This window comes from Sphingopyxis sp. L1A2A, assembly GCF_005502465.1.
Taxonomy (GTDB): Bacteria; Pseudomonadota; Alphaproteobacteria; order Sphingomonadales; family Sphingomonadaceae; genus Sphingopyxis.
In genome coordinates this window covers 56,651-111,491 of the sequence record NZ_SCOT01000005.1, presented here as the reverse complement: position 1 = coordinate 111,491, position 54,841 = coordinate 56,651, and the positions used below count along the sequence as shown (strand labels likewise).

Here is a 54,841-nt window from a genome sequence, read left to right as displayed (position 1 = left end):
GCCTTGCCATGCTGCGCCGCGGCTTCGAGCATGTAAAGCAAGGTCGTCACATAGGTGTAGATGCGGCAACCGAGATCCTGAAGGTCGATCAGGACGACGTCGAAGGTGTGCATCGACTGGCCGGTCGGGCGGCGCACTTCGCCATATAGGCTAAAGCACGGAACACCATGCACCGGATCGGTGAAGTCGGGCGACTCCATCATATTGTCCTGCAGGTCGCCGCGCACCCCGTGCTGCGGCCCGAACACCGCGGTGACATTCACCCCCGCCGCGACCAGCGCGTCCAAGCTGTGGGTCAGGTCGGCGGTGACCGAGGCGGGATGCGCGAGCAGCGCGACGCGCTGACCCGCCAGCGGCGCGCGCAGCGCGGGGTCGGTGAGCAGGCGATCGATACCGAATGTCATCGTCATGCCGCGTCGGGTGCCGCAAGCGTGAGCGCAAAGCAATCGGGATGATGAAAATCGGGTTTGCCCGGCGGATGCGCGAGCGCCCAATAGCTTTTGGTGCCGTCGACCTCTTCGATCACCGCGCACAGCGCGAGTTTCGACCCGGTATCGGGGAAAATCCCCGGTTCGACGCGCAGCGCATAGTGCGTGTCGCCGCGCTCGGCGACCATGTCCCACGGCGCCAGCTCGTCGGGGCGGAGCAGCGAGCGATAATCGTCGAACTGGTAACAGGCCCAGCGGCCGTCGGGAGCATAGTTGAATTCGGTATAGTCGGGCTGGCCCTCTTCGGTCAGGAACGCCTCGAAACAGGTGCCTTGCCACAATCCGTCGGTCGCGCTGTCGGCGATAACGAGTTGGCCGTCGCCGGGCGGCAGCACGATGTCGCCCACCGCGCCCTCGACGACATAGCGCAGCGCAAAGCCGTCATCGAACGAGAGCGTGACCTCGACCGCCACCGACCGGACCGTTTTGGCCGGGGTGTCGGGGTGGCAGACCAGCGCTTTGCGAATGCTATCCAAAACTTCAACCCCATGCTAAGCGCGCCCCGCTTGAAAAGAGGGCGCTATGACCAACCATCAATCCGACCTGCTGCGCGTCCTCGATCAGCGAGGCTATATCCACCAGATGACCGACGCGGAAGGGCTCGATACACTTGCCGCGAAACAGGTCGTCCCCGGATATATCGGTTTCGACGCAACCGCGCCCAGCCTGCACGTCGGCAGCCTGGTCCAGATCATGATGCTGCGCCGCCTGCAACAGACGGGGCACAAGCCGATCGTGCTGATGGGCGGCGGGACGACGCGGATCGGCGACCCGACCGGGCGCGACGAAAGCCGCAAGATGCTGACCGACGAAACGATCGCGGCGAACATCGCGTCGATCTTCAGCATCTTTCAGCAATTCCTATCCTTCGGCGATGGCCCGACCGACGCGGTGATGGTCAACAACCAGGATTGGCTGGGACAGCTGGGTTACATCGAATTGCTGCAGGAAGTCGGCACCCATTTCACGATCAACCGGATGATGACGTTCGATTCGGTCAAATTGCGGCTCGAACGCGAACAGCCGATGACCTTCCTCGAATTCAACTACATGATCCTCCAAGGCTATGATTTCCGCCATTTGTCGAAGGACATGGGGGTCCGGCTCCAGATGGGCGGGTCGGACCAGTGGGGCAATATCGTCAACGGCATGGAGCTGGGCCGCCGGATGGACGGCGCCGACCTTTACGGGCTGACGACTCCGCTGCTCACCACCGCGGCGGGCGCCAAAATGGGCAAAACCGCCGCCGGCGCAGTGTGGCTTAATCCCGCTCAACTGTCCCATTTTGACTATTGGCAGTTCTGGCGCAATTGCGACGACCGCGACGTCGGCCGCTTCCTGAAGCTGTTCACCGACCTGCCGCTCGACGAGATCGCGCGGCTGGAAGCGCTGGGCGGCGCCGAAATCAACGAGGCGAAGAAGGTGCTGGCGAACGAGGCGACCGCGCTGTGCCGCGGCGAAGAGGCCGCGCGCACCGCTTCGGACACCGCCGCGCAAACCTTTGAAAAAGGACAGATTGGTGGCGACCTGCCGCAGGCGGCAGCGCCCGCCGCAGGGATCAGCGTCGTCGATGCGCTGCGCGAGCTGGGCTTTGCCGCGTCGAACAAGGAGGCGCGGCGCAAGCTCGACGAGGGCGCGGTCAAGGTCGACGGCATCGTCATCCGCGATCCGCACCATCTGATCATGCCCGGCGACGCGCCCGTCCCGCTCAGCCTCGGGTCCAAAAAACATGGGCTGGTATCGCGGTAAAGCGCGCTAAAGCGTTTACGACTTCTTCAGCATTCGGGTGGATCGTCCATGGCCAAACCAACAAGGTCCACAAAAATGCGCAAGATCGACACCAGCAAGGCCCATTATGTCGGGCTCGACCAGCGAATTGCTCCGCGTAGCGACGTCTATGTCCGCCTGCCCTTCGTCATGCCGGACGGACGGCAGGAAATGTGCACCTGCGTCAACATCAGCGCCGACGGCATGCTGATGCGGTTCGAGCGCGGGCTCGAGATCGGCGACCTCGTCGTCTTCCGTATGCCGATCATCGGCCGCACCGCGGCCAAGGTGGTGTGGTCATTGGGCGGCAAGACCGGTGTCCAGTTCGACAAGTCGATCGCGGTCGAAGATTATCTGCCGATGATCCGCGCCATGGGCGCCCGGGCCGACGTCAACTAACCGCTCCGCAGCAGCGGCACCGCCGCATCACGCTCGAACAAGTACAGGCAGTGCCGCACCGCCTCGCCGCGCGCGCCGTCCATCCCGCCGTCGCGTTCGACAAACAGCCGCGCATCGTCGTGCGCCACCGGCAGCAACCGCACCAACTGCTCGGCGCTCGCCAGACCATAATCGGCGTCGCCCGACTGCTTGAGCCCGAGCAGTTCGCCGCCGCCGCGCAGTTCCAGATCCTTTTCCGCAATCACGAACCCGTCGTTGGTCTCGCGCATCAGCGCCAGCCGTTCGCGCGCGGTTTCGGACAGATTTTGCGAGCGTAGCAGCAGGCACACCGATTTCGCCGCGCCGCGCCCGACGCGCCCGCGCAGCTGGTGCAGCTGCGCCAGGCCAAAGCGATCGGCATGTTCGACGATCATCAGGCTGGCGGCGGGGACATCGACCCCGACCTCGATCACCGTCGTCGCGACGAGGACACCGATTTCGCCCGCCTGAAACTGTGCCATGACGTCATCCTTGTCGGGCCCCTTCATCCGGCCATGGACCAGCCCGACACGATGGGCGCCCAGCCGTTCGCGCAGCAGCGCGGCGCGATCTTCAGCGGCGGCGAGTTCACTCATTTCGCTCTCGGCGACCAGCGGGCAGACCCAGTAGGCTTGCGCTCCGGTCGCCAGATGACGCTCAAGCCCGCCGACCACCTCGTCGAGGCGGTCGACCGACACGACGCGAGTATCGACCGGGGTGCGCCCGGGCGGCATCTCGTCGATCCGCGACACGTCCATCTCGCCGTGATTGGCGAGTTGCAGGGTGCGGGGGATCGGGGTCGCGGTCATCACCAGCAGGTGCGGCGGCCGCGCCGCCTTTTGGGTCAGCATCAGCCGCTGCGCGACGCCAAAGCGATGCTGTTCGTCGACCACCACCAGCGCCAGATCGCGATACGCCACTGCATCCTGAAAAATCGCATGGGTGCCGACGAGGATGTCGATGCTGCCGTCGGCGAGCCCTATCAGCGTCGATTCGCGCACGCGGCCCTTGTCGCGCCCGGTCAGGATCGCGATGGTGACCGGCAGCCCCGCCAGCATTGCCTGCAAGGTCGCGAAATGCTGGCGCGCCAATATTTCAGTCGGCGCGAGCAGCGCCGCCTGCGTCCCCGCCTCGACCGCCGCCAACATCGCGCGCAGCGCCACCAGCGTCTTGCCCGACCCGACATCGCCCTGCAGCATCCGCAGCATCGGGGTCTCGCGGCCCATATCGGCGGCGATCTCGCGCCCCACCCGTTCCTGCGCCCCGGTCAGCCCGAACGGCAGCCGCAGCGCATCGATCAGCCGCCCATCGCCGACCACCGCGCGGCCCTTGCGCTTGCGCAGCCCCTCACGGATCAGCATCAGCGCGACCTGGCTCGCGAAAATCTCGTCATAGGCGAGCCGGTCGTGCGCCGCGGCGTCGTGCGGACTGGCATGCGCGCGCGTCAGTGCCTCGCGCCAGGCGGGCCAATTGCGGCTGGTCAGCAGCGGCCCGTCGATCCATTCGGCGAGTTCGGGGCGCCGTTCGAGCGCAATCTCGACCAGCTGCGTCAGCCGCGTGTTGGTCAGCCCTTCGGTCAGCGGATAGACCGCCTCGCTCGTGGCAATCGCCTCCTCGCTGTCCGGTTCGCTGACATGGTCGGGATGGACGATCTGGCGCATCTCACCATAGGTATCGAGCCGTCCCGACACCTGCCGCGGTTCACCGAGCGGGAACAGCTTTTTCGCCAGGCCCGACGTGCGCCCGAAATAGACGAGCCGGACATGATCGCCCGCGGCGTCGAATGCATCGACGCCGAACGGTGCGCGCGGGCTGCGCCCCGACCGGTAATCCTGCGCGGTAAGCGTCACGATGATCTGCTGACCCGGCTGTGCGTCGTCGAGGCGATCGACCGGATAGCGCTGAACGAGGCCGGTCGGGAGGTGGAACAGCACATCGACGACCCGCTCCAGCCCGAGCCGCGCCAGCGGCTTGGCGAGCTGCGGCCCGACGCCCTTCAGGTCGGTGAGTGCGGCAAAGAGCGGATTGAGGATTTCGGGTCGCATGGCTAGGGCGTGTCTAGCCCCCACATTCCGTTCGTGTCGAGCGAAGTCGAGACACCCGGCGGGATAGCGCTGTCCGCCGGGGTGTCTCGACTTCGCTCGACACGAACGGACTTGGTGATCTTCGTTGCTGAATCATTCGATCGGACTAAAAGGCCCGCCATGACCGACCGCCTCAAACGCCTGAAATTCCGCGCCTGGCACCGCGGCACGCGCGAGGCCGACTATATGATCGGCGGGTTTTTCGACCGCTATGCCGCGACGTGGAGCGAGGACGAGATCGCCTGGTACGAAATCGTCGTCGAGGAAGACGATGTCGACATCATGGCGTGGGCGCTCGGCACCGGCGAGCCGCCCGCGCATCTGAACCGTCCTGCGATGATCGCCGCGATGCGCCGCCTGGACTATATCCCGCTGCCATGACGACGCCCGCCGCCGACATCTTCGCCGCGATCGGATCGGCAGCGGCGCCGCTGACGCTGGCGCGCGCCGCCGACGGTTTCCTGCCGCTGCTGCTCGCCGATCTGGCGCGCGCCAGCGACCGGCGCCTGGTTTATGTCGCGACCGACGATGCGGCGATGCAGGCGGTCGCTGACGCCGCACCCTTCTTTGCCCCCGACCTCATTGTCCACCGCTTCCCGGCGTGGGACTGCCTGCCCTATGACCGCGCCGGGCCGTCGATGCGGGTCAGCGCCGACCGGCTGGCGACGCTGTCGGCGTTGCAACAGCCGGCGAAGCGCGGCGAGCTGATCCTGACCACCGTCGCCGCGATCACTCAGCGCACCCTCACCCCGTTCCGCATCCGCCAGCTCGCGACCACGCTGGCGGCGGGGCAGCGGATCGACCGCGATTCGCTCGCCGAATTGCTCGTCGCCAATGGCTTCAGCCGCGTCGATACCGTCGCCGACCAGGGCGAGTTTGCAGTGCGCGGCGGCATCGTCGACCTGTTTCCCGCCGGCGAAGAAAACGGCCTGCGCATCGATTTCTTTGGCGACGAGATCGAAAGCATCCGCCGCTTCGACCCCGCCGACCAGCGCAGCCTTGGTCCCGCCAAGGCGCTGCAATTGCTCCCCGCCACCGAAACCCTGCTCGACGAAGCGACGATCAAACGTTTCCGCTCGACCTATCGCGACCTGTTCGGGGCGCAGGCGACCGGTGATCCGCTGTATCAGGCGGTCAGCGAGGGGCGGCGGCAGGCGGGCATGGACCATTGGCTGCCCCTGTTCGAGGAGCGGTTGGCGACGCTGTTCGACCATATCGACCCCGCAACCCCGGTGCTGCGCGGCCACCGCAGCGAGGCGACCGCCGAGACGCGCTTTGCCGCGATCGCCGATTATCATGCCAACCGCGTCGCCGCCGAACAGGAGTCGACCGGCAGCTATCGCCCGCTGGCGCCCGAGACGCTGTATCTGACCGAGGCCGAATGGGCGGGCGCTGCGCGCAGCCGCCCAGTCCATGTCGTCACCCCGTTCGATGTCGCGCCGTCGCCGCAGGTCATCGACCTCGAAACCTTTGCCGCGCGCGATTTCACCCCCGAGCGCGCCGCCGACGCCAATGTCTATCAGAAGGTCGCCGATCATCTGAGCGACGAACGCCGCAAGGGGCGGCGCACGATCATCGCCAGCTATTCAGGCGGCGCGCGCGAGCGCCTGTCCGGGCTGCTCCGCGAGCATGGCGTTACCGGGTTAGTGCAGGCAGAGACTTGGCAGGAAGCACTGGGTTCGAGTTCCGTTCGTGTCGAGCGTAGTCGAGACACCGCGCAGAACAGCGCCACCCCGAGGGGTGTCTCGACTTCGCTCGACACGAACGGGTTGGGAGGCGGCTCACCAAGCGGCAACGTCGCGCTCATCGTCCTCCCCCTCGACCACGGCTTCGCCTCCGATGCGATCAGCCTACTCACCGAACAGGACATTCTTGGCGAACGTCTCGTCCGCCGCCAGAAACGACGCAAGAGCGCCGACGCCTTCCTCGCCGAGCTCGCGACGCTCAGCGTCGGCGACATGGTCGTCCATCTCGATCATGGCATCGGGCGCTATGAGGGACTGACCTCGATCCCGGTCGGCAACAGCCCGCATGATTGCGTCGCGCTGACCTATGCGGGCGGCGACAAGCTCTATGTCCCCGTCGAAAATCTCGACGTCCTGTCGCGCTATGGCGGCGAGAGCGACGGCGTCGCGCTCGACCGGCTCGGCGGCGAGGCATGGCAGCGCCGCAAGGCGCGGATGAAGGAACGCATCCGCGAGATCGCCGGCGAACTGCTCGCAACCGCGGCACAGCGCGCGCTGCGCTCGGGCGAATTGCTGGCGCAGGACGCCGCCTACCCCGCCTTTGCCGACCGCTTCCCCTATCAGGAAACCGACGATCAGGACCGCGCGATCGGCGATGTGCTCGCCGATATGGCGTCGGGGAAGCCAATGGACCGGCTGGTCTGCGGCGACGTCGGGTTCGGCAAGACGGAGGTTGCGCTGCGCGCCGCCTTCGTCGCGGCGATGGCCGGAGTGCAGGTCGCAGTGGTCGTGCCGACGACTTTGCTCGCGCGCCAGCATTTCACCAATTTTGTCGAGCGTTTCAAAGGTTTCCCGGTCAACATCGGCCGCCTGTCGCGGCTCGTCCCCGCCGGTGAAGCGCAAAAGACGCGCGACGGACTGGCCAGCGGCCACATCGATATCGTCGTCGGCACCCATGCGGTGATCGCCAAATCGGTCGAGTTCAAGAACCTCGGCCTCGTCATCGTCGATGAGGAACAGCGCTTCGGCGTCGTTCACAAGGAGCGCCTCAAGCAGCTCAAGGCCGACGTCCACGTCCTCACCCTCACCGCTACGCCGATCCCGCGCACCTTGCAAATGGCGATGTCGGGCCTCCGCGAACTCAGCGTTATCCAGACGCCTCCCGTGGACCGGCTCGCGGTGCGGACCTATGTGGCGCCGTGGGATGCCGTCGTGCTGCGCGAAGCGTTGCTGCGCGAACATGACCGTGGCGGGCAGAGCTTCTTCGTCGTCCCGCGGATCAAGGATCTGCCCGATATCGAGGAATTCCTGCGCAACCGCGTGCCCGAGATCAAATATGTCGTCGCCCACGGCCAGATGACCCCGACCGAGGTCGAGGACCGGATGAGCGCCTTTTACGACCGCAAATATGACGTGCTGCTGTCGACCACCATCGTTGAATCCGGGCTCGACATCCCGAGCGCCAACACGCTGATCATCCACCGCGCCGACCGCTTTGGCCTGGCCCAGCTGTATCAGCTGCGCGGGCGCGTCGGACGCGCCAAGACGCGCGCCTATGCCTACCTCACCACCCCCGAACATGGTGCGATCACCGACACCGCCGAAAAGCGGCTCAAACTGCTCGGCGATCTCGACACGCTGGGCGCGGGGTTCCAGCTGGCGAGCCACGATCTCGACATTCGCGGCGCGGGCAATCTCGTCGGCGACGAACAGTCGGGCCATATCCGCGAGGTCGGATTCGAGCTGTACCAGTCGATGCTGGAAGAGGCGATCCTGATGGCCAAGGCCGAAGGCGCGGGCAAGCTGCCCCCGCGCGAAGCCTTGTCACCGACGATCACCGTCGACGCGCCGATCCTGATCCCCGAGGATTATGTCCCCGACCTGCCGCTGCGGATGGCGCTGTATCGCCGCCTCAACGACGCCGCCGACCGTCCGGCCCTTGACGCCTTTGCGGCCGAGATGATCGACCGTTTCGGCCCGCTGCCGCCCGAAACCGCGAACCTGGTCCAGCTGATGGAGATCAAGGCGAACGCCCGCGCCGCGGGCATCGCCAAGCTCGACGTCGGCACCAAGGGCGCACTCGTGTCGTTCCACAGCGACCAGTTCGCCAATGTCCCCGGGCTGATCGCCTATGTCGAACGGCTTAAAGGCCGCGCCCGCCTTCGCCCCGACAACAAGCTGTCGGTGAGCGGCGACTGGGTGAGCACCGGAGCGCGGCTGAACGGCGCGCTGCAATTGTCAAAGGGGTTGGCGAAGCTGGCGAAGCAGGTCGTTTGACGTCGCCCCCGCGAAGGCGGGGGCGACGGTTACGCCATCAGCCCCAGCAACTGCTCCGCCGGCACCGGACCCGACTTCAAAAACCCCTGCCAGGTCGCCACCCCCAGCTCGGACAGGCGCGCCAGCTGGCGTTCATTCTCGATCCCCTCGGCCACCACCAGTAGCCCCAGCGCGCGCGCGAGGTCGACGATCGCGCGCACGACGATGCGGTCGCGGTCGCTGCCGTCGATGGTGCGGGTGAAACCGCTGTCGATCTTGAGATAATCGATCGGCAGCCGTGCGAGCAGCGACAGGCTGGAATAGCCGGTGCCGAAATCGTCGATCGCGATCGCGCAGCCGAGAGCGCGGATCTGCGCCAGCTGTTCGGCCGCGCTCGCCGGGTCGCTGAGCATCGCCTGTTCGGTCAACTCGAGCGTCAGCCGGTCGGGGTCGACCTTTGCCGCTTTCGCCATCGCGGCAAACCTGCCGGCAAATTCGGGATCGCCCAGGTCGGCGGCGGTGATGTTGAGCGAGACGCGCAGTTTCGCCAGCGACCGGGGCCAGCTCGCCATTTCGGCGAGCGCGACGCGGTGGGCATGTTCGGTCAGCTCGCATTCGAGCCGCGCCGCGCGCGCCGCGGTGACCAGCGGCCCGGCGCCGAGCAGGCCGAGCTCAGGGTGTTGCCAGCGCAGCAACGCCTCGACCCCGATCATTTCGCCGGTGCCGACGTCATATTGCGGCTGGTAATGGATCATGACCTCGTTGCCCGACAGTGCGGCGTGAACCATCACCCCGTCGCGCGCCGACGCGGGACGGGACAGTTGATCACCGGCGTTGCGGAGCTGGGCGGCGACCGATTCGTCGCGGGTGATCAGCGCCGCGGCGATCCGGATCGCCAGACGGCCGTTGGGATCTCCGACGATCGGTTCGGCCAGCGCAACGTGCAGCGCACGTTCCTGCGCCCGCAGCGCGCCCAGCGACATCGGGGTCGAGGGCACGATCAAAAAACGCGGTCCGTCGAGCCGGTCGACGCACGATCCCTGACCAAATTCGTCGCTGGCAAAATTTTCCAGCCGCCGCCCGATTTCATCGAGCACGGCGTCGCCCGTCGCGGTTCCCGCGCTGTTGTTGATCCGCGCCATCTGGTCGACCTGGACCAGGATCACGCCAGCGTCGGCGTCGTGGCGCGCGTGCAGGGCTTCGAGTTTGCGGACGCAGGCGGACAAGGATTCGGAGAGGCGATTCATCGGGTTTCCCTAGCAGGCTTTGCTTGCCAAGTTCCTGCCTTTTGCATCACAAGGGGCGCGTGGCTGCCACATTTTCCCAATCCGCCGCGCCCGCGGCCCCCTTGATCGACGGACATGGCCGCCGGATCAGTTACTTGCGCCTGTCGGTCACCGACCGCTGCGACCTGCGCTGCCGTTATTGCATGGCCGAAGACATGATCTTTCTGCCCAAATCGGCGGTGCTGAGCATCGAAGAAATGGGAGAAATTGCCGAACGCTTCGTCGCGCGCGGGATTCGCCGCATCCGGCTGACCGGCGGCGAGCCGCTGGTGCGGCGCGGCATCGACACGCTGGCGGCGCGGCTGGGGACGATGATCGGCAACGGCCTCGAGGAGCTGACGCTGACCACCAATGCGATGCGGCTGGCCGAATATGCGCCGATGCTGGCGGCGGCGGGGGTGCGGCGGATCAACGTCAGCCTCGACACCCTCGATCCCGCGGCTTTCCGGCACATCACCCGGGTCGGCGACGTCGAGGTTGCGCTCGGCGGGATCGCCGCCGCGCGCGCCGCCGGGCTGGCGGTGAAGATCAACATGGTCGCGCTCGCCGGGCTCAACGAAGACCAGCTGCTGCCGATGCTCGATTATTGCGCCGCGACCGGCTGCGACCTTACCCTCATCGAAACGATGCCGCTGGGCGAGGTCGAAGCCGACCGCAGCGACCATTATATCCCGCTCCATCATTTCATTGCCCCGCTCCGCGACGTCCGCGCGCTGTATCCGGTCGACAAGCGCACCGGCGGCCCGGCGCGTTATTTCGCGGTCGAGGACAGCCCGGTCACGCTGGGGCTGATCACCCCGCTGTCGGACAATTTCTGCGCGACGTGCAACCGCATCCGCCTGACCGTGGAGGGCCGCGTCTATATGTGCCTGGGGCAGGACGATCATGTCGACCTGCGCGCGGCGCTGCGCGAAGCGGGCGATGTCGATGGGTTGATTGATCTGGCATTGGCTGGCAAACCCCGTGCGCATGACTTTCATATCGAACGAAAGTCCACACCGGCGGTCGCGCGTCATATGAGTGCAACGGGCGGCTGACCGGCCGCCCCGTTATTTGAAGGCACGGGGGAAGCGGACCAATATGAATCGCAAGATCGCGCTTGTCGCATCGAACGCGCCCGCCGCCATGGAGGCCGAGGCCGAATTGCGCCCGCTTTATGACTTCGTCGATCTGAACGACGCCGATTTGCTGATCGCGCTCGGCGGCGACGGTTTCCTGCTCCACATGCTGCACCAGTTGCTCGACCAGCGGCGCAGCATGCCGGTATTCGGGATGAACCGCGGCACCATCGGCTTTTTGATGAACGAATTTCGGATCGAAGGGCTGATCGACCGGCTGGCGGCGGCGCGGCCATTTTTGATCCATCCGCTCAGCGGCGACATTACGACGATCAGCGGCGAGCGCCATATCCTGCCAGCGATCAACGAGATTTCATTGCTGCGCGAAACACGTCAGGCGGCCAAGCTGGAAGTGATCATCAACGAAAAGACGATGCTCGAGGAATTGGCATGCGACGGCGTGCTGGTGTCGACCCCCGCCGGATCGACCGCGTACAACCTCAGCGCCAACGGCCCGATCCTGCCGCTCGAATCGGAAATGCTGGCGCTGACCCCGATCAGCCCGTTCCGCCCGCGCCGCTGGCGCGGCGCGCTGGTTCCCGAATCGACGAGCATCCGCTTCAACGTCCGCGAAGCGGCGAAACGCCCGGTCAGCGCGGTCGCCGACCAGCGCGAGATCCGCGATGTAAAGACGGTGCTGGTCACCACCGACCGCAGCCGACCGCTGACTTTGCTGTTCGATCCCGACCAGGGCCTCGACGAACGCATCGCGATGGAACAATTTATCGTCTGAGCGGCGCCTGTCGCGCCAAAACCCTCTTGATAATCTTGTCGGTCCACGGCAAAGGGGCCGCCTTGCCCGCATCGGCGGGATGTTCCTCGGTAGCTCAGCGGTAGAGCAATCGACTGTTAATCGATCGGTCGTAGGTTCGAATCCTACCCGGGGAGCCATTTCTTCAGACATGGAGCGGAGATTTCGCCCGCGCGGGGTATCGCGTCGGCGTCGGCAAGCGATCGTGCAATGGGCTGAACCGACGTCGCCGTCGGCTATGCCCTCGCAAAAGCCTCGATGTCGCGGTTGAGCCGGTCGATATGCGTCACGAACAGCCCGTGCGGTGCGCCTTCGTACACGACCAGCTTGGCCGATTTCACCAGCTGCGACGCGAGCAGCCCGGTGATCGCGAGCGGCGCCGAGGCATCTTTGTCGCCATGGATGAACAGCGCCGGCACGGTGATAGCGCGAAGGTCGGCGCGGAAATCCGCTGCGGTCATCGCCCGGTTGAGGTCGATCACCGCGCGCAGCGAAGTACCGAGCATGATATTCTTGATCCACTGGCGCATCAGCGGGCTGGTTTCGGGAACCACGAACGGGTCGCTGTTGCCGTCGATCCATTGCGGAAAGTCGCGATAAAACTGCTGGCGCATCTGGTCGAAGGCGGCGGCGGGAACGCCGGCCGGATTGTCGGGCTTTGCCGCTAAGCACGGCAGCGTCGTCGCAAGGAACAGGACACGCGCAACTCGGCCCGCCGCCGCCTTGCCGCCAAGATAGCGCAATATTTCGCCGCCGCTCATCGAATGGGCGACGACCGTCGCACCCCTGACGTCGAGCGCGGTCAGCACCGCGTCGATATCGCCCGCCAGCGTCGCATAGTCATAGCCGCGGCCCGGATCGTCCGAGCCGCCATGCCCGCGCCGGTCAAAGGCGATGCAGCGGAACCCGCGTTCCGACAGCGCCGCCATCTGATACGCCCACATATCCGACGACAGCGCCCAGCCCGACAGGAACAGGATCGGCGCCCCCGTCCCCCAACTGCGCACGTACAGCCGCGTCCCGTCGCCCGCCGTGACCCACGCGGGACTTGCCGTCGCCGCGCGCGGGGCGGCGGCGCGCGTCGGTTTCGCTGCCAGCGAGAGCGCAGCGCCGCCCGCCAGCGTGGCGGCAAAAACATCCCGTCGGTTCATCATCTGCTCCCCCATAAGTGGAGCCTCACGATGTCAGTCAGCGGCTCGCCGCGCGACTACCCCGCAGGTAGCTGATTCAGATCGTGCAGATTTTCCACTAGCGCCCGGGCGACCAGCGACGCCGCGGTGCGCGTCGCACCAGTGGTTTCGACCCGCTCGCCCCACGACGAAAAGGCGCGAACCGAACCGTCGCCGACCGGGATCGGCAGGACAAAGCCGTCGCTGATCCGGAAATCGCGCGCTTCGGCCAGGATGCGGCGCTGGGCGTCGTTCATCACCGCGGGCGGAATGTCGCTCCAGAAAAATCCGCGGTCGCGCGCCGCGGTCGCGCGGACCAGATAATCGGTGTTGCGATAGCGGTTGGTATAATTGTGCTGAAGCCATCCGGCTGCGGGCCGACCGCCCGCATCGCGCCTTATGTCCCACCCCGCGGGCGAGCCCCGCAATGTGCCCGTGATGAAATGATCAATCCCGATCTCGCCGAAAAACTCGGCGGCGATCCGTGTCGATGACGCAACCGATTTCGACGCGGCCAGCGCGAGCGCCGCGTCGAAAGCGCGCGTCCCCAGCGTCCCGGCGTCGCGAATTCGGTCGGCAAAGCGCGGCGCCAGCCCCGCGGCCAGCAACAGCCGGTCCTGCTCCATACCCGAAAGGCGGAGCGCTCCGGCCAGGCGCGCCACCATGTCGGCGCTGGGTTTAGCGCGGCCGGTCTCCAGAAATCCCAGATGGCGGCAGGATACCCCGGCATCGAGCGCCAGCACCAGTTGCGACCGGCCATCGCGCTTGCGGTGCGCCACCAGATGCCGCCCGAACGCTCCGCGGCGATCGGACAAAAATGGTTGGACTTCGGACATGGCGACTCCTCGATCGACGGCGGTGTCATAGCCCGATTAGACAGCGGGTTGAAAGAGCCGCGTCGTTATCGATTCATCTTGGCGCGCTGCGTCCGGTCGTCCTAAGGCTCAGCGGACGATCAGGGAGAGCGAGTGCCGATGTCCGATGCCCAGCCGCAAAGCTATCCCGAAATCCGCGACGCAGTGCGCCGCCTCTGTGCCGGTTTTCCGGGCGAATATTGGCAACGGCTCGACCGCGACCGCATTTATCCGACCGAATTTGTCCGCACCCTGACCGACGCGGGGTTTCTGTCGGTGCTGATCCCCGAAGAGTTTGGCGGGTCGGGGCTGGGGCTGGGCGCGGCGACCGCGGTGCTCGAGGAAATCCACCGCTCGGGGTGCAACGGCGGTGCCTGTCATGCCCAGATGTACACGATGGGGACGCTGCTGAAACATGGTTCGGCCGCCCAGAAAGCCGACTATCTGCCCGCGATCGCGCGCGGCGAATTGCGGCTGCAGGCGTTCGGGGTAACCGAGCCGACGGCGGGGACCGACACCACCCGCATCCGCACCTTCGCGCGGCGGGTCGGCGACGATTATATCGTCAACGGCCAGAAAATCTGGATCAGCCGCGCCGAACATTCGGACCTGATGATCCTGCTGTGCCGCACCACCCCGCGCGAGGAATGCGCCAAGGCGTCCGACGGGATGAGCGTGCTGCTGGTCGATATGCGCGAAGCGGTGGGCAACGGGCTGACCGTCCGTCCGGTCCGCACGATGCTCAACCACGCGACGACCGAGCTGTTTTTCGACGACCTGAAAGTCCCCGCGGCGAATTTGATCGGCGAGGAGGGCAAGGGCTTTCGCTACATCCTGTCGGGCATGAACGCCGAACGCATCCTGATCGCGTCCGAATGCATCGGCGACGGGCGCTTCTTCATCGACCGCGCCACCGCCTATGCCAAGGAACGCGAGGTGTTCGGGCGGGCGATCGGCGAAAATCAGGGCGTCCAATTCCCGATCGCGCGCGCTTATGTCCAGCTCGCCGCCGCCGCCGAGATGGTCGACAAGGCGGCGCGGCTGTTCGACGCCGGACAGGATGGCGGCACCGAAGCGAATATGGCCAAAATGCTGGCGTCCGAGGCGAGCTGGTACGCCGCCGACATGTGCGTCCAGACCCACGGCGGCTTCGGCTTTGCCGAGGAATATGACATCGAGCGCAAATTCCGCGAGACGCGGCTCTATCAGGTCGCACCGATCAGCACCAATTTGATCCTGAGCCATGTCGCGACCCACGCGCTTGGCCTGCCCAAAAGTTTCTGAGGCCGGCATGGAGGATTTTTCCGCCTGGATCGGTCGCAGCGAGACGCGCCACGACATCGCGGTCGCAGCGCCGCTGGTCGGCCTTGCCGCGCTGCTCGACCAGGACGCAGCGCCGCCCGCGACCGTCCCGCCGCTCGGCCACTGGCTCTATTTCCTGCCCGACGCGCGCCAGTCGGCGCTCGGCGAGGACGGCCACCCGCGCCGCGACGATGGCGGCTTGCTGCCACCCGTTCCCCTCCCCCGCCGGATGTGGGCGGGCGGCCGCGTCGAATTCCTCGCCCCGATCGCGGTCGGCGCGGCGCTGACCCGCGTCACGACGATCACGGCGATCCGCGCCAAGCGCGGCGCCAGCGGCGACCTCTTGTTCGTGACCTTGCGGCACGACATTGCCGCAGACGGTATTGCGGCGATCCGCGAGGAACAGGATCTGGTCTATCGCGCGTCTGCAGCCGCGCCGACGGCGTCACCTGTTTTGTCGCCGGTCGAGCCCGAACCCGCCGCCGCGGTCCGCCGCGTGACGCCCGATCCCGTGCTGCTGTTCCGCTATTCGGCGCTCACCTTCAACGCTCACCGCATCCATTACGACCGCGATTATGCCGGCAATGTCGAGGGCTATGCCGGGCTCGTGGTGCAGGGTCCGCTGATCGCGACGCTGCTGATCGATCATGCCCGGCGCGAAATGCCCAGCCTGAAGCCCGCCCGCTTCAGCTTCCGCGCCGAAGCCCCGTTGATCGATGGCGCGCCCTTTGACCTTTGCCTATCGCGCGAGGGCAGCGGGGCCCGATTATGGGCGCGCGACCCCGCGGGACGACCGACGATGCGGGCCGAGGTGACCTCATAAAGCGAAGCGAAGCGAAGTGGTGCACCCGGCGGGATTCGAACCCACGGCCCCCAGATTAGGAATCTGATGCTCTATCCTGCTGAGCTACGGGTGCGCCGCGGTTCGTGTAGCGGCGCGGGGCGCTCAGCGTCAATTGGCCGGGATCAATTAACGGCGTCGGGTGGAACGATCGGTACCAGCAGCGGCATCGCTGCGATCCCGTCGTCGCGCAGCGCCTGCGCCTCGCCCGGCGAGGCCTGACCGTGGATCAGGTCTTCGGCTGCGCGGCCTTCGTGCATCGCGCGCGCCGCATCGGCAAAATCGCGGCCGACCCAGCGCGATTGCGGCAAAATTTCCGCCTGTTTGGCGGCTATGTCGGCCATCACCTGGCGCATCAGTTCGGGCGATATGGCGCCCGGCGCCGGGGCATCGATCGGCCTGGCCGGCGCGACCACCGACAGCTGGTTCGACTTGGCGCCGACGCGCGGCGCCATCACCGCCTTTTTGACATCGCTGTCGCCGCACACCGGGCAGGCGATCAGTCGGCGCGCCTGTTGATCGGCAAAGCTGTCGCTGCTCGCGAACCATGCCTCGAAACGGTGGTCGCCGGCGGCGCAGCAAAGGTCGAAAACGATCAAGCTCTGCCCAAGCTCAGGCCAAGCCGAGCAGCGGGTCGAGACCACCGCGCGCATCGAGCGCCGCCATATCGTCGCTGCCGCCGATATGCTGCCCGTCGATGAAAATCTGCGGCACGGTGCGCGCGCCGCCGGCGCGCGCGACCATCGCGTCGAACCCGGCGCGGTCCATCGTGACGTCGATTTCCTGATAGGCGGCCCCCTTGCGGTCGAGCAGCGCCTTGGCCCGCGAACAATAGGGGCAGAGGAATTTGGTAAACACTTCGATCTTGGCCATGCGGCTATCCTGTCACAACGGGTCCGATATATCGGAATCCAACGAAGCAAAGTCAAATATGTTGCTCGTCATCAGCGCGTCGGGGACGACCCGCGCCCAGGTGAGCGCCGAGACCCGCGCCGCGCCGCTGCGCCGCAGCACCCGCGCCGCCGCGCGCAATGTCGCGCCGCTGGCGTGGACATCGTCGACCAGCACGACATGGCGCCCCGCGACCCGCGCCCGGGCATCATCGGCCAGCGCAAACGCCCCGGCGACGATCCGCTCGCGCTCGCGCCGCCCCTTGCCGCGCAGCGATGCCGTGGACTTGGCCCGAAGCAACAGGTGATGATCGCGCGGCACGCCGGTTGTCCGCGCCAATTCGTCGGCGACCAGCGCCGCCTGGTTGAAACCGCGCGACCACAGCCGCCAGCGATGCAGCGGCACCGCCACCAACAGCATGTCGCCCCCATCGCCCAGCGCGGCGAGGGGCCGCGCCATCAATTGCGCCATCAAGCGCGCGTGGCCGGTCCGCCGTCCATATTTCAGTCGCAGCGCGACGATGCGCGCCACCGGGCCATAAGCGACCGCGGCCGGCGCGCCGGTAAAGGGGGGCGGATTGGCCAGGCACGCCCCGCACGCCATCTGCCCGCCCGGCAGCGCGGTGGGGAGCGGGACCGAGCATTGCGAGCAACCCGGTCCATCGAGAAAGTGAAGCGACGTCCAGCACGCCAGACAGAATTGCCGGTCCGCGCCGACGATGATGCCGCACCCCGGGCAGCGCGGCGGCAGCGCATAATCGACGATCGCGCGCACCGCCGCGCGCGCGCCGCGGCGCCATGCCCTGCCCGGCGCGCCCTGATCCTTGGCATCCCCCGTCGTCGTCGCCATCACCGACTTGTGAAGCATCGCCCGGGACGGCACAAGCGGCGCATGTCGCAATCACCCCGCCCGCTTTTTTCCGCCGCCCGCCACCGCGCCCAGCGCGACCGCATGGCCCGCCTGCCCGCATCGGCCAATTTCCTGGCGCCGATCATCGCCGAAACTTTGCACGACCGGCTGGCGATGGTGACGCGCGACTTTCCCCGCACGCTGTTGATCGGCGCGCACGACAGGGCGCTGGCCGATCATTTGCGCGGCACCGGCACCGCATTGACGATCGTCGAGGCTGGCCCGCGTCTGGCGGCGGCGAACGAGGCGCTGCCCGCCGAAGCCGATGCCATCGACCTGCCCTTCGCCAGCTTCGATCTTGTCGTCTGGCCCGGCGGGCTCGACAGCATCAATGACGTGCCCGGCGCGCTGCTCCGCCTGCGCGCCCTGCTCGCGCCCGACGGGTTGCTGCTCGGCGCCTTTGTCGGTGACGGCAGCCTGCCGCGCCTGCGCCGCGCGGTAATGACCGACGGCGTGCGTCCGATCGCGCGGCTGCACCCACAGATCGACCTCGCGGCGATGGGCAATCTGCTCCAGCGCGTGGGTTTCACCCTGCCGGTTGTCGATGTCGAGGCGCTGACGGTGCGCTATGGCGACTGGTTCGCGCTGGTCCGCGACCTGCGCGCCGCCGGCCTGGCGAGCCGCTTGGCCCCGGCCCCACCGCCCTTGACGCGCGAGGAGGCGGCCCGGATCGCCGCCGCCTTCGCGGCGCAGGCCGATCCAGACGGTCGCATCGCCGAAAGCGTCCGCCTCGTCCATTTCAGCGGCTGGGCGCCGCACCCCGATCAGCCGCAGCCCGCGCGGCGCGGCAGCGGCACCGCGTCGCTGGCCGCGGCGTTGAAACCGAACGGCTAAATCAACGCTTCCAGCAAGCCGATCAGCGGTTTGTCCGCGGGCGGCATCGCAAGGCTGTGCAGTTCGACCGGGCGCACCCAGCGGAGCGCGCTGGCGTGCTGCGCGACCGGGGTACCGCGCCATTTGCGGCAGACGTAGAGCAACAGCAGCAGATGGCGGTCGCCCAGCATGTCGCTGGCGAAACAGCCGGGGGCGAGGCACGCCTGTTCGACGTCGATCGCCAGCTCCTCGCTCAGTTCGCGGATCAGCGCCTGCTCCGGCGTTTCGCCGGGCTCGATCTTGCCGCCCGGAAACTCCCACAAGCCCGCCATCGACAAACCGTCGGGGCGCTGTTGAACCAGCAGCCGGCCATCGCGATCGACCAGCGCCGCCGCGACGACGACAAGCCCAGTTTTTGGCGGTTTTCCGGGGTTAGGCACGGACAAATTGTTAACCTTCCTGTGCGAATATGGCCATCCTCGGGGAACTATATTTCAGTCAGGGGTGGAACAATGGGCAACATTTACAGGCTGATGCGGTCGACCAGGGCCGCCACAGCCGTCGAATATGGGCTGATATTGGCCCTGATCTTTCTCGCGGGTGTCACCGCCATCAGCGGCACCGCCAACTCCACCACCAGGATGTGGAACAATGTTTCGAACGCCTCGACCAGCGTGATGTAGCCGGACGACTGTTCGATTTTGGGACTTGGATCCTCATCGATCCGCATCCCGCCATTAAGATTTTCAAAACCTATTCGTCCTAAACCAGCCAGTGTTGACCCAGACCAGACCGTCAACAGGGTAAGTGAAATCAGGAGACCAGTCATGAAGTTCATCAAAAAGTTCGTCCGCGACACCAAAGCCGCCACCGCCATCGAATACGGCCTCATCGCCGCTCTGATCGCCGTCGCCGGCATCACCGCGATGGGTGCAGTTGGCAACAGCGTCAGCAACACCTTCAACAAGGTGAACACCAACCTGAACACCGCACCGTAATTACTCGGTCGCTAAAACAGAAAAGGGGCGGTGGCGACACCGCCCCTTTTTTTTCTGCCTGCCGGTCAACGGCTCGCGTAAACGACGATTTTTACCTTTTGCCCCGGCGTCAAGCGGCTCGACGCGGTCAGCCGGTTGAGTACCTGGAACCGTTCGGCCTGATAATTGCTGTACGCCATGCGCCGCGCCAGGCTGGCCATCGTGTCGCCGCGCCCCACCGTCACCAGATCGATCCGCCGCGGCTTGATCGCCGCCGCTTCGGCCGTGCTCAGGCGCCGGACGCTGTTGAACATCGAATTGAAAACGCCCGTTCCGCCCGCTTTGGTCAGGGTGACAAAGTGAAAGGCGCTGCTGCGTGAAAATTCATAGGCAAAAACCGTCACATCGACCTGCCCCGACTGGCTGGCGACCCGCGCTGTCGAATAGGAGGCGGGGATACCGTTAACGGTGGTGCGCTGCACCGCGCTGGGGCTGATCGCGGTGTTGCCCGCGACCGATTTGAACGCGGCGGCGATATAGGCGTTCATGTCGCCGCTGTACGGACCGGTCGTAAATTGCGCCTGACCGCCATTGCCGCTGACCGTCACCGCGGTGGTGCCGTTCTGCATCCCATAGCCCCGGGGAACGGCGAAGCGCAGCCGCAGGTCGGGGTGCAGGAACTCATTGCCCTCGACGACGCCCTGCGCCGGATCGTCACCGTACAGCACATTGTCGATCGCGGTCAGAAAGGCATCGGCATTGCGCGTGCCGCCGGTGCCGCCGACACGGCTCGCCAGCGTCTGGGCATTGCGGACGCGCGAGGCGGGATCGGGGTGGGTGCTGGCCCAGGCGGGCAGCGAACGCGCGTCGCCGCCGGTCAGCCGCGCGTCGAGGTTGGTCTGGTTCGCCAGGCTGGCGAGCATCGTCGACAGCGCGAGCGGATCATAACCGGCGCTGCGCAGATATTGGACGCCCAGCTGGTCGGCCTGCAACTCCTGACTGCGCGAAAAGCCCAACGTCGCGAGCTGCGCGACCTGCATTGCATTGTTCTGGAGCAGGCCGCCGAGCCCGCCAAGCACGCCGCCGCTGTCCCCGATCGCACCGCCCAGCACCGCGCCGAGGACGCCGAGAATCTGGTTACGGGTCGCCGCTGACTGGCGTTTCTTGCTGTGCTGCGCGGCGACATGGCCCACCTCGTGCCCCAGCACGCCGGCCAGTTCGGCCTCGTCGTTCATCAGCGCCATCAGCTGGCGGGTGACATAGACATAGCCGCCGGGGATCGCGAAGGCGTTGTTCACCGGCGAATTGAGCAAGGTGACGGTAAAGTCGCTGCGCGCGTTCGACAGCCCCGATTGCAGCGCGATATTCTGGCCGACGCGGCCGACATAGGCCGCCTGCGGACCGCTGTAGGCGCCGCCGAATTCGGCCATCAGCTGCGGATGCGCCTCGTCACCCTGCTTGCGTTCGGACGGCGTGATATTGGTCGCGGTCTTGATCGCTTTCAGCTGCGCGTCGGCCGCGCCAGTGAAGGCAAGGCTGCCGAGCGCCGCGGTCGCTGCCAGCTTGACCGCGAGGCCTTTTTTCTTCGTTCGGGTCATCGGTACACCTCCCACATACTGCGCGTCGTTCCGGGATTATCCCTTCTTCGCGGCTAAGCAAGCCGCGCCTGAACGTCGGCTTGCCAGCATCTTGACGGTGAACGCAAATCCCCCCGATCGGGTTCCGCGATCGCGGCGGGTCAGGCGCGGCCCATGGCGAGGAATTTTTCCTCGCGCGCCGCCAGGATTGCATCGCGCGGCAAGCCCGACAGGCTGTCGAGTTCCTGCGCGATCGCATCGCCGAGCGCCGCAATCGCGACATCGGGGGCGCGGTGGGCGCCGCCGACGGGTTCGGGAACGATGCGGTCGATGATCTTCAACCCCAGCAGATCCTGCGCCGACATTTTCATCGCCGCCGCGGCATCGGCCGCCTTGTCCGACGTCCGCCACAGGATCGACGCACAACCTTCGGGCGAAATCACCGAATAGACGGCATGTTCGAACATCAGCACGCGGTTCGCCGCGGCGAGCGCGATCGCGCCGCCCGAACCACCCTCGCCGACGATCGCCGCGACCATCGGCACGCCCAGCGCCAGGCATTGTTCGGTCGAGCGCGCGATCGCTTCGGCCTGGCCGCGCTCCTCGGCCTGGATGCCCGGAAAGGCGCCCGAGGTATCGACCAGCGTCACCACCGGCAGCCCGAAGCGGTCGGCCAGCTGCATCAGACGGATCGCCTTGCGATAGCCCTCGGGCTTGGCCATCCCGAAATTATGCTTCATGCGCGACGGAATATCGTCGCCTTTTTCATGGCCGATGACCATCACGCGGCGACCACGAAAGCGCGCCAGCCCGCCCAAAATCGCCTGATCATCGCCGAAATTGCGGTCGCCGGCGAGCGGCATCCAGTCGTCGAACATCTCGGCGATATAATGTTTGAAATGCGGGCGGTCGGGGTGGCGCGCGACCTGGGTCTTTTGCCACGGGGTGAGTTTCGTATAGATATCGCGCAGCAATTTCGAGGACTTGTCCTCCAGCCGTGCAATATCATTGTCGATGTTGAGGGTGGGATCGTCCCCCATGTCGCGCAGTTCGGCGATTTGCCGATCGAGCGCGGCGACCTGTTTTTCGAAGTCCAGAAAGGCTGTCATCGTCGGACCGCTAAGCCGATGGCGCGGCAACGTCAACGTCTGCTGATCCCGGCCCGATGTCCATGGTCGCAAGCGGATGGCGGCGGTTGACCAGTTCGACCAGGCGGCGGCTGTCGACATGGGTGTAGATTTCGGTCGTCGCGATGTCGGCATGGCCCAGCATCAGCTGCAAGGCGCGCAGATCGGCGCCGCCTTCGAGCAAATGGGTGGCAAAGGCGTGGCGCAGGACATGCGGGCTGACCGCCGCCGGATCGATCCCGGCGCGGGCCGCCAGGTCGCGCAGCATCTGGAACAGCCGGACGCGCGAGACATGGCTTTTGCCCGACGGAAACAGCCAGAGGGCGCCGTCGGCGAGCAACGGAAGCCAGCGATCGAGCGCGCCGCGGGCGCGATCCGACAGCGGCACCAGCCGTTCCTTGTCGCCCTTTCCCCGCACGATCAGATATTCGCGCTCCCCGGCGATCGCGCGGCGCGGCAGCGACACCAGCTCGCTGGCGCGCAGCCCCGACCCGTAAAGCAGTTCGAGCAGCAGCAGCATCCGCACGGCCGCGGCGGGCGGCGCCTCGCCATGTGCTTCGTCCTCGGCTTGCCCGAACAGCCGCCCGACATGCTCGTGGGTCAAAATGCGCGGCAGCGGGCGCCGGGTCGTCGGGCGCGCAATGTCGAGCGCGGGATTGTCGGCGCGGTCGCCCTCGTCGAGCAGAAAGGCAAAAAACTGACGCAGCGCCGACAGCTTGCGCGCCGCGCTGCTCGCCGCAAGCGACTGATAACCCGCCATCAATTTTCGTAAAGCCGCGACGTCGGCATCGGTGAGCCGCCCCGAGACCAATTCGGCCGCCTGCTCCAGATCGCGGCGATAGGCGGCCAGCGTGTTGCGCGCGGCGCCGCGCTCGGCGGCCATCATCTCGAGAAAACGGTCGATCGCCGCCCCGTCAGACATGGTCTGACCGCAACGTCGAACGCTCAGACATGGTCGATGTCCGACGCTGGGGCCGGTTCAGACACGCACTAGTGCTTCGGCGGCGATCATCCGCGCTTCGGACTCCAGCCCCACCTCGCGCAGCGCGCGGACGATGTAATAGAGATGATAGGGCGGCACTTTCGACCATTCGCCCTGCATCCCGGTCGCGGCGAGCAAGGCGACCATGCCGGGTTCGCGGCGCTCGGCCGCCGCCATGATCGCGCGCGACCAGCGCGTCTGTTTGCCCAGATCGACCTCGAGGTCGCTCGCCGCCGACGCCGCGGCGTCGGCATCGATCCGTCCGAGCCCGGCCAGACCGGCGAGCAGGAATTTGGAGCGCAGCGTGTCGGCGCTGTCGTCATCGCCCGAAAATTGTCCGACGGCGCCCGTGGTGGTGCCGGTCAGCGGCCGCGGCGATCCGACCGCGAGCACCCCCCATGCGCGGCTGCCCACGGTTACTGTCGGCACCCACGCGACCGCATTCTCGTCAAACCCGCCCGCCAGCATCGATCCCAGCAGCTGCCACGGATCGCCGCCGACGTCGGTGCGGACCGGCAGCGCGGCGGCGGCGCGCGCCGTCGACACCATCGCGGCATAGCGCTGCACCGGGGTTGTCCCGGCGCCCCAGATACCCTCCATCGCGGCATAGCGGTCGGCCCCGGTCGCGAGGCGAAAAGCGCCGCGCAGTTGGTCGGTCTGGGCCGCGAGGGCCTCGCTCGGTTCCTCCTCGCTCGCCGCGGCGCTTAGCAACGACACATAGGCCTCGCTCGACAGCACCCCGCGCGCCGCCGCTTCGGGCGCCGCGGCGACCCGGCTCGCCATGTCGGTCATCGGCGCCAGCACCGTCCAGCCCTTGATATTGGCGGGCGCGGCGGTGCGCAGCGCTTCGGGAACGGGAACCGCGGTCGCCGTCGCCATGCCGAAACGCCAGCTGGTCAGCCGGTCGATATTGTCCCATTCGATCGTTGTCGACCGGCGGCCGCTGCCCGTCGCGCCCAGCACGCGTTCGGCGAGCAATATGTCGAAATTGGAAATCTTGCCACTCGACCGCACCCGGCCGATCGCCCAGCCCGCCGGCCCCGCCTCGCCCGACAGCCCCGAACAGATCGCCGACGCCAGCCGCCACGCCTGCTCGTCGCCATGCGCGAGCCCCGCGGGCACATAGGCGCACATGCCCGCCGGATCGGCATTGGCGAGATAGGCCTGCTGCGCCGCAGCGACGAGGCGCGGGCTGGCGCGGTCATGATCGACCGCCTGAACGATCCAGCGCGCCGCAATCGATTCGCCCATCCGTAGCAGGAGTGACGCGCGTTCGGCGGCCAGGTCGGCGCCGTTGATCGTGTCGGGGGTGTCGATCGCCGACACGAGCGAGCGGCGGAGCAGTATCTGGCCCCAGCGCGATGCGAACTGGCCATTGGTCCGCCGCATGATCGCGGCGGCATATTGGCCGCGCACCCCAAAGGCATCGGGGGCCAGCCCGCCGGTTTCAGGGGTCAGCGGCCCGATACGGGTGAGCAGGCGCCGTGCCCCGGGCGGCAGGTCGTATTTCAGCGTCCCCGGTTCGACCTCCTCGCCATCCTCGCCCTCTTCATCGGCGGCTTCAGCAGGCGTCCCGGCGGTATCGGTGGCGCCGATGGTCGCGGTGACGGGCGGCGGAAGCGTGCCGTTTTTGGGGGTCGAAGTCGGCGCGGTGCCGGGCGACGGGGTCGGCGTTGGGCGCGGCGCCGGCGTTTCGGGCGAATTGCCGAAACCTTCGGGCAGCAGCGATTCCTGCGCGATCGCGGGCAACACCAGCGCGGCGGCCAGCGCGGTGCCCGACAGGCCCAGGGTCAGCGTCAGCAGTTTTTTCGTCATCGCGCTGCGCTTTCGGCAATCTTGTCGGCCACGTCCACCCCAATCCTTCGCGCCCGGCAGGCCGGGCCTTCGTCTATCGCCGAAAACCGTTGTTCCGCGCGTCCCGGGCGGTATAGCCGCGCGCACCATGTCGCGAAACCCGAAAAGCCCGGCGCCAAACCGCTCCAGCGCGATCCCCGCCGCGATCCGCGACCGGTCGGTCGTGCTCGTCGGACTGATGGGGTCGGGAAAATCGACCGTCGGCCGCCGTCTGGCGGGTCGGCTGGGGATGCGCTTCGCCGACGCCGACGACGAAATCGAACGCGCCGCCGACATGACAATCTCCGATATTTTCGAACGCTTTGGCGAAGCGCATTTCCGCGACGGCGAACGCCGTGTGATCGCGCGGCTGCTCGCCGGCAAACCGATGGTACTGGCGACCGGCGGCGGCGCCTTCATCAACGCCGAAACCCGGGCGCTGATCCTCCGCGATAGCCGGTGCGTCTGGCTCGACGCCGACATCGCGACGCTGGTCGAGCGGGTCGGGCGCCGCAGCCACCGCCCGCTGCTCAAAAATCGCGACCCCGCCGAGGTGCTGCGCGAGCTGGCGGCGGTCCGCAACCCGATCTATGCCGAGGCGCATCTGCGCGTCAGCTCGGCAAGCACCCCGCACGACCAGACCGTGCGGGCAATATTGGAAGCCCTGGCAAAGTGGGAAGATCCGAAATGGAACAGCTGACCGTTGACCTTGGCGCCCGCAGCTATCCGATCCTGATCGGGGACGGGCTGATCCGCAGCATCGGCGAGCATGTCGCGCCGCTGCTCAAGCGCCCGCGGACGATGATCGTCACCGACACCCATGTCGCCGATCATTATCTGGTGCCGCTCGGCACCGCGCTGGCGATGGAGAATATCTCCTTCTCCTCCTTCGTCCTCGAGCCCGGCGAAGCCACCAAAAGCTGGGCCGGGCTCGCGCGCCTGACCGACTGGCTGATCGGCGAAGGCGTTGAACGCAGCGACCATGTCATAGCCTTAGGCGGCGGCGTCATCGGCGATCTCGTCGGCTTCGCGTGCAGCATCGTCAAACGCGGCTGCCATTTCATCCAGGTGCCGACCACCCTGCTGGCGCAGGTCGACAGCAGCGTCGGCGGCAAGACCGCGATCAACGTCGCGGCGGGCAAGAATATGATCGGCGCCTTTCACCAGCCGGCGCTGGTCGTCATCGACCCGGCAACACTCGCCACCTTGCCGCGCCGCGATCTGGCCGCGGGCTATGCCGAGGTCATCAAATATGGCCTGATCGACGACGCCGATTTCTTCGCGTGGTGCGAGGCGCATGGCGAAGCACTGCTCGCGGGCGACAGCGCCGCGCGGCACAAGGCGATCGCCCACAGCGTCGCTGCCAAGGCGCGCATCGTCGCCGCCGACGAGCGCGAGACGCAGGACATTCGCGCGCTGCTCAACCTCGGCCACAGCTTCGGCCATGCGCTCGAGGCCGAGACCGGCTATTCGGACCGACTGCTCCACGGCGAAGCGGTCGCCGCGGGCATGGCGCTGGCACATCGTTTCTCGGCGGCGCAAGGCCTGTGTTCGGCGGCGGACGCCGACCGCGTCGCCGCGCATCTCGCCGTGGTCGGCCTGCCGCACGATCTGGCGAGCGCCGGGGTCGATGCCGACGGCGCAACCCTCGCGGCGCATATGGCGCATGACAAGAAAGTGCGCGGCGGCAAGCTGCCGCTGATCCTGACCCGCGGGATCGGTCGGAGCTTTGTCACCGACGAATTTGGCCTGGATGTCGTGGCGGCGTTTCTGGACGGCGAGCAGCACCGCTAAGTTTGCCCCGTTTAATGCGGATCTTCTGTACCATAGCCCTGAGCCTGTCGAAGGGCGCTTCTCGGACAGGCGCCCTTCGACAGGCTCAGGGCTATGTTTAAAGGAATCGGCGCAGCGTTAAACGCCAGCCGCCGCGTCGCCCTCTTCCCGCGCCAGCTTCGCCGCGTGCCGCCGTTCGCGCAGCGTTTCCAGCACGCTCGCCGCCTGCCGTCCGCCGCCCGCGACAAAACGATGGTCCATCCCCGCGGTCACATCGCCTTCGCTGATCTGCACATGCAGGCGCTCGGCATCGAGATGACGCAGCGCCTGTTCGACGTCGGCGATCTCGGCCTCGCCGACGTCGATCTGTTTGAGCGCCAGCAGCCCCAACGCGATCGAGCTTTCAAAGGTTTCGCGCACCGCGCCATCGACCCCGGCGCCGTCGATCGCCATCAGCTGGCGGCGGTCGAACACCCGGGTCAGGATTTTCGCGTTCGGAAACGCCTTGACGATGGGCGCCAGCACCGCGGCATCGATGCTGCGATCGTCCGTGCAGAAGATGATCAGCCGCGCTTGTTCAGCATCGGCGCGGCGCAGCACATCGACGCGCAGCCCGTCGCCATAATAGACCTTGGTATCGTAGCGCCCCGACGTTTCGATCTGGCTGGCCTTTTTGTCGATCAGCGTCACCGAACAGTCGACCGCGTTCAGCATCTGCGTGACGATCTGCCCGAACCGCCCGTACCCGACGACGATCGCCGACCCGCGCGGGGCATGTTCGGGATCGTCGAGCTCGGCTTCGACGCTGGCGGGGGCGAATTCCAGGTTGCGCGCGAACAGCATCAGGAACGGAGTCGATATCATCGACAGCGTCACGACGGCGCTGAACAGGCTCGCGGCCTCGGGCGCGATCAGCTGCGCTTCGGTCGCCTGGGTGAACAGCAGAAAGCCGAATTCACCGCCCTGGCTGAGCAACAGGCCAAGCCCCAGCGCGACGCTCCATGGCTTGCCGAACAGGCGGACGATGACGGTCAGCACCGCGACCTTGACCGCGACCAGCCCGGCGGCGAGCGCCACGACGCGCAGCGGATCGTCGCGGATGACATTGAGGTCGAGCACCATGCCAACCGCGAGGAAGAACAGCCCGAGCAGCACGAGGCGGAAGGGTTCGACGTCGGCCTCGATCTCGTGCCGATACGGCGAATCGGCGAGCATCACCCCGGCGATGAACGCGCCCAGCGCGGTCGACAGGTGCAGGCTGTGCATGAACGCGGCGCTGGCAAGGACGACGAGCAGCCCGACGACGACGAACAGCTCGCGCTCGCCATAGCGGCCGATGATCCGCAGCAGCGGGTTGACGACAAAGCGCCCCGCGAGCACCAGGACGACGATCGCCCACACCGTGAAAAACGCGGTCTCCCACCCCGGCGGCGCGTCGGGATTGGCGGGCGCGCGCGACAGCGCGGCGACGATCGTGATCATCGGCACGATCGCCAGATCCTGGAACAACAGGATCGAAAACGCTTTTTCACCGAAGGGCGAATTGATCCGCCCCGAGCTTTTGAGGCTGGGCAGCACCTGCGCGGTCGACGACAGCGCGAGCGGCAACCCGAGCGCCAGCGCCGCCTGCCAGCTGAAGCCCAGGATCAGGAAAATCAGCCCGGAGAGGATCAGTCCGGTCACCACGACCTGCGCCAGACCCAGCCCAAAGATCGCGCGGCGCATGTCCCACAAACGCCGCGGATGCAGTTCGAGCCCGACGAGGAAGAGCAGGAAGGCAATGCCGATTTCGGCAAAGGCGAGCTTCGATTCGCCGCCGCCGACCAGGCCCAGGCCATAGGGGCCGACCAGCGACCCCGCGATCAGATAGCCCAGCACCGCGCCCAGCCCGAGACGGCGGAACAGCAGCACGAACAAGGTCGCAACCCCCAGCAGGATCGCGCCTTCGATCAGCGCCGTGTCACTCGCCTGCTCGGCGGCGACTTCGGCGGCCACCGCGCTCAGCCCAAGCAGGCTCATACCCGCACGCCCTGTTTCTCGAGCGCCAGGATCGCGGCGTCGAACGGCAGCAGGATCGCCCCCTGCCGCGCCGGATAGTCCCGCGCCGGAGCGAGCAGATCGAACCCCGGCCAATCGGGAACGTCGCCGGTGCCACCGAACCAGCCCGCGATCGCATCGCGCGCATCACGGATCTCGTCGCGGCTGCGCCCCTTGACGTGGCGCGCCAGCAGCGTCGCGGCGGCCTGTCCCAGCGCGCAGGCTTCGACATGCATGCCGATCCCGGTCACCCGCCCAGCGTCATCGGCGTCGAGGTCGAGGAGGATGCGGCTGCCGCACAGCGGCGCCCGCGCGGTCGCGTGATAGCGCGCGTCGGGATTGGGCAGATGGTCAGCGGTCGCCACCGCCAGCGCCAAAATATCGCGGTTATACAGCGGCGCGCTCATGGCGTCGGCGCGTCCTTCTGACCGGCCTCCGCCTCGCGTGCTTCCGCGCGGCGCTCGGCGATCACCTGGCTCAGCGCCTGGCTCGTCGCGTTGAGCGCGGGATAGGTGCGGCTGTCGGTCATCCACGTCGGGCGCTGGGCGTTGCCATAGCCGATGTCGTAAAGCAGCGTCAGCACCATGAAGCCCAGCGCCGCGATCATCAGCCCCTTCACCGCGCCGAATCCCGCCCCCAGCCCGCGGTCGAAACCGCCGACGAGCGAGGCACGGCTGCGCTGTCCCATCGCGCGCGATCCCCATTTGGCAAAGGCGAACACGCCGCCGAACAGCAACACGAACGCCAGCATCGCCGCGCCGCCGCCGCTGCCGACCCAACCGGTGAGCAGGTCGGTGACAGCCGGATGAAAGAAGCGCACCGCCGCAATCGCCAGGATCCAGGCGAGCAACGTCGTCACTTCCTGCACCAGGCCGCGCGAAAAACCGAGCACCGCGCTGCCGCCGACGAGCGTCAGTACGAGGATATCCAGAGCTGTCAGACTTCCCATTCAGGGGTGGCTAGTCGCGACCGAGCATCAGGTCAACGAGTTCGCCGAGCCGTGCGAAAGCGGTCACCGCTATTCCACCGACCGGCTTCATGCCCTGCGGCCCCCAGCCGCGCGAAAAACCCAGCTTTGCGGCCTCACGCAGCCGCAGCCCGTCGTGCGACACCTGCCGCACTTCACCCGACAGCGACAATTCGCCGAAGACGATGGCGTCGGCGGGCACCGGCCGCTCGCTGAACGCCGAAATCAGCGCCGCGGCGACCGCGAGGTCGGCGGCGGGATCGGTCAGCCGGTAGCCGCCCGCGATGTTGAGATAGACTTCGGCGGCGCCCATTTGCAGCCCGCAGCGCGCCTCCAGGACCGCGAGCACCATCGCCAGCCGGCCGCTGTCCCACCCGACGACCGCGCGCCGCGGCGTCGCGCCGCTCGCCAGCCGCACGGTAAGCGCCTGCACCTCGACCAGCACTGGGCGCGTGCCTTCCAGTGCGGGAAACACCACCGATCCCGGCACATCGCGGCTGCGGTCGGTCAGGAACAGGCTCGACGGGTTCGACACCTCGCCCAGCCCCTCCTCGCCCATCGCGAACACCCCGATCTCGTCGGTGCCGCCGAAACGGTTCTTCACCGCGCGCAGGATGCGGTACTGGTGGCTGCGCTCGCCCTCGAACGCCAGCACGGTATCGACCATATGTTCGAGCACGCGCGGCCCGGCGATCGTCCCGTCCTTGGTGACATGGCCGACCAGCACGATCGCCGCATCGCTGTCCTTGGCATAACGGATCAGCTCCTGCGCGCTCGCGCGCACCTGGCTGACCGTCCCCGGCGCGCTGTCGATCAGGTCGCTGTGCATCGTCTGGATCGAATCGATGACGACGAAATCGGCGGTCTGGCGGTCGAGCGTCGCCAATATGTCGCGCACCGACGTCGCGCTGGCGAGCGCCACCGGCGCATCGCCCAGCCCCAGCCGCTGCGCGCGCAGCCGCACCTGCGCCGCGGCTTCCTCGCCGCTGATATAGACGACCGACTTGCCCGCCTGCGCGAGCCGTCCCGCCGCTTGGAGCAGCAAGGTCGATTTGCCAATCCCCGGGTCGCCGCCGATCAGCGTCGCCGACCCTGCGACGAAGCCGCCGCCCAGCGCACGGTCGAATTCAGCGATCCCGCACAGCATCCGCTCGGGCATCTTGCTTTCGGCATTCAGCGTTTCAAGCGCGATCGTCCGCCCGCCTTTGCTCAGGTCGTGCTTGGCCGAAAAGACGGTCTCGCCGGCCTCTTCGACCAATGTGTTCCACTCGCCGCAATCGGCGCATTGCCCTTGCCAGCGATAGGTGGCGGAGCCGCAATTCTGACAGACATATTGACGTTTTGCTTTGGCCATGCGGCTTCGCATAATAGGAACAAAGGTGGAACGCTAGCCCTTTCCCACTTTCGTCACCCCGGACTTGATCCGGGGTCCATGCGGCGGCCGCGGCTATGGATCCCGGATCAAGTCCGGGATGACGAAAGTGGGGTCGTGACGGTTCATATTTCGCGCGCATTGCTCTAGGGGACCGGCAACACCCGAATCGCCCTTCCGACAGAAAGCCCGCGCCATGAAATTCTTCGCCGACACCGCCGAAATCGCCGACATCCAGGAACTCGCCGCGACCGGCCTGCTCGACGGGGTCACCACCAACCCGTCGCTGATCGCCAAGTCAGGGCGCGATTTCAAGGAAGTGACGCGCGAAATCTGCGCCCTCACCACCGGCCCGGTGTCGGCCGAAGTCGTCGCGCTCGACCATGCAACGATGATGAAAGAGGCCGAAATTCTCCGCAAGATCGCTCCTAACGTTTGCATCAAGGTGCCGCTGACGATCGACGGGCTGAAAACGTGCAAGGCGCTGACCGGCGACGGCACGATGGTCAATGTCACGCTCTGCTTCTCGGCGGCGCAGGCGCTGCTCGCGGCAAAGGCCGGCGCGACCTTCGTCTCGCCCTTCGTCGGCCGTCACGACGACAATGGCTTCGACGGGATGCAGCTGATTTCCGACATCCGGCTGATCTATGACAATTACGGCTATGAGACCGAAATCCTCGTCGCCAGCGTGCGCCACGGCATCCATGTGCTCGAAGCCGCCAAGATCGGCGCCGACGTGATGACCGCGCCGCCGTCGGTGATCAAGGGGCTGTTCAAGCATATCCTGACCGAAAAGGGCATCGAAGGCTTCCTCGCCGATTGGGCGAAGACCGGCCAGTCGATTTAACGACTCATACTCTCTGTCGCGCAGCGATGGGGAGGTGGCGGCGGCGTAGCCGCTGACGGAGGGGCCATGACGCGACGTCGCCGCCCCTCCACCATCCTGCGGACGGTCCCCCTCCCCATGGCTTCGCCACAGGGAGGATTACAGTTGACGTAAACGTCAACCAACCGCGATACTCCCGCCAAAGGGAGAGATTCGCGATGACCGACACCACCATCCTCACCGAACGCCGCGGCCACGTCCTGATCGTCACGATCAACCGCCCCGAAGCACGCAACGCGGTCAACGCCGCGGTCCATATCGGCATCGGCACCGCGCTCGAAACCGCCGAAACCGATCCCGAAATCCGCGCCGTCGTCATCACCGGCGCAGGCGACAAGAGCTTTTGCGCGGGGGCCGACCTAGTTGCCTTGTCGCGCGGCGAAAGCCTCTATCCCGACGATCCGGCGCAGCAGGCGTGGGGGTTTGCCGGCATGGTGTCGCACCCGATCTCGAAGCCGATCATCGCCGCGGTCAACGGCTTCGCCTTCGGCGGCGGCTGCGAAATCGCGCTGATGAGCGACATCATCATCGCCGCCGATCATGCGCAATTCGGCCTGCCCGAGGTCAAGGTCGGGCTGTTCGCCGCCGCGGGCGGCGCGTTCCGCTTGGCGCAGCAGCTGCCGCGCAAGCTGGCGATGGAATATATGCTGACCGGCGACCCGATCCCCGCCGCGCGCGCCGCCGAATTCGGCCTCGTCAACCATGTCGTGCCGCTTGCCGAGCTGCTGCCCACCGCGATCGCGATCGCCGAAAAGATCGCCGCCAACGCGCCGCTGTCGGTGCAGGCATCGAAGCGCGTCGCGCTCGGCATCCATGAGGGCCGCATCGCCGCCGACGCGCCCTTTTGGGAAGCTAACACGCTCGAACGCACCGCGCTGATGCGCAGCGAAGACGCGCGCGAAGGCCCGCGCGCCTTTGCCGAAAAGCGCAAGCCCGAGTGGAAGGCGCGCTAAAATGACGATGACCGATCCCGAGCGCATTCCCGTCATCATCGGTGTCGGACAGGTAAACGACCGGCCCGAGGATCCCGACGACGGTCTCGATTCGCTCGGGCTGATGGTCGCGGCGCTCCGGATCGCTGCCGAGGACGCTGGCGTGCCGCTGGCCGACCTCGACAGTCTGGCGATCGTCGATCAGATCAGCTTTCACCACCTCGGCAAACTGTGCGAACCCCTCGCCGCCGCGATCGGGGCGACGCCCGCGATCAACTATCAGTCCGCCGCGCCGCACGGCGACACCCCGGTGCGCCTGCTCAACGAGGCCGCGAACCGCATCGGCGCGGGCGAGATCAAACTCGCGGCGATCATCGGCGGCGAAGCATTGCGTACCGCCGCGGGCCGCGCCGCCAAGGCCGCGAGCGGCGAGGACAAAAGCTATAATGCGATCCGCAAAGTCGCGACGCGGCGCGAACCGAACTACGCCCAGTTGCACGGGCTGGCCGCGCCGGTCGATGTTTATCCGCTCTATGAAAATGCGACCCGCGCCGCGTGGGGGCAGAGCCTCACCGAGGCACAAACAGAAAGCGCCGAAATCTGGTCGCGCTTTTCCGAAGTCGCCGCCGCCAATGACGGCGCGTGGATCCGCAAGCCCACCTCGGCTGCGGACATCCTGACCGTCGATGAACGCAACCGGCCGATCGCCTTTCCCTATTCCAAGCTGATGGTCGCCAATTCGTCGGTGAACCAGGGCGCCGGATTTATCGTCGCCAGCCTCGCCGAAGCGTGGCGGCGCGGCATCCCCGAGGACCGCCTGATCTACGTCGGCATGGGCGCCGCGGCCAAGGAGCCCGCGAGCATCCTCCACCGCGACCGCTATGACGGTAGCGTCAGCATGGAAACGTCGATCACCCGCACCCTCGCGCTCAACGGCATGACGGCGCGGGATTTCGATCATGTCGAACTCTACAGCTGCTTCCCCTGCGTGCCTAAAATGGCGCGGCGCATCCTTGGCTGGCCGGTCGATCGGCCCGCGACGGTGTTCGGCGGGTTGACCTTTGGCGGCGGCCCGATCGCAAACTATATGAGCCATGCCATTGTCTCGATGGTCGATCGCCTGCGCGCCGAGGGCCGCCATGGCTTTCTGTTCGCCAACGGCGGTTTTGCGACCGACAATCATTGCATCGTGCTGGGGCGCGAGCCGATCGCGGCGGCGAGCTTCCCGCAGGATTTCGATTACCAGGCCGAAGCCGAAGCTCGGCGCGGCCCGGTGCCCGATTTGGCCGAGGATTATGCCGGGCCGGCGACGATCGAAAGCTATACGGTATTTTATGGCCGCGATGGCGGTCCAAAGGCCGGGGTTGTTGTGGCGCGGGCGCCGGAGGACAAGCGCACGCTGGCGCATGTCGATATTGGCGATGCGGCGATGCTGGCGTTCCTGACCGATGGAAAGGTGGAGCCGGTTGGTGCGGCGGGGCAGATCGTGGCACTTGATGAGGGCTTCGGCTGGCGCGCGGTCTAATCTCCCCTCCCGCTTGCGGGAGGGGCACTAGATCTCGAACGAAACCCCCTGCGCCAGCGGCAGCGCATCCGAATAATTCACCGTATTCGTCGCCCGCCGCATATATTGGCGCCATGCGTCCGACCCGCTCTCGCGCCCGCCGCCGGTTTCTTTTTCACCGCCGAACGCACCCCCTATCTCGGCGCCCGACGTGCCCAGATTGACGTTGGCAATCCCACAATCACTCGCGACCAGAAACCGCTCGGCCTCGCGCATGTCGGTGGTGAAGATCGCTGACGAAAGCCCCGCCGCGACATCATTGTGCAGGTCGATCACCGCGCCCAAGTCATAATAGCGCATCACATAGAGGATCGGCGCGAACGTCTCCTCAAGCACCGGACCGACCTGCCCCGGCATTTCGACCAGCGCGGGTTTCACATAATAGCTCGCCCCCTCGCCGACCCGCGTGCCGCCGTGGATGACGCCCCCGGCGGCTGAGGCGGCGGCCAGCGCCTGCTGCATCATCTCATACGCCGCGCGGTCGATCAGCGGCCCGACGAGCACCTCGCCCTCCAGCGGGTTGCCGACGCCGACGCTGGCATAAGCCGCCTTCAGCCTGGCAACGAAACCGTCGTAAATGCTATCGTGCAGGAACAGGCGCCGCGTCGTCGTACAACGCTGACCCGCGGTCCCCATCGCCCCGAAGGCAACGCCGCGCAGCGCCAGATCAAGGTCCGCCGAGGGCGCGACGATCACGCCATTGTTGCCGCCAAGCTCGAGGATCGCGCGCGCGAACCGCTCCGCCAGCCGCGGCGCGACGGCGCGGCCCATCCGCGTCGACCCGGTCGCCGAGACGAGCGCGACGCGCTTGTCGTCGACCAGCGCCTCGCCCGCCTCGCGCCCGCCGATCAGCAGTTGCGCCAACCCGTCGGGTGCATCACCGAAGCGCGCCACCGCGCGCGCGAAAATCGCCTGCGTCGCGAGTGCGGTGAGCGGCGTCTTTTCGGACGGTTTCCACACCACGCTGTTGCCGCACACCAGCGCCAGCGCGGCATTCCACGCCCACACCGCCACCGGAAAATTGAACGCCGAGATGACGCCCACGACGCCCAGCGGGTGCCACACCTCCATCATCCGGTGCCCCGGCCGCTCGGTCGCGATGGTCAGGCCATATAATTGCCGCGACAGTCCGACGGCGAAGTCGCAGATGTCGATCATCTCCTGCACTTCGCCCGCACCCTCCGACGGAATCTTGCCCGCCTCGATCGTCACCAGCTTCGCCAGATCGTCCTTGGCGGCGCGCAGTTCCTCACCCCACAATCGCACCAGTTCGCCGCGCCGCGGCGCCGGGACTTGGCGCCAGGCGCGGAACGCAGCCGTCGCTGCATTGAGCCGCTCGTCGATCGCCGCGCCATCGACAACCTGCACCATGCCCAGCTGCTCGCCGGTCAGCGGCGTCGCCGACGGCATCGACCCGTCGGTCCATGCCGCGCGGTCAACACCCAGCGCGTCCAGCAACAGTCCGACGTCTTCGCCGATCCCGGCCATTGTTTTTCCTCTCGTGTTCATCCTTGCGCCGCCCTCTAATCCCCTCTCCCCGTTCGTGTCGAGCGAAGCCTGTCCTGAGCGTGCCGAAGGGTCGAGACACCATGAAGGCGGGCGTTGCCGAGCGGCATCTCGACTTCGCACGATGCGAACCGATATTGGGGTTTCAAGATTTGCTTGCTCGCCGCGATCCAGCCTATCGAATAGGGAGAGCGTCGTCAGAACATTAGCGGGAGAGTCGTCAAGTGTCGTCCGAATTGCCGCCGTCCGAGCCTTTCGTCCCCGTCCCCGCCGACGCCGCGGCCAACACGCATTGCGGCGCCGCCGATTACGACCGGCTCTATGCACAAAGCATCGCCGACCCCGACGCCTTCTGGGCCGAACAGGCGAAGCGGATCGACTGGATCACGCCGCCGACCAAAATCGCCAACTGGTCCTATGACCCGGTGTCGATCAAATGGTATGAGGACGGCGTCCTCAACCTCTGCCACAACGCCGTCGACCGGCATGTCGCCGCAGGCCATGGCGACCGCACCGCGATCATCTTCGAGCCCGACGCCCCCGATGGCGAGACGCGGACGATCAGCTACGCCGCGCTGCTCGCCGATGTCATCCGTTTTGCCAACACGCTCAAGAAAATGGGCGTCCGGAAGGGCGACCGCGTCACCATCTATATGCCGATGATCCCCGAGGGCGCGGCGGCGATGCTCGCCTGCGCGCGCATCGGCGCGGTGCACAGCGTCGTCTTCGGCGGCTTCTCGCCCGAGGCGATCCACGGGCGGATCGAGGATTGCGCGAGCGACTGGGTGATCTGCGCCGACGAGGGGCGGCGCGGCGGCAAGACCGTTCCCCTGAAAGCCAATGTCGACAAGGCATTGGAGCGCATCGACGTCAAAGCGGTGCTCGTCATCGCGCACACCGGCGGCGACGTCGCGATGCAGGAAGGCCGCGACCATTGGTACGATGCGCTGTCGGCCGACGTCAGTGCCGACTGCCCGTGCGAACCGATGGGCGCCGAGGATCCGCTGTTCATCCTCTACACCTCGGGATCGACCGGCAAGCCCAAGGGCGTGCTCCACACCGTCGGCGGCTACAGCGTCTGGACCGCCAGCACCTTTCATTATGGCTTCGACTATCGCCCGGGCGAAGTGTTTTGGTGCACCGCCGATATCGGCTGGGTCACCGGACACTCCTATGTCGTCTACGGCCCGCTCCAGAATGGCGCGACGACCTTGATGTTCGAGGGCGTGCCCAACTATCCCGGTCACGACCGTTTCTGGCAGGTCGTCGATAAGCATCGGGTCAATATCCTCTACACCGCCCCCACCGCAATCCGCGCGCTGATGCGCGAGGGCGACGATTATGTGACGCGCCACGACCTCAGCTCGCTTCGCCTGCTCGGCAGCGTCGGCGAACCGATCAACCCCGAAGCATGGCGCTGGTACAGCGACACCGTCGGCAAGGGCCGCGTTCCCGTGATCGACACCTGGTGGCAGACCGAGACCGGCGGGATCATGATCACCACCCTGCCCGGCGCGCATCCGGCCCAGCCGGGCAGCGCCGGCCGCCCCTTCTTCGGCATCCGCCCGCAGCTCGTCGATGCCGAGGGCGGTGTGCTGGTCGACGAACAGAGTGGCGGCGCGGCCGAGGGCAATCTCTGCATCACCCACAGCTGGCCCGGACAGGCGCGGACGATCTATGGCGACCATGGCCGCTTCGCTGAAACCTATTTCTCGACCTATCGGGGCAAATATTTCACCGGCGATGGCTGCCGCCGCGATGCCGACGGCTATTGGCGGATCACCGGCCGCGTCGATGATGTCATCAACGTGTCGGGCCACCGCATGGGCACCGCCGAGGTCGAAAGCGCGCTGGTGCTGCACGAGCTGGTGGCCGAGGCCGCGGTCGTCGGCTTCCCGCACGATATCAAGGGCCAGGGCATCTACGCCTATGTGACGCTCAACGCCGGGGTCGAACCGACCGAAGAGATCGCCGCGACGCTGAAGCAACAGGTCCGCAAGGAAATCGGCCCGATCGCCACCCCCGACCATATCCACCTCACCCCCGGACTGCCCAAGACGCGCAGCGGCAAGATCATGCGCCGCATCCTGCGCAAGATCGCCGAGAATGACTTCGGGGCGCTCGGCGATACGTCAACTCTCGCCGATCCGAGCCTGGTCGACGGGCTGATCGAGGGACGCAAGAACCGGTAGCCTCTATCGTCATCCCGGACTTGATCCGGGATCCATCGCGACGGCGCGCCCTTTGACCCCGGACCAGTCCGGGGTGACGATGGGGTGACGATAGAGTCGGACTATTTCGCCAGCGCCTCGCACAAACTGTCGGTCGCCAGCGCGATGCGCGATTCCGCCGTGTCGCGATTGGCGGGGCTATTCTGCACCCCGCGCGTCTCGGTGTTGAAGGCCAGCAGGCTGCCGACCCGCTGGTCGGGGCACAGGCTAAGGTAGGCGCGAAAGCCGTTCTGGTCGCCATTATGCCCGACAAACCGCACCGCCGCGCTGCGATCGATGAAAAAGGCCAAGCCGCTCTGCGTCGTCGTCGCCATGCGACCCTGCGTGAAGTCCTCGCCCGCCGAAATTTGCGGCGTCCACATGTCCTCCAGCGAAGACCGTTTCAGTACCAGATCATAGTCGGATTGCCGCGCCGGATCGCCGAGCAGGAACGCCGCATATTTTGCCATGTCGGGCATTGGCGCGTTGAGCCCGCCGTTCGACACCGTCACCCCGGTATCGACATCGAACGGCGCCGCCACGCGCTTGCCGTCGCGAATAGTATAGCTGTGCGATCGGTGCGGCATCAGGTGCGGCGGGGTGCGGTCGAACGTGCTGGCGTGCATGCCCAGCGGCTTCAGGATATTCTTGTCAATATAGACTTCATAATCCTCGCCCGACAGCCGCTCGATCACCTGACCCAGATAGACGATGCCGGGGTTGGAGTAGCTGAAGCGGCTGCCGGGCTTAAACTCGACCTTGGTATAGGGCAGCATCGCCGCCAGCTGCGACCAGCTGGCCGGCTCGAACGGCTGCCAGTCATGGCCGCGCCACGGCCAGGTTCCGCTCCGAAAGCCCGCGCTGTGGCTCATCAGCTGGCGCAGCGTGATCGCGCCCGTGTCGCCATGCGGATTATGCACCGCCATAAGTTCCGGGACATATTTGACAATCGGATCGTCGAGCGACAGCAGGCCGCGATCGCGCAGCTGCATGATCGCGATTCCCGTCATCGTCTTGGTGATCGACGCCCAGTGATAGATCGTCTGCGCATCGACCGGGACATGCGCCTCGGCATCCTGCTCGCCCCGATGATCGGCAACGACCGTCCGGCCGCGCAGCACGACGTAGAAGCTGCTCCCGACGATATTCGACCGGCGCATTTCGGCGCGATGCACCGCGCGAAAATCGTCCAGGGCCTTGTCGAAGCGCGCCTCGTCGGCGGTGGCGGGCGTGGCCGTCAAGACAAGCGCGGCGGCAATCCAGCGCATCATGGCAATCCCTCCCGATCCAGTGCCGGAGGACGGTGGCCGATCAGGATCAGAAATGAAAGTCGGGAAGCTCCGCCAGCGCAATCCCCAGCGCTTCGGCCCAGCCGTTGGCGACGCTGTCGAAATAGGGGTCGCCGCGCTCGAACCGCCGTTCGCGCACCGTCGTATAATCGTCGCGCTCGTGGATCTTCAGGTCGATCGGCAGATCGACCCCGGCGTTGGCGCGGATCGTCGAATCGAACGACACGCACAGCAGCTTGACCGCGTCCTCGAACGACATCGCCGGATCATAGGAGCGGACGATGATCGGGCGGCCATATTTGGTTTCGCCGATCTGGAAAAAGGGATTGTCCTCGCCTGCCTCGATGAAATTGCCCTCGGGATAGACCAGAAACAATCGCGGTTCGGCGCCCGCAATCTGGCCGCCAACGATCAGCGAGGCGCGAAAGGGGGAGGCAGCCGCCGGTCCCTCGGCATTGTGGCGCATGACGATCTGACGCAGCGTTTCGCCGACGATCGTCGCGATCTGGAACATCGACGGCGCCGCCAGGATCGACGGGTGGCGGTCTTCGGGCGCCTTGGTGCGCTCGTCGAGCAGGCTGACGACCGCCTGCGTCGTCGCCAGATTGCCCGCCGACATCAATGTGATGACACGCTCGCCCGGCACGTGCCAGCTGCGCATCTTGCGGACCTGCGCGATGTCGTCGACACCGGCATTGGTGCGGGTGTCCGACATGAACACCAGCCCCTTGTTCAAACGCATGCCCACGCAATAAGTCATCGAATCCTATATCCCCGCCCCGGATAATCCTGTGTTCCCCCGGTCCGCTTATTGCTGGACCTGCAATTGAACAACCAGATTTTCCTGCGCCGCGCCATAGCGCATGCCGCGCACCGGGGCGGCATCGCGATAATCGAGCCCGGTGGCGACGCGGATATAGCGCTGATCGGGCGAATGGCCGTTGCTGACGTCAAAGCCGATCCAGCCGATATGGTCGAAATGCGCCTCCGCCCACGCGTGCGTCGCATCCTGCTGGGTGCGGTCGTTCATCATCAGATAGCCCGACACATAGCGCGCCGGATGCCCCAGATGGCGCATCGCGGCGATGAAGATATGGGCATGGTCCTGGCACACCCCGCCTTCGCTGCCGAGCGCCTGTTCGGCGGTCGTTTCCGCGTCGGTAAACCCGATCCGGTACGCCAGCCGGTCGATGATTAATGCCGACAGCGCATGGGCGCGTTCGATGTCATTGGCGTAATCACGGCCCAGCTGCGCGGTCAGCGCGCGCACTTGCCGCCCCGCGCGCGTGAGCGGCGTCGGGCGCAGAAAGGTCCATAGCGGCATCGCGCCGCGGTGCGCGCCGATGACACCATCCCAGGTTTCCAGCTCGACGGTGCCGTGGCAACGGATCGTCAGTTCGGTCACCCCGCCATCGATCGCGATCAGGTCGACGCCATTGCCGTGATGGTCGCTATAGTGAAGCTGCTGCGCGCCGCCCTTGATGTCGATCGCCCAGTCGACGATATGCTGCTGTCCCGGCCGATCCTTCGGCGTCAGCTTGAGCTGCTGCAGCGCATATTTGACCGGCGCATCATAGTGATAGCGGGTGATATGTTCGACGCGCAGTTTCATTCGACAAACCGATAGTCGCGCTCGACCTGCCGCGCGAGGTTGGCGATGTCGCGCAGGAAGCCGGTCACATATTGGTGGAGTCCGCCGTCGAAAATCGACTGGATCGGCGCATTGAGTTTTTCGTGGCTCAGCGCATGCGCCAGCCGCCACGCCTCGGTCTCTTCGCCATAATGACGTTGCAGCTGGGCCAGATGATTCTCCATCCGCTCGCTGCAAAAGGCCAGGCTGCGCGGCATCTGCGGATACAGGATCAGGAATTCGGCGATCTTCAGTGCGCTGATCTCGGCCCCGTACAGCCAGCGATAGGCGCGGTGCGCCGACACCGAGCGCAGGATCGTTTCCCACTGCACATTGTCGATCGAGGTGCCGATATGCGCGACCGAGGGAAGCAGCAGATAATATTTGACGTCGAGGATGCGCGCGGTGTTGTCGGCGCGTTCAAGATACGTACCGAGCAGCGCGAAATGATAGCCGTCGTTGCGCAGCATCGTGCCGTTGAGGGCGCCGCGCACCTGCGCGCTCTGCTGGCGGATCGTCGTCAGCACATCGGGCAGATCATCCTCGCGCACCTGCCGTTTGAGCAGCGCGGTCAGCGTCATCCAGCTGGTGTTGACCGCCTCCCACGTCTCCCGGGTCAGCGCGGTGCGCGCGGTGCGCGCATTGTCGCGCGCCTGCCGGATCACCGACAAAATGCTCGACGGGTTGGCGGGATCGCGGAGCAGGAAATCGATCACCCGGGCCGAGCTGTAATCGCCATGCGCGGTCTGGAAGGCCTGATTGACCCCCGCGGTCACCAGCACCGATTTCCATTCGGCGGCGGCGGTCGATGAACGGGTGAGCGCGATGCGGAACCCCGCGTCGATCAACCGCGCGTTATTCTCGCTGCGCTCAAGATAGCGCGCCATCCAGAAGAGGCTGCCTGCGGTCTTGCCTAGCATCAGTCTTCCAATACCCAGGTATCTTTGGTCCCGCCGCCCTGGCTCGAATTCACCACCAGCGAGCCCCGCGTCATCGCAACGCGCGTCAACCCGCCGGGGGTGATCGTGATCCCCTGCGGCGACATCAGCACGAACGGCCGCAGGTCGACGTGGCGCGGCGCCAGTCCCTTTTTGGTAAAGATCGGCACGGTCGACAGCGACAGCGTCGGCTGCGCGATATAATTGCTCGGGTTCGCCTCCAGCTTGGCGCGGAACGCCGCGAGTTCCTTCTTGCTCGCGGCGGGGCCGACCAGCATCCCGTAACCGCCCGATCCATGGACCTCCTTGACCACCAGCTCGGGCAGTCGGTCGAGCACTTCGCGCAGATGCTCGGGGTCCGAACAGCGCCAGGTCGGCACATTGGGCAGCAACGCCTTTTCGCCGGTATAAAATTCGATGATGTCGGGCATATAGCTGTACAGCGCCTTGTCGTCGGCGATGCCGGTGCCCGGCGCATTGGCGATGGTGATCCCGCCGGCGCGATAAACGTCCCAGATCCCCGGCACCCCGAGCATCGAATCGGGGCGAAAGTTCAGCGGATCGAGGAAGTCGTCATCGACGCGGCGATAGAGGACGTCGATCGCCTTATAACCCTGCGTGGTGCGCATCGCGACGCGCCCGTCGACGACGCGCAGGTCGTGCCCCTCGACCAGCTCGGCACCCATATGGTCGGCCAGATAGCTATGTTCATAATAGGCGCTGTTGTGGATCCCCGGGGTCAGCACCGCGACCGTCGGCGTCCCGCCGCACGCCGGCGGCGCGCAGGCGGCCAGCGATTTGAGCAGGTTGATCGGATAATCGCTGACCTCGCGCACCGGCACTTTCGCGAACAGTTCGGGAAACATCTGGAGCATCGTTTCGCGATTTTCGAGCATGTACGACACCCCCGACGGGGTGCGCGCATTATCCTCGAGCACGTAAAATTCGTTGGCGCCGGTGCGCACGATGTCGGTACCGCTGATGTGGGTATAAATGCCGCCGGGCGGATCGAGCCCCATCATCATCGGCAGAAATGCGACATTGCCGGCAATCAGGTCGGTCGGCACCCGCCCGGCGCGCAAAATCTCCTGCCGGTGGTAAATGTCGTACAGAAAGGCGTTGAGGGCGCGGACGCGCTGTTCGATGCCGCGCGACAGGCGGCGCCATTCGCTGGCCGAAATGATCCGCGGCACAACATCGAACGGGATCAGCCGCTCGTCGCCATCGGCGGCGCCATAAACGTTAAAGGTGATGCCCGTGGTGCGGAACAGTGCCTCGGCCTGCACCGTCTTGTGCTGGATGCGCGCCACATCCTCGGCCTCGAACCACCCGCAATAGTCTCGATAGGGCGACCGGGTTTCGCCCTCCTGGCTGTTCATTTCATCGAAAAAGGAAATGCGTCCGCCCTTTCCACGCAACATGCCACCCCTTGCCGCGCCCGATGTCTTCGGCGTGCGCGGCGCGTTCTGTTCCAGCTGCTGCGTCGTTCGCCGGCTACGTGGCCGCCGAGCTTATGCACCCGATGCTAATCGCGCCCGCCCGGGATGGCAAGCGGCCTCGTGACGCCGATTGATACGGTAACATCAAGGGGTTGGCCGCCGCTTCCTTCGTCATGCCGGACTTGATCCGGCATCCCTCCCGGCGCCGCGGCATGGACCCCGGATCAAGTCCGGGGTGACGAATGGAAAGCGAGCCGGACGATCGGGGTCAAATCGCCCCGTGGCAATGCTTGTACTTGCGGCCCGAACCGCAAGGACAGGGCGCGTTGCGGCTGATGTCGAGCGCCGCATAGGGATTTTCCCCCTCCGGCAGGTCCGGACGCGGCGACTGCATCGGCGGCAGCGTGTTGGCGATGACGCCCAGCTCGCCGCCGTCGATGTCGGCGCTGTTATCATCGCCGGTGAACGGATCGATGTGGGTGGTCAGAAAGTCCGGCAGGTCGGGGAGCGGCATAGCCTCGGGCTCTTCAAAGCGCAGGTCGATCCGCGCGACGGTGCGCGTCACGTCCTCGCGGATGTTCGACAACATGCGTTCGAACAGCGCAAAGGCTTCCTGCTTATATTCGTTGATCGGCTGTTTCTGGGCATAGGCGCGCAGAAAGACGACCTGACGCAGCGCATCGAGCGTCGCCAGATGCTCTTTCCAATGATGATCGAGGGTCTGGAGCAGCACCGACTTTTCGATGCCCTTCCACGTTTCGGCATCGACCTGACCCGCCTTTTCGGCGGCGACCGCATCGGCCTGGGCCTGGATGCGCTCCTCAAAGATTTCGGCATCGACCGCATCTTCCTGCATCCAGTCGTCGATCGGCGGCGACAGGTCGAGGATGTTCAGCGTCCGCTCCTTCATCTGCTCGATGTTCCACTGTTCGGGATAACTGCCCGGCGGGCACGCATCGGCGATGATCGCATTGACCGTTTCGGCGCGCATCGCGACCATCACCTCGTCGACGGTTTCGCTGTCGATGATTTCGCCGCGCTGTTCGTAGATCACCTTGCGCTGGTCGTTCATGACGTTGTCATATTCGACGACCTGCTTGCGGATGTCATAATTGCGCGCTTCGACCTTTTTCTGCGCGGTCTCGATCGCCTTCGACAGCCATTTCGACCCGATCGCCTCGCCATCCTCCAGATTCTTGTTCATCATCTTGGAAAACAGCGTGTCGGGGCCAAAGATGCGCAGCAAATCATCGTCGAGGCAGAGGTAGAATTTCGACAGGCCGGGATCGCCTTGGCGCCCCGAACGGCCGCGCAGCTGGTTGTCGATGCGGCGGCTTTCGTGGCGTTCGGTGGCCAGAACGAACAGCCCGCCGGCCGCCTTCACCGCTTCGCGCTCGGCGGCGACTTCGGCGGTAATGCGCGCGATCGCGGCGTCGCGCTCGGCACCCTCCGGGACGTCGCTCAGCTCGTCGTTGATGCGGAATTCTTCGTTGCCGCCCAATTTGATGTCGGTGCCGCGGCCCGCCATGTTGGTCGCGATGGTCACCGCGCCGGTGCGCCCGGCCTGCGCGACGATATGCGCTTCATTTTCGTGGAAACGCGCGTTCAGGATGCTGTGCGCGACGCCTTCCTCTTTCAGATAGGACGACAGCAGTTCGGACTTTTCGATCGACACGGTGCCGACCAGCACCGGCTGGCCGCGCTCGTTCGCGGCGCGGATCGTCTTGGCGATGGCGCCGAACTTGTCGGCGATATTCTTGTAAAATTCATCCTCGTCGTCGACCCGCGCGATCGGGCGGTTGGTCGGGATGTTGACGACATTCATCTTGTAAATGTCGAAAAATTCGGCGGCTTCGGTCGCCGCGGTGCCGGTCATCCCCGACAATTTGGGATACATGCGGAAATAATTCTGGAAGGTGATCGATGCCAGCGTCTGGTTCTCGGGCTCGATCTGGACGCCTTCCTTCGCCTCGACCGCCTGGTGCAGGCCGTCGGACCAGCGGCGGCCGTCCATCATCCGACCGGTAAATTCGTCGATGATCACGACCTTGCCGTCCTTGACGATATAGTCGGTGTCGATGCGGAACATCTGGATCGCCTTCAGCGCCTGATTGACGTGATGGACGACCTGGGTGTTCTCGATGTCGTAAAGGTTGCTGCCCTGGAGCAGCCCGGCATCCTCGAGCAGCCTTTCGACATGCTCGGTGCCATCCTCGGTCAGGTTGATCGACTTGGACTTTTCGTCCTTCTCAAAATCTTCCTCGACCAGATGATGGACGATTTCGTTGACGCGAATATACAGCTCGGATTTGTCGTCGGTCGGGCCGGAGATGATCAGCGGGGTGCGCGCTTCGTCGATCAGGATCGAATCGACCTCATCGACGATCGCGAAATTGAAAGTGCGGTGGACCATCTGCTGGCGATCGAACTTCATATTGTCGCGCAGATAATCGAACCCCAGCTCGTTGTTCGTCGCATAGGTGATGTCGCTGCCATAGGCGTCGCGGCGCTGCAATTCGTTCAGGTTGGGGACGATGATCCCGGTGGTCAGCCCCAGAAAACCATAGACCTGCCCCATCCATTCGGCGTCGCGGCGGGCAAGATAGTCGTTGACGGTAACGACATGCACGCCCTTGCCCTCAAGCGCGTTGAGATAGGCGGCGAGCGTCGCAACCAGCGTCTTGCCTTCGCCGGTACCCATTTCGGCAATCTCGCCGCGGTGCATGACGATGCCGCCGATCATCTGGACGTCGAAATGGCGCATACCGAGCGTGCGGACCGCGGCTTCGCGCACCGTCGCAAAGGCCTCGGGCAGGATGTCGTCGAGCGTTTCGCCGGCGATCAGGCGGTCGCGGAAGGTCGGCGTCTGCGCCTGCAATGCCGCGTCATCGAGCGCCTGCATGGCGGGTTCAAAGGCGTTGATCTTGTCGACGATCTTGCGGATCGAGGCGACATAGCGGTCGTTGGACGAGCCGAACAGGCTCTTGGCAAGGCCAGAAAACATCGAGGATTCCTTGGGATATAGATGAAAGGGCGGCGCGTTGGCCGCAAGAATATGCCATATGCCCCGGTGCGGGGTGGCGCCTTGAAACGGGCGCTAAAGCGCCGCTCTATTCGAGCGCGCGGTCGCTGCCGGTGAGCAGGCCGGGAAGATGCGGCGGCGGGGCTTTGCGCGGTTTGCGGCCAGTGCCGCCACCGCTGGTGCGCCGGGTCGGCGTTGTCGCGGTCGGGCGCCGTTCGCTATCGCTGGTTTCCGCCTGTCCCGCGGTTTCGGCAAGCAGGACCAGCGCCCCCATCGCCGCCGGAACGGCAGGCGCGGCAACGGCCCGGTCGGCGGTCGCCAAACCGGTCAACAATGCCAAAAGGGTCAGCAATAACCGCAAGAATCGCCCCTGTTATCGTCCGGAGCCCAAGATATTGCGCCCCGTTCCCTGAACATAGGGTGAAAGCGGCGTCGCGTCTAGGGGCTGGGATGCGTTGCCGCGGCGGCATCCGGATCGGTCGCGAAACGCGGTTCTGGGGTGGGGCGCTGCCCCACACCCTCCTCGTCATTCGGAACCCAGTTGCAACGCTGGCTCGCTGGGTTCCCGCTTTCGCGGGAATGACGAAGTGAAGGGAGAACGGCGGTAACCGGTCGAAATCGGCCCTCAACCCAACCCCGGATTCAGCTCTTTCACTTCGATCAAAAAACTCTTCGGCTTCTTGAACAATTTGCTCTTGCGATTGACCTTCAGCCCGACAATTTCGGCCAGTTCCATGACGAAATGCACACAATTGCGCTTGTTCAGACTATAGCTCGGCTGCTCGCGGTCACGCCATTCGGCGACCTTCGCCATCACCCGCGCGTAGGTCGCGTCATCGACGGCGACGTCGAACTGGCGATCGCTCTTGGCAATATAGTCGGGCTCGGACGATTCCACCTTGCCCTTCACCGATCCGAACAGGATCGCCGGACTGACCGACGTCGCGGTGAAGCCGTAATTGGCGTCGATCACCTCCCCCGTCGCATCGACCTTGCCCTTCAGCACGATGAAAGCGTGCGGAAAACGGTCGCCGAAATCATGGCTGTAAAAACTCACGACCACCTCGGCGCGCGCAGGAGCGGTGAGGCCCGCGCACAGCATCAGCAGCGACAGGAGGATCAGGCGGAGGCCGCGGGTCATCGCCGCCCTCTTAACCAGCGGTCCGCCCCCTTGCCAAGCCGTCATTGCCGCTTGACGGAAACGTCAACTTGGCATCTTGTCGCACTGACAAGAATGTCAGGAGGGAGCCTATGGCACGGAAAGCGATCTTCATCACCGGCGGTGGATCGGGCATCGGTCGCGCGGTCGCGCGCCATTTTGCCGGTCAGGGCTGGTTCGTCGGCATCGCCGACGTCAACCGCGCCGGAATCGACGAAACCGCCGCCTTGCTTCCCGAAGGCGCTTCGTCGCGCCACGTCATGGACGTGCGCGACCGCGACCAGTGGGCCGCGGCGCTCGACGCCTTTGCCCTGCAAAGCGGCGGCCGCCTCGACGTGCTGTTCAACAACGCCGGGATCGGCACCGGCGGCCAGTTCGCCGACATGCCGCCCGCCGAAGCCGACCGGCTGATCGCGATCAATTTCGGCGGCGTCGTCAATGGTATTTATGCGGCGCTGCCCTTGCTGCGCGCAACGCCGGGATCGGCGATCCTCAACACCGGATCGGCATCGGGTTTTTACGGCGTCGCCGGGCTCGCCATCTATTCGGCGACCAAGTTCGCGGTGCGCGGACTGACCGAGGCGCTCGAAATCGAGTTCGCCAAGCATGGCATCAAGGTCCGCTCGCTGATGCCGGGCTTCATCGACACCCCGCTGCTCGATCAGGTCAGCGCCGACAGCAACGCACCGGCGCGCGATCGCCTGTCCGACAGCGGGTTTGAAATCGTCCCGGTCGAACGCGTCGCCGAGGCGGCCTGGGCGGCAGTCCACGGCGACAAGGTCCATGTGACGGTCGGCAAGATGGCGAAGCGCCTGGCGCGCCTCGCCCGCTGGTTCCCGGGGCTGATCACGCGCCAGTCGAAGAAGGTCGACGGGTTGGGAACGGCGGGGCATTGAGCGTCGCGCCCTCGGAAGTCAGGTTTGGGGTGGTGAGCGGACATCCTGCCGTCGTCACCCCGGACTTGATCCGGGGTCCATGACCTCTTGCGCCGCGCTATGCCGCGAGGGCGGATGGATCCCGGATCAAGTCCGGGATGACGAAATCGGAGGTCTATGATCGGTCGCTTCCCGCCATTCCGACGTCAGACGAAAAACTATTTCTTCGCTGCCCCGCATTGCACCGATCCGTTGCCGATGTTGCGCACCGTGCACACCGGCTTGCCCAGCACGACGGTCTTGCCGACGCCGCGCGCGGTCACCGCGGCGGTCTTGACTGCACGCAGCATATGGTCGCCCGCGCCTTCGCCATCAAAGGTCAACATATCCACCGCCAGCGCGCCAGCGTCGAACATTCCGGCGCCCGACAAGGTCATCTGCGCCTGTTTTGCGGTGCCGCCCAGCGTCATCGTGCCGTTGCCGATCATCGTGACCGACAGCCGGTCGGTCGCGATCGTCCCGACCGACAGCGTCCCGGGACCGCGCAGGCCGATGCTCACGCGCGTTCCTTTCATCCGGTCGATGCGCAGCGATCCGGCGCCGCCCATCGTTGCCGACCGCAGGTTCGCGGCGTTGATGCGGATCGTCACCGCACCGCGCGGCGCCTTGCGATCCGCGTCGCCGGCGAACTGGCGCTGGCCGATCACCAGCCGCCCGTCGCGCGCCTCGACCGTCAGCCGGTCGAGCGCGTCCTGCGGCCCGGTCGCGACCGCGCCAACCGGGGCGCGCGTCGTCACCTCGATCGCATAATCGGCATTGACCTCGATCGCCTCGAAGCTGGTCAGTCCAAAGCGTTTCTCGGCCGCCACGGCTGGGGCGATGGCAAGCAGGGCGACGGCCGCAAACGCGGCGCTTCGGAGGGCAAAGGTCATGGTGCCGCCTTACCCGGTCCGGGCAGGCGGCACCAGCGCTGCCTTATTTGCAGGTGACCGAACCCGATCCCATCTGGCGCGACGAACATTTCGCACCGCCACTCAGGGTCACGTCGCCCGACCCCATGATGCCGACGTCGGCGGTGCCGGTCGCCTGCGCCTCGACATTGCCCGATCCGGTGACCGACACTTCAAGCGTCTCGGCGACGAGTCCGTCGGCGTCGATGTCGCCCGATCCGGTGACGCTATACTCGCCGGCGCCAACCGTGCCGCCGCCGATCTCGATATCGCCCGACCCCGACACGCTGATGTCGGCGCGCTTGCCGGTCAGTTTCGCGATCTTCAGGTCGCCCGACCCGGTGACCACCGCCTCGACCGCATCGCCGTCGATGCTGTCGGCGTCGATCGATCCCGACCCGGTCAGGCGCACCCCATTGAGGCGGGGCATAGTGATGGTAATCTCGACATCATCGTCATCGCGGCTCGAAAAGCTGAAACTTTCGCGCTTGCGCCCGATCGACAGCGTCGGCCCGTCGACCTCGATCTCGAGCCGGTCGAGGATCGCCTGCGGTCCCTTGGCGCTGATCGCAAAGGCATCGCCCTGGCGGATGGTCACGTCGTCCGGCCCGGCGACCTTGACCTCGGTAAAACCGGTCAGCGCATAGCTTTTGGTCGTGACCGGCCCCGCGTCGGCGGACGGCGTCCGCTCGCTCTTGCCCGGCTGGTCACCATCCTTGCGGTCGGTGCCGTTGCACGCGGTAACGGTCATCGCCAGGGCCAGCGGGAACACCGCCATCGTCCAGTTACGCATCGCAAATCTCCTTCGTGTGTTATCCATATAACACACGAAGGATTCGCTGTCCAGCGGATGCTACCAGCGCAGCAGCGGCGCCAGCAGCAGCCGGCCCGCGACCCCCGACAGCACGACCGCCAGCCCGTGCCACAGCGCGATATGGATCATATCGTTCGACGCGCAGTGCAGCGCCACGATCGTCGCCCCGGCGGCGCCCGCCGCGATGCCGATCACCCAGCCAGCGCGCGTCGGCGATGTCGGCGCGCCGCCCTTCAGCCATGCGAACAGCGCCGCGCCGACGCCGAGGCCCGCGAGCACGCCTTCGACCATGCAGCGCAGTCCGTTTTCGGGCCGCGCCGCTTCCATCGCCGCATGGCTGTCGCCAAGTCCCATCACCAGCGCCGAAAAGGGCAAGGCGAGCGCCGCCAGCCCGGCCCAGCGCCAGCCGCTATAATCGCGTCCGACCCCCGGCAATCCCATCCGCAGCGCGCTCCACGCCGCGGCAAAGCCCAGCGCAACGATCAGCCAAAAGGCGAGCAGCGGCAGCGGCGGCATCATCGTCCCGTCCGCGAGGTCGTGCCGCATCCCGGTCAGCCACAACAGCAGCCCGGCGCCCGCCAGCCAGCCGCCCGCGACCCACAGAGACCCGCGCGCGACGCGGCGCGGGCGCACCGGTTCAAGCTCGCCGGCCAGATCGTCGATCAGGGTGTCGATCGCTGCGTCGGTCATGTCATTCGCTTTCAATCAATTGCGCGAGCTTTTTCAGCCCGCGATGAATATTCACCTTCACCAGCGACTCGCTCTGCCCGCAAATCTGCGATGCTTCGGCGATCGAGGCGCCCTCGATCTTGACCAGCGTAATCGCCTGCGCCTGTCCGGCGGGAAGCAGGGTGAGCATGCGGTCGAGGCTGAGGCGCGCGTGGACGACCTCGTCCTCGGCCCCGACCGCCGCGTCGCCTTCGCCCAGTTCGACCTCGTTGCGCTGGCGGCGCAACATGTCGATCCAGCGATAGCGCGCGATCGCCGCCAGCCAGGGCAGGAACGGCCGGCTGTTGTCCCAAGTCGCCAGCTTGCGGTGCATCGATACCAGCGTTTCCTGCACCAGATCGTCGATCTGATGCGGCGCGATGCGGCGCGCGAAATAGCGCGTCAACCACCGGCGCGAATCGTTGAGCAGCGCGCGATAGGCGGCGCGGTCACCGCGCTGCGATGCCGTCATCAATCGCGCCAGCGAAGGTTCGTCGATGCTCATCTGCGGCGCAGTCTAGCAATGATCGCATCGAGCGAGAACAGCCCACCACCGCGCACGATCAATATCGCCGCCATCGCGGCCCATAATGAATGCACCGGCCACCAGGCGTCGGGAAAAACAAAGATCTGGATTACCAGCGTCATCACCAGCAACGCCCCCGCCGACAGCCGCGTGGCAAAGCCGAAGAGCAGCAGGATCGGAAACAGATGTTCGGCGTAAGTGGTCAGCGGCACCGCGATCACGGGATCGAGCGGCAGGCCGGAAAACTCCGACGCGAACAGATCATATTGGGCCGGGTCGATTTGCAGCACTCCGCCCTCGACCACCTTGGTCTGCCCCGATCGCCAGAACACCCCGGCGAGCGCGATCCGCAGCAGCAGCAGCGCGGCCGCCTCGGGGATGCGGCCCGCCGCCAGCGCAACGCCGCGATCGTAAAAAGCAACTATCCGCTTCATCTTTCAGACCCTCTCGAACGCCCCGGCGGCGATCAGCGCCGCGACCGCGGCACCGCCTTCGGGGTGCATTTCGGCAAGATGCGCGATGAGGTTACCGAGCGGCGACATTTCGCTCGCCATATCGAGCGCGGCGACATCGGCAGCGGTGATCGCGAGCAGCCGCACCTCGGCATCGGGGCGCGCCACGAGCAGCGCCCGCACGTCGCGCGCCAAGCCAGGATCGAGCAGCGGCGCGGCGGGGCGTGACAGCGCGACGACGCGCACCGCCGGATGGCGCCGCACGGCCAGCCCCAGCAACGCCGCTTCGTCCAGCCCGGCCAGATCGGCGAGCGTCAGCGCCGCGGCATCGGCGGCATGATAGCTTTCGAGCCACGCCCATTCGGCGCGCGCCAGATCGGCGGCGAGCGGATCGGCGAGCCAGCCCGGAAAAGTCGCCCCGATCAGCGCCAGCGGCCGGCCCTGCGCGCCGCCGACATCGACAAAGGCCCGCGAAACGCGGTTGAACTCGGCCGCGCCCAGATGGTCGCGGGTGCGGGGAAATGTCGCTTCGAGCGCGCGCAGCCGCGCGTGCGAGATGGTATTGGCATGGACGCGCAGCCCGCGCAGCACGGCGGCGGTGTCGCCCGCGAACAGGTCGGCGGGCCGGTGGTCCGGGCCGCGGAGCAGCGTCGCGGCGATCGCCACCTGCCCGTCACGCATCGACCGGCTCGCAGGCCAGCAACGCATCGGCCTTGGCCACTTCGGCCATCAGCGTTGCATGATCGGGGACATCGCTGTCCCATTCGATCAGCACCGGCTTCGGCCCGGCGCGGCGGAAGAATGCCGCCAGCATATCCCAGCAACTGTCGCGCACCGCCGACCCATGATCGTCGATCGCGATCGTGCCGCCCATATCGTCATCCTGGCGGCTGTGTCCCGCGACATGCACTTCGCCGACCAGCGCCGGATCAAAGGCGGCGAGCCAGGGCGCCGGATCGCGCCCCAGGTTGAACGCCGACACCTCGACATTGTTGATGTCGAGCAGCAGGGCGCAACCGCTGCGGCGGCATAATTCGTGGAGGAAATCGACCTCGTCCCAATCATCCCGCGCATAGCTGAGGTAGCGCGATGGATTTTCGATCAGCATCGGCCGCCGCAATCGGTCCTGCACGCGCCCGACTTCGCGCACGAAATGATCGAGCGCCGCATGGCTGTAGGGGATGGGCAGCAGGTCGGGGAATTGGTCGTCCGGCCCGTTGCTCCAGCTCAAATGATCCGAAACCATCGCCGGTTCATAGCGATCGCACAGCGCGGCCAGCGCCGCCAGTTCACCGCGATCGACCCCCGCCGCCGACCCCAGCGACAGCCCGACCGAATGGAAACTCAGCGGAACATAGGCCGCGATCGCGGTCAGCCAGCGATGCGGAGGCCCGCCTGCGCCGAAGTAATTTTGGGGGTGTACTTCGACCCAGGCGGGCGGGGCACCCCGCTCCGCCACCGCCAGCACGTCGGCATAATGTTCGGGCTTCAGCCCGAAACCGGCGCGCGGCGGCAAGTCACGGAGCGGGTGGGGGGACATCGGGCTCAGCCCTTTTTGGCGACCGGCTTGGCATTGCCTTTGTGCGCGGCCAGCGTGCCGCCCATCTTGACGCAGCTGCCCTTGGCGACATGCTTCCAGGCATTGCCCTGATAATCGACGGTCGAGGTGCCGGCGCAGCTGGTGCCCGGACCGGCGGCGCAATCATTCTTGCCCTTCAGCGACACGCCATAGCATTTTTCCTTGGCACCATCGGCGGCGGCGGCGGGCATGGTCACCGCACCGGCGGCCATGGCGAGGACCGCCGAGGCGGCAAGCGACAGTTTCAGGCTATTCGACATAATGGATACTCCCTTGAATACGGATGATGCGGGGGATGGCATCGACAGGAGTTTCGCGGGCAACCACCCGAAGGTTACGTCGGTCGCCGACGCGCCGCGCCATTTTGTCGCCACCTTCGGCGCGCAGGGGCAGTTTTTTTACGATATCGACCGGAAAGCAGACCATGAGCGTAGCGTTTCGCCGCGAGGGCGACGACGAGCATAAGGAACCGGAATTCGAGCTGCCCATCGCGGTCGGCCCGAACTGGGTGACGCCGCGCGGGCTGCGCCTGCTCGGCGAAGCGGTCGCGCAGATCGAGGCCGAGATTGCGGCGACCGTTGACGCGGAAGCGCGCAAGAAATTGCAGCGCCGCCTGCGCTATTTCCACACCCGTCAATCGACCGCCGACGTCCAGGCGCCGCCCGCGGACGGCAGCGTCGGCATCGGCAGCCGCGTGACCTATCGGCTGGGCACGGCCGAAAAGACGATCACCATCGTCGGCGGCGACGAGGCCGATCCGGCGCTGGGCTGCGTCGCCTTTTCCGCCCCGCTCGCCCGCGCGCTGATGGGTGCCGAGCCCGGCGAGAGCGTCGAATATCAGGACCGCGAGGATGCGATCGCTATCCTCGCCGTCGCAACCGATCCGGAGACGCAGGCATGAAAGACAAGTTCGAACGCCACAAACAGCCGTGGACCCCGGCCGAAATCGACAAGCTCCACACGCTGGCCAAAAAGGGCATGCCGCTGAAGTCGATCGCCAAGGCGCTGACCCGCAGCGAGGAATCGGTGAAGGCGCGCGCCAAGGCCGACAGCCTGTCGATCGCCAAGTTGCACTGAGCGATCATG

At 66.1% G+C, this 54,841-nt stretch carries 56 protein-coding genes and 2 tRNA genes (1 of these 58 only partly in view); 21 read left to right on the top strand and 37 right to left on the bottom strand.

Going from position 1 to position 54,841, the window contains the following annotated elements; all coding sequences use genetic code 11:
* Together FFS68_RS05330 and FFS68_RS05325 are read right to left on the bottom strand one after the other, a co-directional pair.
* Positions 1-404 carry the start of a DUF1343 domain-containing protein gene (locus FFS68_RS05330; RefSeq protein WP_137752221.1) on the bottom strand. 799 nt of this gene lie to the left of the window's left edge, so the window shows 404 of its 1,203 coding nt (coding positions 1-404); the start codon lies at positions 402-404; its stop codon lies off the left edge, out of view.
* 2 nt (positions 405-406) lie between these two features.
* On the bottom strand, positions 407-964 hold the full coding sequence (locus FFS68_RS05325) for a DOMON-like domain-containing protein (RefSeq protein ID WP_137752161.1): 558 nt from the start codon (positions 962-964) through the stop codon (positions 407-409).
* Positions 965-1,010: 46 nt separating this feature from the next.
* Between FFS68_RS05325 and tyrS the strand changes: the two genes are divergently transcribed.
* The gene (gene tyrS / locus FFS68_RS05320; RefSeq protein WP_137752160.1) at positions 1,011-2,237 is read left to right on the top strand and encodes a tyrosine--tRNA ligase; all 1,227 of its coding nucleotides are present in this window, start codon (positions 1,011-1,013) and stop codon (positions 2,235-2,237) included.
* Between the two features lie 75 nt (positions 2,238-2,312).
* Entirely contained in the window at positions 2,313-2,654 is a 342-nt protein-coding gene (locus FFS68_RS05315; RefSeq protein WP_120217026.1) for a PilZ domain-containing protein, read from the top strand.
* Here the strand turns inward: FFS68_RS05315 and recG are convergent.
* On the bottom strand, positions 2,651-4,717 hold the full coding sequence (gene recG / locus FFS68_RS05310; RefSeq protein ID WP_137752159.1) for an ATP-dependent DNA helicase RecG: 2,067 nt from the start codon (positions 4,715-4,717) through the stop codon (positions 2,651-2,653). The two genes, FFS68_RS05315 and recG, sit on opposite strands and share 4 nt — an antisense overlap.
* Positions 4,718-4,876: 159 nt before the next feature.
* Between recG and FFS68_RS05305 the strand changes: the two genes are divergently transcribed.
* Entirely contained in the window at positions 4,877-5,137 is a 261-nt protein-coding gene (locus tag FFS68_RS05305) for a succinate dehydrogenase assembly factor 2 (protein WP_137752158.1), read from the top strand.
* Positions 5,134-8,718: a transcription-repair coupling factor gene (gene mfd, locus FFS68_RS05300; protein ID WP_137752157.1), complete on the top strand. Its 3,585-nt coding sequence runs from the start codon at positions 5,134-5,136 to the stop codon at positions 8,716-8,718. Before FFS68_RS05305 ends, mfd begins: the two co-directional genes overlap by 4 nt.
* 29 nt (positions 8,719-8,747) lie before the next feature.
* On the opposite strand, the gene FFS68_RS05295 is transcribed toward mfd, so the two are convergent.
* A complete protein-coding gene (locus tag FFS68_RS05295; RefSeq protein WP_137752156.1) occupies positions 8,748-9,944 on the bottom strand; it encodes a GGDEF domain-containing phosphodiesterase in 1,197 nt (398 codons plus the stop codon).
* A 59-nt stretch (positions 9,945-10,003) separates the two neighbouring features.
* On the opposite strand from FFS68_RS05295, the gene moaA reads away from it, so the two are divergent.
* The 3 genes from moaA (at position 10,004) to FFS68_RS05280 (ending at position 11,992) form a co-directional block, all read left to right on the top strand.
* Positions 10,004-11,020 (top strand): GTP 3',8-cyclase MoaA, encoded by a 1,017-nt coding sequence (gene moaA, locus FFS68_RS05290; protein WP_137752155.1) that lies wholly within the window; start codon positions 10,004-10,006, stop codon positions 11,018-11,020.
* A 43-nt stretch (positions 11,021-11,063) separates the two neighbouring features.
* Positions 11,064-11,834, top strand: a complete 771-nt coding sequence (locus tag FFS68_RS05285) for an NAD kinase (RefSeq protein WP_137752154.1) — start codon at positions 11,064-11,066, stop codon at positions 11,832-11,834.
* Between the two features lie 83 nt (positions 11,835-11,917).
* A tRNA-Asn gene (locus FFS68_RS05280) sits at positions 11,918-11,992 on the top strand.
* A 96-nt stretch (positions 11,993-12,088) separates the two neighbouring features.
* Here FFS68_RS05280 and FFS68_RS05275 read toward each other — a convergent pair.
* Both FFS68_RS05275 and FFS68_RS05270 read right to left on the bottom strand, forming a co-directional pair.
* On the bottom strand, positions 12,089-13,006 hold the full coding sequence (locus FFS68_RS05275) for an alpha/beta hydrolase (RefSeq protein WP_249340024.1): 918 nt from the start codon (positions 13,004-13,006) through the stop codon (positions 12,089-12,091).
* Positions 13,007-13,059: 53 nt separating this feature from the next.
* Positions 13,060-13,857 carry an autoinducer binding domain-containing protein gene (locus FFS68_RS05270; protein ID WP_137752153.1) on the bottom strand — a complete coding sequence of 266 codons (798 nt, stop codon included), beginning with the start codon at positions 13,855-13,857 and terminating at the stop codon, positions 13,060-13,062.
* A gap of 138 nt (positions 13,858-13,995) precedes the next feature.
* Between FFS68_RS05270 and FFS68_RS05265 the strand changes: the two genes are divergently transcribed.
* Both FFS68_RS05265 and FFS68_RS05260 read left to right on the top strand, forming a co-directional pair.
* Entirely contained in the window at positions 13,996-15,159 is a 1,164-nt protein-coding gene (locus FFS68_RS05265) for an acyl-CoA dehydrogenase family protein (protein ID WP_137752152.1), read from the top strand.
* Positions 15,160-15,166: 7 nt separating this feature from the next.
* A complete protein-coding gene (locus FFS68_RS05260; protein WP_137752151.1) occupies positions 15,167-16,000 on the top strand; it encodes a MaoC family dehydratase N-terminal domain-containing protein in 834 nt (277 codons plus the stop codon).
* A 17-nt stretch (positions 16,001-16,017) separates the two neighbouring features.
* Here FFS68_RS05260 and FFS68_RS05255 read toward each other — a convergent pair.
* The 4 genes from FFS68_RS05255 to FFS68_RS05240 all read right to left on the bottom strand — a co-directional run bounded on the left by FFS68_RS05255 (position 16,018) and on the right by FFS68_RS05240 (position 17,776).
* A tRNA-Arg gene (locus tag FFS68_RS05255) sits at positions 16,018-16,094 on the bottom strand.
* A 49-nt stretch (positions 16,095-16,143) separates the two neighbouring features.
* Positions 16,144-16,617: a DUF1178 family protein gene (locus tag FFS68_RS05250; RefSeq protein ID WP_137752150.1), complete on the bottom strand. Its 474-nt coding sequence runs from the start codon at positions 16,615-16,617 to the stop codon at positions 16,144-16,146.
* 13 nt (positions 16,618-16,630) lie between these two features.
* Complete coding sequence (gene grxC / locus FFS68_RS05245; RefSeq protein ID WP_137752149.1) at positions 16,631-16,891, bottom strand: glutaredoxin 3; 261 nt, start codon at positions 16,889-16,891, stop codon at positions 16,631-16,633.
* 12 nt (positions 16,892-16,903) lie between these two features.
* Positions 16,904-17,776 carry a ComF family protein gene (locus FFS68_RS05240; protein WP_249340023.1) on the bottom strand — a complete coding sequence of 291 codons (873 nt, stop codon included), beginning with the start codon at positions 17,774-17,776 and terminating at the stop codon, positions 16,904-16,906.
* Between the two features lie 84 nt (positions 17,777-17,860).
* Here FFS68_RS05240 and FFS68_RS05235 point away from each other — a divergent pair, with 84 nt between their 5' ends.
* On the top strand, positions 17,861-18,652 hold the full coding sequence (locus tag FFS68_RS05235; protein WP_249340022.1) for a methyltransferase domain-containing protein: 792 nt from the start codon (positions 17,861-17,863) through the stop codon (positions 18,650-18,652).
* Here the strand turns inward: FFS68_RS05235 and FFS68_RS05230 are convergent.
* Positions 18,649-19,077 (bottom strand): (deoxy)nucleoside triphosphate pyrophosphohydrolase, encoded by a 429-nt coding sequence (locus tag FFS68_RS05230; RefSeq protein ID WP_137752148.1) that lies wholly within the window; start codon positions 19,075-19,077, stop codon positions 18,649-18,651. The genes FFS68_RS05235 and FFS68_RS05230 overlap by 4 nt on opposite strands.
* A gap of 66 nt (positions 19,078-19,143) precedes the next feature.
* Between FFS68_RS05230 and FFS68_RS18100 the strand changes: the two genes are divergently transcribed.
* Together FFS68_RS18100 and FFS68_RS05220 are read left to right on the top strand one after the other, a co-directional pair.
* The gene (locus FFS68_RS18100; RefSeq protein ID WP_137752147.1) at positions 19,144-19,314 is read left to right on the top strand and encodes a Flp family type IVb pilin; all 171 of its coding nucleotides are present in this window, start codon (positions 19,144-19,146) and stop codon (positions 19,312-19,314) included.
* Positions 19,315-19,458: 144 nt separating this feature from the next.
* Entirely contained in the window at positions 19,459-19,629 is a 171-nt protein-coding gene (locus tag FFS68_RS05220) for a Flp family type IVb pilin (RefSeq protein WP_137752146.1), read from the top strand.
* A gap of 65 nt (positions 19,630-19,694) precedes the next feature.
* Here the strand turns inward: FFS68_RS05220 and FFS68_RS05215 are convergent, their stop codons facing one another.
* The 4 genes from FFS68_RS05215 to FFS68_RS05200 all read right to left on the bottom strand — a co-directional run bounded on the left by FFS68_RS05215 (position 19,695) and on the right by FFS68_RS05200 (position 25,109).
* Positions 19,695-21,206, bottom strand: coding sequence for a M48 family metalloprotease (locus FFS68_RS05215; protein WP_137752145.1), 1,512 nt, complete (start codon positions 21,204-21,206; stop codon positions 19,695-19,697).
* Positions 21,207-21,346: 140 nt separating this feature from the next.
* Positions 21,347-22,294, bottom strand: a complete 948-nt coding sequence (locus tag FFS68_RS05210; protein ID WP_137752144.1) for an acetyl-CoA carboxylase carboxyltransferase subunit alpha — start codon at positions 22,292-22,294, stop codon at positions 21,347-21,349.
* Between the two features lie 10 nt (positions 22,295-22,304).
* The gene (locus FFS68_RS05205; RefSeq protein WP_137752143.1) at positions 22,305-23,234 is read right to left on the bottom strand and encodes a tyrosine recombinase; all 930 of its coding nucleotides are present in this window, start codon (positions 23,232-23,234) and stop codon (positions 22,305-22,307) included.
* 57 nt (positions 23,235-23,291) lie between these two features.
* Entirely contained in the window at positions 23,292-25,109 is a 1,818-nt protein-coding gene (locus tag FFS68_RS05200) for a hypothetical protein (protein WP_137752142.1), read from the bottom strand.
* Positions 25,110-25,236: 127 nt separating this feature from the next.
* Here FFS68_RS05200 and FFS68_RS05195 point away from each other — a divergent pair, with 127 nt between their 5' ends.
* The gene (locus tag FFS68_RS05195; RefSeq protein WP_137752141.1) at positions 25,237-25,827 is read left to right on the top strand and encodes a shikimate kinase; all 591 of its coding nucleotides are present in this window, start codon (positions 25,237-25,239) and stop codon (positions 25,825-25,827) included.
* Complete coding sequence (gene aroB / locus FFS68_RS05190; protein WP_137752140.1) at positions 25,815-26,921, top strand: 3-dehydroquinate synthase; 1,107 nt, start codon at positions 25,815-25,817, stop codon at positions 26,919-26,921. Before FFS68_RS05195 ends, aroB begins: the two co-directional genes overlap by 13 nt.
* 117 nt (positions 26,922-27,038) lie before the next feature.
* Here aroB and FFS68_RS05185 read toward each other — a convergent pair whose 3' ends face one another.
* Genes FFS68_RS05185 through radA form a run of 4 tightly spaced genes read right to left on the bottom strand, consistent with a single transcriptional unit; the run spans position 27,039 to position 31,258 of the window.
* Positions 27,039-28,919, bottom strand: a complete 1,881-nt coding sequence (locus FFS68_RS05185) for a cation:proton antiporter (protein ID WP_137752139.1) — start codon at positions 28,917-28,919, stop codon at positions 27,039-27,041.
* Positions 28,916-29,344 (bottom strand): iron-sulfur cluster assembly scaffold protein, encoded by a 429-nt coding sequence (locus FFS68_RS05180; RefSeq protein WP_137752138.1) that lies wholly within the window; start codon positions 29,342-29,344, stop codon positions 28,916-28,918. The genes FFS68_RS05185 and FFS68_RS05180 overlap by 4 nt, the downstream gene beginning before the upstream one ends.
* On the bottom strand, positions 29,341-29,886 hold the full coding sequence (locus FFS68_RS05175) for a CvpA family protein (protein WP_171003747.1): 546 nt from the start codon (positions 29,884-29,886) through the stop codon (positions 29,341-29,343). The genes FFS68_RS05180 and FFS68_RS05175 overlap by 4 nt, the downstream gene beginning before the upstream one ends.
* A gap of 10 nt (positions 29,887-29,896) precedes the next feature.
* Entirely contained in the window at positions 29,897-31,258 is a 1,362-nt protein-coding gene (gene radA, locus FFS68_RS05170) for a DNA repair protein RadA (RefSeq protein ID WP_137752137.1), read from the bottom strand.
* Between the two features lie 214 nt (positions 31,259-31,472).
* Here radA and fsa point away from each other — a divergent pair, with 214 nt between their 5' ends.
* From fsa to FFS68_RS05155, 3 genes are all read left to right on the top strand, one after another.
* Positions 31,473-32,123 (top strand): fructose-6-phosphate aldolase, encoded by a 651-nt coding sequence (gene fsa / locus FFS68_RS05165; protein WP_058809965.1) that lies wholly within the window; start codon positions 31,473-31,475, stop codon positions 32,121-32,123.
* 197 nt (positions 32,124-32,320) lie between these two features.
* Positions 32,321-33,115, top strand: coding sequence for an enoyl-CoA hydratase-related protein (locus FFS68_RS05160; RefSeq protein WP_137752136.1), 795 nt, complete (start codon positions 32,321-32,323; stop codon positions 33,113-33,115).
* Between the two features lies 1 nt (position 33,116).
* Positions 33,117-34,619: an acetyl-CoA acetyltransferase gene (locus FFS68_RS05155; RefSeq protein WP_249340021.1), complete on the top strand. Its 1,503-nt coding sequence runs from the start codon at positions 33,117-33,119 to the stop codon at positions 34,617-34,619.
* Between the two features lie 27 nt (positions 34,620-34,646).
* Here FFS68_RS05155 and FFS68_RS05150 read toward each other — a convergent pair whose 3' ends face one another.
* Entirely contained in the window at positions 34,647-36,146 is a 1,500-nt protein-coding gene (locus tag FFS68_RS05150) for an aldehyde dehydrogenase family protein (protein WP_137752135.1), read from the bottom strand.
* Positions 36,147-36,388: 242 nt separating this feature from the next.
* Between FFS68_RS05150 and acs the strand changes: the two genes are divergently transcribed.
* Positions 36,389-38,356 (top strand): acetate--CoA ligase, encoded by a 1,968-nt coding sequence (gene acs, locus FFS68_RS05145; RefSeq protein WP_249340020.1) that lies wholly within the window; start codon positions 36,389-36,391, stop codon positions 38,354-38,356.
* Between the two features lie 101 nt (positions 38,357-38,457).
* On the opposite strand, the gene FFS68_RS05140 is transcribed toward acs, so the two are convergent.
* The 8 genes from FFS68_RS05140 to FFS68_RS05105 all read right to left on the bottom strand — a co-directional run bounded on the left by FFS68_RS05140 (position 38,458) and on the right by FFS68_RS05105 (position 47,833).
* Entirely contained in the window at positions 38,458-39,645 is a 1,188-nt protein-coding gene (locus tag FFS68_RS05140; protein ID WP_137752134.1) for a serine hydrolase domain-containing protein, read from the bottom strand.
* 46 nt (positions 39,646-39,691) lie between these two features.
* Complete coding sequence (locus FFS68_RS05135; protein ID WP_137752133.1) at positions 39,692-40,423, bottom strand: peptidase; 732 nt, start codon at positions 40,421-40,423, stop codon at positions 39,692-39,694.
* Between the two features lie 48 nt (positions 40,424-40,471).
* Entirely contained in the window at positions 40,472-41,275 is an 804-nt protein-coding gene (locus tag FFS68_RS05130) for a transglutaminase family protein (protein WP_137752132.1), read from the bottom strand.
* Positions 41,272-42,213 carry an alpha-E domain-containing protein gene (locus FFS68_RS05125; RefSeq protein ID WP_137752131.1) on the bottom strand — a complete coding sequence of 314 codons (942 nt, stop codon included), beginning with the start codon at positions 42,211-42,213 and terminating at the stop codon, positions 41,272-41,274. The genes FFS68_RS05130 and FFS68_RS05125 overlap by 4 nt, the downstream gene beginning before the upstream one ends.
* Positions 42,213-43,652, bottom strand: coding sequence for a circularly permuted type 2 ATP-grasp protein (locus FFS68_RS05120; RefSeq protein ID WP_137752130.1), 1,440 nt, complete (start codon positions 43,650-43,652; stop codon positions 42,213-42,215). The genes FFS68_RS05125 and FFS68_RS05120 overlap by 1 nt, the downstream gene beginning before the upstream one ends.
* A gap of 286 nt (positions 43,653-43,938) precedes the next feature.
* Positions 43,939-46,674 (bottom strand): preprotein translocase subunit SecA, encoded by a 2,736-nt coding sequence (gene secA, locus FFS68_RS05115; RefSeq protein WP_137752129.1) that lies wholly within the window; start codon positions 46,672-46,674, stop codon positions 43,939-43,941.
* A 106-nt stretch (positions 46,675-46,780) separates the two neighbouring features.
* Positions 46,781-47,053 (bottom strand): hypothetical protein, encoded by a 273-nt coding sequence (locus FFS68_RS05110; RefSeq protein ID WP_249340019.1) that lies wholly within the window; start codon positions 47,051-47,053, stop codon positions 46,781-46,783.
* 264 nt (positions 47,054-47,317) lie between these two features.
* Positions 47,318-47,833: a hypothetical protein gene (locus tag FFS68_RS05105; RefSeq protein WP_137752128.1), complete on the bottom strand. Its 516-nt coding sequence runs from the start codon at positions 47,831-47,833 to the stop codon at positions 47,318-47,320.
* 110 nt (positions 47,834-47,943) lie between these two features.
* Here FFS68_RS05105 and FFS68_RS05100 point away from each other — a divergent pair, with 110 nt between their 5' ends.
* Positions 47,944-48,747, top strand: coding sequence for an SDR family oxidoreductase (locus FFS68_RS05100; protein WP_137752127.1), 804 nt, complete (start codon positions 47,944-47,946; stop codon positions 48,745-48,747).
* A 197-nt stretch (positions 48,748-48,944) separates the two neighbouring features.
* Here FFS68_RS05100 and FFS68_RS05095 read toward each other — a convergent pair whose 3' ends face one another.
* Genes FFS68_RS05095 through FFS68_RS17805 form a run of 9 tightly spaced genes read right to left on the bottom strand, consistent with a single transcriptional unit; the run spans position 48,945 to position 54,181 of the window.
* Positions 48,945-49,658 carry a head GIN domain-containing protein gene (locus FFS68_RS05095; protein WP_137752126.1) on the bottom strand — a complete coding sequence of 238 codons (714 nt, stop codon included), beginning with the start codon at positions 49,656-49,658 and terminating at the stop codon, positions 48,945-48,947.
* 43 nt (positions 49,659-49,701) lie between these two features.
* Positions 49,702-50,469, bottom strand: a complete 768-nt coding sequence (locus FFS68_RS05090; RefSeq protein WP_137752125.1) for a head GIN domain-containing protein — start codon at positions 50,467-50,469, stop codon at positions 49,702-49,704.
* A 60-nt stretch (positions 50,470-50,529) separates the two neighbouring features.
* Positions 50,530-51,180 (bottom strand): DUF1109 domain-containing protein, encoded by a 651-nt coding sequence (locus FFS68_RS05085; RefSeq protein WP_137752124.1) that lies wholly within the window; start codon positions 51,178-51,180, stop codon positions 50,530-50,532.
* Position 51,181: 1 nt separating this feature from the next.
* Positions 51,182-51,703 (bottom strand): sigma-70 family RNA polymerase sigma factor, encoded by a 522-nt coding sequence (locus tag FFS68_RS05080; RefSeq protein ID WP_137752123.1) that lies wholly within the window; start codon positions 51,701-51,703, stop codon positions 51,182-51,184.
* Positions 51,700-52,158 carry a DoxX family protein gene (locus tag FFS68_RS05075; protein WP_137752122.1) on the bottom strand — a complete coding sequence of 153 codons (459 nt, stop codon included), beginning with the start codon at positions 52,156-52,158 and terminating at the stop codon, positions 51,700-51,702. Before FFS68_RS05075 ends, FFS68_RS05080 begins: the two co-directional genes overlap by 4 nt.
* A 3-nt stretch (positions 52,159-52,161) precedes the next feature.
* Positions 52,162-52,857 carry a putative DNA-binding domain-containing protein gene (locus FFS68_RS05070; protein ID WP_137752121.1) on the bottom strand — a complete coding sequence of 232 codons (696 nt, stop codon included), beginning with the start codon at positions 52,855-52,857 and terminating at the stop codon, positions 52,162-52,164.
* On the bottom strand, positions 52,850-53,716 hold the full coding sequence (locus FFS68_RS05065) for a DUF692 domain-containing protein (RefSeq protein ID WP_137752120.1): 867 nt from the start codon (positions 53,714-53,716) through the stop codon (positions 52,850-52,852). The genes FFS68_RS05070 and FFS68_RS05065 overlap by 8 nt, the downstream gene beginning before the upstream one ends.
* A gap of 5 nt (positions 53,717-53,721) precedes the next feature.
* On the bottom strand, positions 53,722-54,015 hold the full coding sequence (locus tag FFS68_RS05060; RefSeq protein ID WP_137752119.1) for a DUF2282 domain-containing protein: 294 nt from the start codon (positions 54,013-54,015) through the stop codon (positions 53,722-53,724).
* The gene (locus tag FFS68_RS17805; protein ID WP_171003746.1) at positions 54,005-54,181 is read right to left on the bottom strand and encodes a hypothetical protein; all 177 of its coding nucleotides are present in this window, start codon (positions 54,179-54,181) and stop codon (positions 54,005-54,007) included. The genes FFS68_RS05060 and FFS68_RS17805 overlap by 11 nt, the downstream gene beginning before the upstream one ends.
* On the opposite strand from FFS68_RS17805, the gene FFS68_RS05055 reads away from it, so the two are divergent.
* On the top strand, positions 54,180-54,656 hold the full coding sequence (locus tag FFS68_RS05055; protein ID WP_137752118.1) for a GreA/GreB family elongation factor: 477 nt from the start codon (positions 54,180-54,182) through the stop codon (positions 54,654-54,656). The genes FFS68_RS17805 and FFS68_RS05055 overlap by 2 nt on opposite strands.
* Entirely contained in the window at positions 54,653-54,832 is a 180-nt protein-coding gene (locus tag FFS68_RS05050) for a hypothetical protein (RefSeq protein ID WP_137752117.1), read from the top strand. The genes FFS68_RS05055 and FFS68_RS05050 overlap by 4 nt, the downstream gene beginning before the upstream one ends.
* The last annotated feature ends 9 nt before the right edge of the window (positions 54,833-54,841 follow it).

What these genes read in the sequence shown, in the direction of transcription:
- tyrS (WP_137752160.1), top strand. Translation starts at nt 1,011, where the DNA reads ATGACCAACCATCAATCCGACCTGCTGCGCGTCCTCGATCAGCGAGGC.
- FFS68_RS05315 (WP_120217026.1), top strand. Translation starts at nt 2,313, where the DNA reads ATGCGCAAGATCGACACCAGCAAGGCCCATTATGTCGGGCTCGACCAG.
- recG (WP_137752159.1), bottom strand. Translation starts at nt 4,717, where the DNA reads ATGCGACCCGAAATCCTCAATCCGCTCTTTGCCGCACTCACCGACCTG.
- FFS68_RS05305 (WP_137752158.1), top strand. Translation starts at nt 4,877, where the DNA reads ATGACCGACCGCCTCAAACGCCTGAAATTCCGCGCCTGGCACCGCGGC.
- mfd (WP_137752157.1), top strand. Translation starts at nt 5,134, where the DNA reads ATGACGACGCCCGCCGCCGACATCTTCGCCGCGATCGGATCGGCAGCG.
- FFS68_RS05295 (WP_137752156.1), bottom strand. Translation starts at nt 9,944, where the DNA reads ATGAATCGCCTCTCCGAATCCTTGTCCGCCTGCGTCCGCAAACTCGAA.
- FFS68_RS05285 (WP_137752154.1), top strand. Translation starts at nt 11,064, where the DNA reads ATGAATCGCAAGATCGCGCTTGTCGCATCGAACGCGCCCGCCGCCATG.
- FFS68_RS05275 (WP_249340024.1), bottom strand. Translation starts at nt 13,006, where the DNA reads ATGATGAACCGACGGGATGTTTTTGCCGCCACGCTGGCGGGCGGCGCT.
- FFS68_RS05270 (WP_137752153.1), bottom strand. Translation starts at nt 13,857, where the DNA reads ATGTCCGAAGTCCAACCATTTTTGTCCGATCGCCGCGGAGCGTTCGGG.
- FFS68_RS05265 (WP_137752152.1), top strand. Translation starts at nt 13,996, where the DNA reads ATGTCCGATGCCCAGCCGCAAAGCTATCCCGAAATCCGCGACGCAGTG.
- FFS68_RS05260 (WP_137752151.1), top strand. Translation starts at nt 15,167, where the DNA reads ATGGAGGATTTTTCCGCCTGGATCGGTCGCAGCGAGACGCGCCACGAC.
- grxC (WP_137752149.1), bottom strand. Translation starts at nt 16,891, where the DNA reads ATGGCCAAGATCGAAGTGTTTACCAAATTCCTCTGCCCCTATTGTTCG.
- FFS68_RS05240 (WP_249340023.1), bottom strand. Translation starts at nt 17,776, where the DNA reads ATGCTTCACAAGTCGGTGATGGCGACGACGACGGGGGATGCCAAGGAT.
- FFS68_RS05235 (WP_249340022.1), top strand. Translation starts at nt 17,861, where the DNA reads ATGGCCCGCCTGCCCGCATCGGCCAATTTCCTGGCGCCGATCATCGCC.
- FFS68_RS18100 (WP_137752147.1), top strand. Translation starts at nt 19,144, where the DNA reads ATGGGCAACATTTACAGGCTGATGCGGTCGACCAGGGCCGCCACAGCC.
- FFS68_RS05220 (WP_137752146.1), top strand. Translation starts at nt 19,459, where the DNA reads ATGAAGTTCATCAAAAAGTTCGTCCGCGACACCAAAGCCGCCACCGCC.
- FFS68_RS05215 (WP_137752145.1), bottom strand. Translation starts at nt 21,206, where the DNA reads ATGACCCGAACGAAGAAAAAAGGCCTCGCGGTCAAGCTGGCAGCGACC.
- FFS68_RS05210 (WP_137752144.1), bottom strand. Translation starts at nt 22,294, where the DNA reads ATGACAGCCTTTCTGGACTTCGAAAAACAGGTCGCCGCGCTCGATCGG.
- FFS68_RS05205 (WP_137752143.1), bottom strand. Translation starts at nt 23,234, where the DNA reads ATGTCTGACGGGGCGGCGATCGACCGTTTTCTCGAGATGATGGCCGCC.
- FFS68_RS05200 (WP_137752142.1), bottom strand. Translation starts at nt 25,109, where the DNA reads ATGACGAAAAAACTGCTGACGCTGACCCTGGGCCTGTCGGGCACCGCG.
- FFS68_RS05195 (WP_137752141.1), top strand. Translation starts at nt 25,237, where the DNA reads ATGTCGCGAAACCCGAAAAGCCCGGCGCCAAACCGCTCCAGCGCGATC.
- aroB (WP_137752140.1), top strand. Translation starts at nt 25,815, where the DNA reads ATGGAACAGCTGACCGTTGACCTTGGCGCCCGCAGCTATCCGATCCTG.
- FFS68_RS05185 (WP_137752139.1), bottom strand. Translation starts at nt 28,919, where the DNA reads ATGAGCCTGCTTGGGCTGAGCGCGGTGGCCGCCGAAGTCGCCGCCGAG.
- FFS68_RS05180 (WP_137752138.1), bottom strand. Translation starts at nt 29,344, where the DNA reads ATGAGCGCGCCGCTGTATAACCGCGATATTTTGGCGCTGGCGGTGGCG.
- FFS68_RS05175 (WP_171003747.1), bottom strand. Translation starts at nt 29,886, where the DNA reads ATGGGAAGTCTGACAGCTCTGGATATCCTCGTACTGACGCTCGTCGGC.
- radA (WP_137752137.1), bottom strand. Translation starts at nt 31,258, where the DNA reads ATGGCCAAAGCAAAACGTCAATATGTCTGTCAGAATTGCGGCTCCGCC.
- fsa (WP_058809965.1), top strand. Translation starts at nt 31,473, where the DNA reads ATGAAATTCTTCGCCGACACCGCCGAAATCGCCGACATCCAGGAACTC.
- FFS68_RS05160 (WP_137752136.1), top strand. Translation starts at nt 32,321, where the DNA reads ATGACCGACACCACCATCCTCACCGAACGCCGCGGCCACGTCCTGATC.
- FFS68_RS05155 (WP_249340021.1), top strand. Translation starts at nt 33,117, where the DNA reads ATGACGATGACCGATCCCGAGCGCATTCCCGTCATCATCGGTGTCGGA.
- FFS68_RS05150 (WP_137752135.1), bottom strand. Translation starts at nt 36,146, where the DNA reads ATGGCCGGGATCGGCGAAGACGTCGGACTGTTGCTGGACGCGCTGGGT.
- FFS68_RS05140 (WP_137752134.1), bottom strand. Translation starts at nt 39,645, where the DNA reads ATGATGCGCTGGATTGCCGCCGCGCTTGTCTTGACGGCCACGCCCGCC.
- FFS68_RS05135 (WP_137752133.1), bottom strand. Translation starts at nt 40,423, where the DNA reads ATGACTTATTGCGTGGGCATGCGTTTGAACAAGGGGCTGGTGTTCATG.
- FFS68_RS05130 (WP_137752132.1), bottom strand. Translation starts at nt 41,275, where the DNA reads ATGAAACTGCGCGTCGAACATATCACCCGCTATCACTATGATGCGCCG.
- FFS68_RS05125 (WP_137752131.1), bottom strand. Translation starts at nt 42,213, where the DNA reads ATGCTAGGCAAGACCGCAGGCAGCCTCTTCTGGATGGCGCGCTATCTT.
- FFS68_RS05120 (WP_137752130.1), bottom strand. Translation starts at nt 43,652, where the DNA reads ATGTTGCGTGGAAAGGGCGGACGCATTTCCTTTTTCGATGAAATGAAC.
- secA (WP_137752129.1), bottom strand. Translation starts at nt 46,674, where the DNA reads ATGTTTTCTGGCCTTGCCAAGAGCCTGTTCGGCTCGTCCAACGACCGC.
- FFS68_RS05105 (WP_137752128.1), bottom strand. Translation starts at nt 47,833, where the DNA reads ATGACCCGCGGCCTCCGCCTGATCCTCCTGTCGCTGCTGATGCTGTGC.
- FFS68_RS05100 (WP_137752127.1), top strand. Translation starts at nt 47,944, where the DNA reads ATGGCACGGAAAGCGATCTTCATCACCGGCGGTGGATCGGGCATCGGT.
- FFS68_RS05095 (WP_137752126.1), bottom strand. Translation starts at nt 49,658, where the DNA reads ATGACCTTTGCCCTCCGAAGCGCCGCGTTTGCGGCCGTCGCCCTGCTT.
- FFS68_RS05090 (WP_137752125.1), bottom strand. Translation starts at nt 50,469, where the DNA reads ATGCGTAACTGGACGATGGCGGTGTTCCCGCTGGCCCTGGCGATGACC.
- FFS68_RS05085 (WP_137752124.1), bottom strand. Translation starts at nt 51,180, where the DNA reads ATGACCGACGCAGCGATCGACACCCTGATCGACGATCTGGCCGGCGAG.
- FFS68_RS05080 (WP_137752123.1), bottom strand. Translation starts at nt 51,703, where the DNA reads ATGAGCATCGACGAACCTTCGCTGGCGCGATTGATGACGGCATCGCAG.
- FFS68_RS05075 (WP_137752122.1), bottom strand. Translation starts at nt 52,158, where the DNA reads ATGAAGCGGATAGTTGCTTTTTACGATCGCGGCGTTGCGCTGGCGGCG.
- FFS68_RS05070 (WP_137752121.1), bottom strand. Translation starts at nt 52,857, where the DNA reads ATGCGTGACGGGCAGGTGGCGATCGCCGCGACGCTGCTCCGCGGCCCG.
- FFS68_RS05065 (WP_137752120.1), bottom strand. Translation starts at nt 53,716, where the DNA reads ATGTCCCCCCACCCGCTCCGTGACTTGCCGCCGCGCGCCGGTTTCGGG.
- FFS68_RS05060 (WP_137752119.1), bottom strand. Translation starts at nt 54,015, where the DNA reads ATGTCGAATAGCCTGAAACTGTCGCTTGCCGCCTCGGCGGTCCTCGCC.
- FFS68_RS05055 (WP_137752118.1), top strand. Translation starts at nt 54,180, where the DNA reads ATGAGCGTAGCGTTTCGCCGCGAGGGCGACGACGAGCATAAGGAACCG.
- FFS68_RS17805 (WP_171003746.1), bottom strand. Translation starts at nt 54,181, where the DNA reads ATGGTCTGCTTTCCGGTCGATATCGTAAAAAAACTGCCCCTGCGCGCC.
- FFS68_RS05050 (WP_137752117.1), top strand. Translation starts at nt 54,653, where the DNA reads ATGAAAGACAAGTTCGAACGCCACAAACAGCCGTGGACCCCGGCCGAA.